Below are 56208 nucleotides of genomic sequence, written 5' to 3'. Positions count from 1 at the left end.
GTGCGACACCGCCCACTTGGCGCTGATTTTCAGCCCGGCACGAGCGGCCAAGCTGCTGGGGAAGGGAGAAGAAGAGGCCGAGGCCGTCTGGATGGAGCTGACTCCTGCCACGGCCAAGGCCCTCGGACTCGACGACCTGCCCCATGGTCGGGTGCACCGCAGCCGCAACACCATCTCCCGGAAGCTCAGCGAGCTGATGGAGAGGGTGGGACTGGACCGCACCCAGGTGGCGCACCGCGCCGTGCTGGACCTGGCGCTGCAACTGGCCGCGCTCCCCGCACCGCCGCCTGACACGGCCATCCCCACGCTGACGGAGGTCCTCGAGGAGGAGGCGGCACGAGAGTGGGCGGGCCGCCTGCTGGCTCCGGTGGACGACCCCAAGAAGCTGGGCCTGCTGACCATGTGGGCGGAGTGCAACGCGGCGTTGAAGGAGGTGGCTGAGGTCCTGGGGCGGCACCGCAACACCGTCGCCCGCGGCTTGGCGGAGGTATCGGCGGCGATCTCCAGGCACCTGACCGATCCCGGCCGCGGCCAGCACGATGCCTGGCTCGCTCTGGCGATCGACCCTGGGGGAGAGGGACTGCTCGGTATGCTGCCGGCCTTTGCGGTGTCTCCCCCCGGCAGCGGGGAGCCGAAGGTTCACGGAGCTCACATGTGCGACGAACTTGCCGGCGCAACGATCTGCCGGGACGGCACCCCGGACACCCGCATATCAGGCGCCCCCGCCTCCACCTCTGGTATCTACGACGCCCTTCTGGGCGGCAAGGACAACTACACCGCCGACCAGTTGGCGGCCCGCGAGCTGCTCACGGTCTGGCCGACCGCGCCGCTGTGCGCCCAGGTCAACCGCGCCTTCGTCCTTCGCTCTGCCCGCTGGCTCGCCGAAGAGGTCGGCATCCGCCAGTTCCTCGATCTCGGGTGCGGTATGCCCGATACCCGGGGCAACCTGCACGAGGTCGTTCAAGGCGTCGACCCGAAGGCCCGGATCCTCTACGTCGACAACGATCCCAAAGTGTTGACGCGCGCCCAGGCCCTGATGCGCGGTACCGATTATCTGGATGCGGACGTCACCGACCCCGATCGCATCCTGTCCTCACCACATCTGTCGGCCACTTTGGACATGGATCAGCCGGTTGCCGTCTACCTGTGCGCCGTGCTGCACTTCCTGCCGGACGACCAGGACCCATGGGGCATCGTTCGCCGCTTCACCGACGCCTTGGCGCCGGGTAGCCATGTGGTGATCAGCCACGCGACCAGTGATTTTGCTCCCGAGGTTCTGGTCCAAGCCCGCGAAATCTACGAGCGCTACGGCCTGATCTCCACCACGACCCGGGCCCGCGACATGGCTGACATCGCGCGGCTGGCGGACGGACTGGAGCTGGTCGCGCCCGGTATCGTGCCGCCTCACCGCTGGCACCCGGAGGCCCCCACCGACCTGCCGGACGATGCCGATATCAACTTCTACGCCCTGATCGGCTGCAAGAAGTAGCCGCTGGAGACGTCGAGGGCCTGGCACCGGGCTTTCCGGTGCCAGGCCCTTATTTGTGGCCCCTGCGGCATGACACCAGTAAGCGGCCATCGTGCACGATGCACACCGCGTGGGCGGCAGATTGAGCACGATGCACCACGAAAAACGGCCGTTGAGCACGATGCACCACGCCCAGGCGGCGGATCGAGCACGATGCACAATGCGCGGATTGCGCGATCTCCTTAGCGTCCTGGATGACCTCACCGCTCGGCGCGGTGTCCGTCAATCCCCAGGAGGATCGCTGTGTCTGCGCCTGCCCTCGCTTCTCCGGTGACCGTGCTGGCCACGCCCCTCGTGCTGCCCCGGCTGACCACTTGGCTGGGCAGGGCGGGCTACCGGGTACGCGACGGCCAGACGCTCGTGGCTTCCTCGGCGCAGCCGAACCCACCCGTCGGTGAGACGGCCGATGACACCTGCGGCGGGCACCTGCTGGCCGAGACCCGCGCCTGTGGCGGCGTCGCCCGGCGCGGTCACCTGCTCAGCGAGACCCGTCCCTCCGCGCTGTGGGACGGCAGCGGTGGCACGCTGGTCACCTACCTGCCGGAAACCACCCGCGCCGTCGTCACCACCGACCTCCTGACCCGGCTTCCCGCGCCCGTTCTGTGGCTCCAGCTCGCCCCCATGCCGCTGGAGGACGCGCATTTCCTGGCCCGCCGCGCCCGCGCCGCTGGCGCCACGATGTTCCACGCCCCCTACCTCCAGGATCCCGCAGGCTGGGCGCTGCCCGCGGACCCGAGCGTCCAGGATCGGCCCGCCTGCCTGGTCTACGGTCCGGTCGCCGTCACCAGCCGTGGCCGGGCCGACGCCCTGGTCCGCGCCGTCTCCTGGTACGCCCGCTGGACCGGCCCGCTGGAGAGTGAGATCGACTCCCCGTGTCGGCAGGAACTGCTCGGCCTGGGCGACCACGTCCTCCAGCACCGCGGCCACCTCCTCCTGTGACCTCCATGCCGCCCCCGTGCGCTTGTCGCGCGGCCACGCCGCATCGCGCACGGATTGGAAGACGAAGTACGACGAAGGAGCACCAGCCCATGACCATCACCCAAACCGACACCACACGCGCCGGTTTCACCGTCGTCACGCCCGAGGACCTGGAGCGCGAGTATCCGGCCGTCCCGCTGTACGAGGGCATCACGGCCTACCCCGTGGCCTGGACCGACCCTGTCAACGGTGAGCGTCTGCCGCGCGAGGCGTTCGTCCGCTTCGAACCGGGCGCCGGCTACCCCGAGCAGGACGTCCACGCCGACAGCTCGGAGACGGTACTCGTCCTGCTCGGTCTGCTGGAGGACGAGAACGGCTCCTACACCCCCGGCACCCGCATCGAGGGGGCCCGCGGCAGCTTCCACACCCCGCGCTCCTCCACCGGCTGCCTGCTGTACGTCACGTTCCCGGACCGGTGACCACAGTGACGACCACCATCACCCCGACGACGCGGCTCGACGCTGCCTTCCGGCGCACACGGAAGGCCGGACGGGCGGCACTGATCGGCTACCTTCCGGCCGGATACCCCGACATCTCAAGCAGCATCGAGGCGCTGCGGACGCTGAGCTGGCACGTGGACGTGCTGGAGGTCGGCCTGCCCTACGGCAAACCGGCACTGGACGGCCCGGACATCACCCGAGCGACCCGGACCGCGCTCGCCTCCGGCACCACCCCGGCCGTCGTAATGGAAATTCTCAGAGAAACCACCGCGACCACCAGCGTCCCGGTGGTGCTGATGAGCTACTGGGAACCAATCCGGTCCATCGGCCCCGAAGCCATGGCCGCCGCCGTCGCCGCAACAGGAGCGGCCGGCGTGATCCTGCCGGACCTGCATCCCTCCGGCCGCGGCGCCGCCCGCTGGCTGACCGCCGCCGCCCGGCACGGGATCGCCACCACCTTCCTGGCCGGCGAAGGGCAGCTCTCGGACGCCGCGGCGAACTCGACCAACTGGATCTACCTGCCCGCATCACCGGGAACCACCGGAACCGGTGTGCTCGACTTGGCCAACCTCCGCCACCGAGCCAGGCAGGTAAGGCAACTGACCCATGCCCCGATCTGCACCGGCATGGGCATCTCCAGCCCGGAACTCGCCGCCGCCGTCGCCCCCGTGGTGGACGGCGTGGTCGTCGGCTCCGCCTTCGTCCGGGCCGTGCAGCGCACTGCCGGCGGTCGGGTCGACCTCGGCCTCCTCGACCACCGCGCCGCCCGCTATGCCGCGACACTACGCGAGGTCCCCGGCGGCCGACCGCCCGCACTGGCGGCCTCGTGACCCTCGAGTCCGACCGGTGCACGCAGCCCGGTCACGGCGCCCTGTCACCGCGGATCACCAGGGGCGGCCGTCCAGGTCGCCAAACGTGTTCGGCCGCCCCGGGCATCCATCCATCCCGTACGCAGACGAGACGGAGACCCATCCTGCCATGCACCGAGCCGCCACCCGCAAGACCGTGACACCGCGAGCACCGCCGCGCCACGCCCGACTCCCGCAGCCGACCGTTTCCTGACACCGGATCACGGGCCGCAGCAACACAGACCACCGGGGACGGGCCGTCCAGGTCGCCAACCACAGCCGGCCACCCCGGGCATCCATCCACACCAGACGGAGACAACCACATGCGTAACCTCACGCGCCGGATCGCCACCGGCGCCGCCACCCTGGCCCTGCTCACCGGCGGCGCCGTCGCCATGGCGCCGTCCGCCGCCGCCGTCGGCAGCTCGGCCTGCACGAAGAACGTGACCGACTACAACGGGTACACGACCGCGTCAGCCGTCCACCTCCGCAGCGGCCCGAGCACCGGGTACACCTCCAAGGGGCTGCTCTACCGGTCCACCGACGTCCGCGTGTACTGCACCGCCAAGTCCGGCTCCTGGAGCTACCTGAAGGTCACCAGCGGTGCCAACAGCGGAAAGTACGGATGGGTCAGCAGCAGCTACATCCGGAAGCATGTGCGCACCTGCATTCCCGAGGACTACAGCTGCCACAAATGATGGCGCAAGCCCACAAAGCCGCATGAAACGGCTTCCGTGAGGCCGGTGGCCGCACCCGGTGCACCGGGTGCGGCCACCGACACCTGGAAACTCCCGCTCCTCCAAGGCTCGGGCCGGCCGCCCTACGGCAACCGGCCCTCCCGGCAGCGCGCGGAGGCGGTCCGCAACAACCGGAACAAGGGAAAGGCACCACGTACACGGTGTCCGGCCGCAGCGAGCGCGACCCGACCGCGGGCGACTCCGCCGAGGAAGGTCGCGAACACAACCGCCATGTCAGACCGTTCTTTCACCGGGGCGAAAGACCGCAGCCCGTGGCGACAACGGAAACCCCCCGCTTCTCGCGGGGGCGGAGGACGAACCAATGCGAGCTCCTGGCCGGGAGCTCGCAGGGAGACCGATGGCCGTCGGCCTCCACTTCACCACCGGCCTTCCGGTGACCGCCGGAGGGCCAAAAATCACGTCTCGCCCAAAGCCATAGGAGACTTCGCCATCGGAGCAAGACGCCACGATCGCGGCACCCGTGCGCCGATCTGCGGCATATCAGTGCCGACCCGGCACGAGCGTCCCGCCGTCGTCTCGACCCACCTCGCCCGGGGACCGCCGTCCCGCCCGCACACCCACGGGTGCAGCAGGACGCGTCCCGCCGTGGCGGGCGGGGGTACGCGACATGCCCAGGGGAGACCGGACCCCGGAAACCGGCCCGAGGCCCCACGCCTGGCGAGCTGGGGAGTCCGGACCATGCCCGCGGTTGAGAACGGTCCGCGTTACCAAGACCGACCCCGGCCAAAGCCACCGGGCGGTAGAGAGGCAGAGGCGCTTCCCGAGCCGACGATCGGGCAGGACGACGCTGTGGACGCCAAAGGGCGAATCGAGCAGGCGGACCAGGCCGGCCTTGCCCCGGGAGCAATCCCGTGCGGCGGATCAAGGCGGACCCGAGCCGGCGGGCGTGCGGAACGCCCGGAGCCGCACCCCTCCCGGAGCCGTCTGCACATCCCGGTCCCGGGGCAGGCGAGTAATACCCGCAGCCCGGTCTGAGCGTTCCGTACGGTGATGGGCGTACCGGAGGTACCCCGAGAGCAGACCCCCTCCCAGTGAGCAGGCAGAACCCCTTTGAGGGAATCTCTGTCCTGCTCGCTGGGGGGGTCACCGCCTCCACCGGCTCCGGGCCCCCGGAGGGCAGGGGGCGCGGAGCACCCTGGGCTGTGCCCGGAGGCGGGGGAGGCGCAGGGCAAGGCCGCGCTTCGCGCGCCCTTCAGGGGCGGAGCCGAGAGCGAAACAGGTCCCGCACCTCGCGAATCACGGCCACCCACAGCACACCCCGGAACCGGACAGCGACCACGCCCCCGGACCCGCCCCACGGCGGGCCTCCCCGCGAACCGGCTCCAGACCCGCCGCGACCGAGGCGTGGCGGCCGGCCACCGTGGTGTGCTCCCGGGCGAGGTCAAGAAGAGGCGCTCACAGCCCCCGGTGCGGCCGACCCGGCGGAGGCCCCTCGACAGCTTGTCCGGGCCCGGCGCCACCCGCATCCGCCTGGCCCGCCCCCAGGACGGCGACCGGTTCGGCGACCTCCTCGCGGCGGCCACAACCGACCTCGAGCAGGCCTACCCGGAGGCCGTGGCGACCGGCCGCTGCGGAACATGGCCGGCCGACGCGCTCTCCCAGGGCGAGGACCGGGCCCTGCTCGAGCCGCCGGCGCGCGCCGCCGCCGAGGGGAGGCCGCAGCAGGCCGCTCTGGCGCTGGCTCTTCCCCGGGTCGCCGAGAGGAAGGACGGCGAGACGGTGGGCGCGCAGCTCGCGCTCCCGCCCGGCACCGTGGTGCCGACCGTCAGGCACGCCGGCCACGACCAACACGCCCTGCCGGCGATGCTGGCCTACGCCAAGCTCAAAGCTGTCGCGGTCGCCGAGGAGGCCCGGGGCCAGGGACTCGGAGCGGCCCTGCGCGCGCTGCGTCCAGGTGTACGGGCACCTGGACTTCATGCTGCTGTACGGGCAGTTCGAGATCGACCGCGCGCTGGGGCCGTTCTACGCCCGGCCGGGCTTCACCGCGCTTCAGCCCGGCCGGACCACCGACGTCGGCTTCGTGCTCACCGGCCGCCCGATCGGCCTGGGAGCCGGCCCCGGAGAGCAGCTCTTCTTCCGCTGGAAGAGAAGCTGACCACCACAGGCGGTACCGCTCACCTCGCCGGCGACAGGCCTCCCAAAGCGGCGGGCGGGCGAGGCGGTCGGTGCGCCGGCAGGAGCCGCGGCCGGACCAGGTCGCTCCAGCCGACGGTGCGGTGGACAGGGGAGATCCAGACACGCCGGCCGCGCGTCCGCGGATCGAAGCACTCGTCGACGTCTGTGGTGAGGGCCTGCTCGGGGCGCGGCACGCCGGTGGCCGGGGCGGTGCGCCATGCCAGGACGTCCAGGACGACGTGGCCGCCGATCGCGGCCCAACCGGCGGCGGGCGAGGCCTGCTGCTGTGCGCGCTCTTGCGCCGCGTCCTCTACTCCGACCGCGACCGGGTCGCAGTCCTTCGCAGACGAGTTCGGCTCCGCTTGCGCGGGAAGGTGGCCGAGCGAGTCCGCGGAGAAGACGGTGGTCGGCTGGTGCCGCCCCGACGCGGACGCGCCTGATGGCCGTCCGTGATCCGGGTTTGCTAACTCGCGCTTCGGTGTCATCCCTGCCGCGCATTTCAATGTCCACGTTCTCCCAGGTGGAGAGGGTGAATGGTGGCATCGGCTGCGGGATGACGGTGACAGTCGACGAGATAGCGCAGCGCGCTGGGACGCGAGTTGCTATACGAAGATCTCCTGGCCTGCGTGTTCTTGGGTAAGGCAGGCGAGGAACCGATTGCTTGGTTCCTGCGCGTTGTCGCTTTGCAAGCCCTCGTGCCAATGGGCACCCCGCTCTTGGGCAGAAGCCGTCCGGGGGTGGAGTGGGACAGGCCGCGCAGGAGTCGCCCCACCTGTGTGCGAAGGAGATGGTGTCCAACCGCGCGGTGAAGCTCTTCCGGGAACCACCCTCACACGTGTGAGGAGGGTCCGGAGACGATCGTCGTCGACCGCGGGAAGCCGGGCGGACGGTCAGGGTCTGGTCACGGAGGCGGGGCGGCTGGTCGGAGGGCTGCCTCGTCCGGAGGATCCGTGGGGGGGCGGATGCCTGTGTGTGGGTGTCGGGCGGGGACCTGACGGAGGCCTCGTACGCGGACGCGCTCGGCCGCCACTTCGAGGCGCTGTCTCCGGCCGGGAGTGCTGCCGGCGCCGCGAAGTGACGGTTGTTGCCGGGCTGTACCCCGGCCTCTTCCTCGCCGCCGGTATCCGGGCTCTCGTCCCTGGGTGCCGGCTCCCAGGGCCGGTGGCGAGGAGCCGGTGCGCCCCGGCGCGGCCACCGAGACTTGCCTCGAATACGGGTGGGGGGTATACATGAACTCCGGGAGTACCCCCCTGGGGTATCTAGTGATCGGGGGGACCACCATGTCGTGCTGCAGCCCTGAGGGCACCTGTTCCACCGGCCGGACCACCGAGGCCGCGTCGGTCACCGGCGCCACCACCGTGTACGCGGTCTCCGGCATGACCTGCGGCCACTGCGAGCAGGCCGTCGGATCGGCCCTGTCCGCTCTGGAGGGGGTGACCGGCGTCCGGGTCGACGTCGCCACCGGACTGGTCACCGTGACATCCCGGGGCGAGCCGGACGACGCCCTCGTCCGCGCGGCGGTGGACGAGGCCGGATACGAGCTGACCGGCCGCGCCGACAGCGTGCCCGCGCGCCACTGACCCGACGCGCACGGGGCCACCCGGCGGGCGGCCCCGTGCGCGGCGTTCGCACCGCATCCCCAACCCAGGAGCAGCGATGACCACCGCGACCGGCAACGCGACCGAAGTCGAACTCACCATCGGCGGGATGACCTGCGCCTCGTGCGCGGCCCGCGTCGAGAAGAAGTTCAACCGCATGGACGGCGTCGAGGGCACGGTCAACTACGCCACCGAGAAGGCCAAGGTCACCGTCACCGGCGAGGTGTCGGTGGCGGACCTGATCGCGACGGTGGAGAAGACCGGGTACACCGCGGCCGTGTCCGCGCCTGCCGTCGTCGAGCCCCCGGCGGCCGACGAGGGGCCGCAGGCCGGGCCCGGGCCCGACGAGCTCGCACCGCTGCGGCAGCGCCTGATCACCGCCGTGGTGCTGGCCGTGCCGGTGATCGCCATGGCGATGATTCCGCCTCTGCAGTTCACCTACTGGCAGTGGTTGTCCCTCGCCCTGGCCGGTCCGGTCGTCACCTACGCCGCCTGGCCGTTCCACAAGGCCGCGTTCACCAACGCCCGGCACGGCGCGGCCACCATGGACACCCTGATCTCGCTGGGCACCTCGGCCGCTTTCCTGTGGTCGCTGTGGGCGCTGTTCTTCGGCCACGCCGGGACGCCGGGCATGACCCACCCGTTCGAGCTCACGGTCTCCCGGACCGACGGCACCGGCAACATCTATCTGGAGGTCGCCGCCGGCGTCACCGCGGCCATCCTGGCCGGCCGCTACTTCGAGGCCCGCTCCAAGCGCCGCGCCGGCGCCGCCCTGCGGGCCCTGCTGGAGCTGGGCGCCAAGGACGTCACGCTGCTGCGGGACGGACGCGAGGTCCGCGTCCCGGTCGGAGAGCTGCGGGTCGGTGACCGGTTCGTGGTCCGCCCCGGCGAGAAGATCGCCACCGACGGCACCGTCGTCGAGGGTTCCTCCGCGGTGGATGCCTCCATGGTCACCGGCGAGTCGGTTCCCGTGGAGGTCGCCGTCGGCGACACGGTCACCGGCGCCACCGTCAACGCCGGCGGGCGGCTGGTGGTGGAGGCCACCCGGGTCGGCGCGGACACCCAGTTGGGGGCCTGGCCACCCCCACCGCCCTGCTGGTCGGCACCGGCCGCGGCGCCCAGCTCGGCATCCTCATCAAGGGCCCCGAGGTGCTGGAGTCCACCCGCCGCGTGGACACCGTCGTGCTGGACAAGACCGGCACCGTCACCACCGGGAAGATGACCCTGCTGGCCGTCCACACCGCCGAGGGCGAGGACGAGGAGACGGTGCTGCGGCTGGCGGGCGCCCTGGAGCACGCCTCCGAACACCCCATCGCCCAAGCGGTGGCCGCCGGAGCCGCCGAGCGGATCGGCGCCCTGCCCGCCCCCGAGGACTTCGCGAACGTGCCCGGGCTGGGCGTCCAGGGCGTCGTCGACGGCCACGCCGTCCTGGCGGGTCGGACCAAGCTGCTCGCCGAGTGGGCCATCGACCTGCCCGGCGAACTGGATGCCGCCAAGCGCGAGGCGGAGACCAAGGGACGCACCGCGATCGCCGTGGCCTGGGACGGGCAGGCCCGGGCGGTCCTGGAGGTCGCCGACGCGATCAAGCCCACCAGCGCCGAGGCCGTCACCCGGCTGCGCGCCCTCGGGCTCACTCCGGTGCTGCTCACCGGCGACAACCGGGCCGTGGCCGAGGCCGTCGCCGCCGAGGTCGGCATCGACGAGGTGATCGCCGAGGTCATGCCCGAGGACAAGGTCGACGTCGTCCGGCGCCTGCAGGGCGAGGGCCGCACCGTGGCGATGGTCGGCGACGGCGTCAACGACGCCGCCGCCCTGGCCGCCGCCGACCTGGGCCTGGCGATGGGCACCGGCACCGACGCCGCCATCGAGGCCGGCGACCTCACCCTCGTCCGGGGCGACCTGCGCGTCGCGGCCGACGCGATCAGGCTCTCCCGCCGCACCCTGGGCACCATCAAGGGCAACCTGTTCTGGGCCTTCGGCTACAACGTGGCCGCCCTGCCGCTGGCCGCCGCCGGCCTGCTCAACCCGATGATCGCCGGTATCGCGATGGCGTTCTCCTCCGTCTTCGTGGTCGGCAACAGCCTGCGGCTGCGCCGCTTCCGCGCCACGGCCTCCTGAAACGGCCGTTCCGCACCACCGACCTGCCCGGCACCGCCCCCGGTGCCGGGCAGGTCCGCATACGCAGGACTTGGTCATGCGGCATCCTCGAGCGCGCAGGGCGGCCGACGGGCGTGTTCGCGGTGCCGCCGGCGGCACCGGCGGCCGGTCTGGCGCCATCCCACCACGCCATGGTTTCCCGTCCGCGGTGCTCCGCGGCAGAGCGGCCGGGGTCGTCGTCGCGGAATGCCCCCACGCAACCGGACCGAAAGGCACGGCACGCCGTCGGGGTGACGGAGGGCGAGACGGTCCGGGGCCGCGTGCCCGGTGATGCCGATGACCGGCACCAGAACGATGGCCAGGGCGGCGCCGCCGGCCCGTCCACGGCCGGGCGGCACGGCTTCACCCGGCCCCGGGTGCGCGGCGCCTGACCGCCTCCTCCTCGGGGGCCGGGGGCGGGCCGGTGGCCGGATCGGGGTGGACATCGGGCCGCGTGGCAGCGCTGTCGGGTCACCTTCGGCCGGTCGCGCCTGCCGATGGTCTCCAGGCGGCGGGCCGGGAGGCCCTGAAGCCGCCGCGGGTCTTCCTCCCGGTGGCCTTGGGCGTGGCGCGCGGCGTGCGCCGCGCGCAGCCTGAACCCGATGGCCTCGGGCGCACCGGGCCATTCGACATGCCGCACCTCGGGCGGCGGCGAGGGGCACCGCCGGAGGAGCGTGGCCGATGGTGCCGGCCCGGCCGGCGTGCCGGCGGAGCCGGACGAGGCGGCGGCTCGCACGGCCGGTCCAGTGGGGCGAACACGTCCCGGCGAGGACACGGGCGAGTGGACGGCCTGCGGACGGGGCCGGTCTGGAGGGCCGCCCCGGCCGGTCTCGGGGCGGTGCCGACAGAGCGGGGAGGAACGGCCCGGCTCCTGGACTCCACCGACCGGCGAGGACACGCGCAGCGGGAGCCTGCGGCGGGCACCTCGCCTCGAAGGCCCTGCGTCTGGTCCAGCCTGCTCGGGCGGCGTTCAGCCGATGCGCACGCCCCACATGAACGGCATGCCGCTGGTGCTGATCGCCTCGTACCGCACGACGGCACCCGGCTTGGGGGAGTGGAGAATCTGCCCGTTGCCGGCGTAGAAGCCGACGTGGCTGAGGTCGGTGCGCATGATGATGAGGTCGCCCGGTTTGAGATCGCTCAGGGAGTTGATCCGGGTGCCGATGTTGGCCTGGGCCTGGGAGGTCCGGGGGATGGAGACCCCCGCCTGGTTGAACGCCCAGGAGGTCAGTCCGGAGCAGTCGAAGGAGTTCGGGCCGGAGGCACCCCAGACGTAGGGCATGCCGACCCGGGACTTGGCCGCCTCGAAGGCCGCGGCCGCGCGCTGTGAGGCGCTGGCCTCGTTGCCCAGGGAGACCCGCTGGCTGGCGCGGTTGGCCCGCTCCTCCTCCGCGGCGATCTTCGCGCGCTCCTTCGCGCTCAGCGTGTTGAGGAGCTTCTGAGCCTTGGCCAGCTTGCCCTGGATCTCCTTCTTCTGGTCCCTCAGCTCCTTGCGGGTGTCCTCCAGGTGTCCATGCCCCCGGAGCGGTACTGGGCGGTGGCCATGGTGCCCAGCCCGTCGCGCAGCTTGTTCAGCTCGTCCTGGCCGCGCGCGACGCTGTCCTGGAGATTGCCGACCTGTTTCTCCAGCTTGTCCTGCTTCTCCTTGGCGCCGTTGTACTTCTCGGTCGCCTGGGTGGCCTCCTCGTAGAGCCGGTCGATCTCGGCCTGCACGCCCTTCTTGTTGGGGTCCGGCAGAGGGTCGGCCTGGGCGGACTGGCTGGTGAGGGCGACCGCCGCCGCGGCGGCGGTGGTCAGCGCGGTCGTGTAGGCGCGGCTGGATTGTTTGGGACGACGGTGGGACGCCACGGGGGCGAGCTCCTTCTTCCTCGGCCGCCTGCCGGGCGCGGGGCATCGGCCCGGCTCCACGAACTCGGCGGTACCTTCGCCGCCACCCCGGATGGATGGCCGACCGCGCGAAGGCTCGGGACGGATACTAGTCAGCTAAGCGTCTTAGCTTCAATCAGCGGCAGACGAGCGTGAACGACAACGACGGTGAAAGCCGAAGAAGGAGCAAATGCCCACATGGCCATGCTGTGTGGGCGATTTGCCGCGCCACGCTGAGGGCGGACCGCGCTAAGCCGATTGGCAAAGCTCTCTCGGGCTTCTCCGGAGCGCAGACAGCGATCACCCGCCTCACCACTACGATGACCCCGTGCCGGTCCGGCACCGTCGGCAGTTCGGAGGCGGAGGAACACGCGTGCGGCCACTGGGTGAACTGGAGGCGGAGATCATGAACCGCCTGTGGGCCTGGGGACGCCCGGCGACCGCCCGGGACCTCCTCGCCGACCTCACCAGGACCCGCCCCCTCGCCTACAGCACGGTCAAGACCGTCGCCGAGATCCTGTACCGCAAGGGCCTGCTCCGACGGGAGAAGGAGGGACGGGCCTGGCGGTACGAGCCCACCTGCACCCGCCAGCAGTACACCGCGGCGCTGATGCGCGACGCGCTGGGCGACAACCCCGACCCCGCCGGCACACTCCTGAGCTTCGTGGAGCGGATGTCACCGGACGAGGTCGAGGCGTTGCGCTCGGCCCTGCGGGCGGCGCAGCGGAGGAGCGAGGAGTGACCGCGGCCCTGGCGCTCGCCGGATACGCCCTGTTGATCGGCGCCGTCGCCCCGGCCGCGCTGGCCAGAGCCAAGTGGGCCCATCACGCGCCGCGGCCGGCGATCCTCGCCTGGCAGGGGCTGATGGTGACGTTCGTCGTGACCATCGCCCTGGCCCTGTACCACCTCGCGCTGCGGGAGCGGCACGTCCACGACGGGCTGGTCGGCCTGCTCACCGCCTGCGGCCTGCTCCCCGGCGCCGAGGCCCTCGGATCGGCGCCGTACACCGCGGCCGATCCCGCGGCCCTGCTGCCGCCGGCCCTGGTCGTGGCACTTCCGGTGGGCTGGTTCCTGCACACGACGTGGTCCGCGCGGCGCGCCCGGCGTCGTTATCTGGATCTGCTCGCCGTGGTGGGCCGTGCCTCGCCCGAGCACGATGCCGTGCTCGTGGACCACGACACCCCGGCCGTGTACTGCCTGCCCGGGCGGTCCCGCCGGGTGGTCGTGACCCGCGGGGCGATCGACGTCCTCTCCCGCGAGCAGTTGCGGGCGGTGCTCGAGCACGAGCGGGCCCACATCACCGGCCGGCACCACCTGTGCCGCGCGGCGGCGGAGGCGTTCGCACGGGCCTTCCCCAAGCTGCCGCTCGCCCGGCATGCCCGCGAGCAGACCGCTCTGCTGCTGGAGTTGGCCGCCGACGACCGGGCACTGCGCGCCTGCTCCCGGGAGACACTGGCCACCGCCCTGTGCGAGGTGGCGGCCGGGCAGGCGCCACGGACGGCCTTCGGTGCCGGCGGGGCGAGCGCGGCCATCCGGCTGCACCGTCTCCTCACGCCCACGACCGGACCGCGCCACACCACGCGCCTGGGGGTCGCCGGGGGTTCCGTCGCGGCCCCGCTGGTGCCGCTGCTGATCGCCTGCGGGCCCGTCATGGGCTGACCCGGCGTCGGGCGGATCCCGGAGGTCGCTCCCTGTCCGTGGCGGTTCCGCCGGCCGGGGCCCGGCCGGCCGGCGTTCACCGGCCGGGCCCCTCGACGTCATGCCTTCGGGGAGGCCCCCCGTTCGGTAAGCATGTCCGCCATCAACCTCATCTCGGACTCCTGGGCGTCGACCATGCCCTGGGCGAGCCGCCGTTCGTCCTCGACCTCGCACCGCCGGACGCAGCCGCGGGCCATGGTGACCCCGCCCCGGTGATGTTCGGTCATGAGCCGCAGATACAGGATCTCGGCCTCTTTGCCATCGGCCTTGCGCAGCTTCTCCAACTGGGCGGCGGTGGCCATCCCCGGCATGAGGGAACCCCCACCGCCGCCGTGCCCGGCGTGGCCGGCTGCCATCCACACCATCGGCCCGTCCCCGGAGACCTTGCTCAGATCCCACAGATCGAGCCATCCCAGGAGCATGCCGCGCTGGTTGGCCTGGGTGTTGGCGATGTCGTAGGCCAGGCGGCGTACGTCTTCGTCATCGGTGCGGTCGCGGACGATGAAGGACATCTCCACGGCCTGTTGGTGGTGGACGGCCATGTCGCGGGCGAATCCGGCGTCGGCGGAGTCATCGGCCGGGGTGCCGCTCCGGTTCCCGGCCGTGGTGACGCCCCAGCCCAGGACGACCAGCGCCAGGACCAGGACCCCGACACCAGCCCCCAGAACCCGGCGGACACCGCGGGCAGGAGAGCCGGTGGTGCCGTCGCTCACGCCGTGCCCATCCCGCCGGTGCAGGCCGCGCCGGGCTCCGGCGTCTGCTCACCCTGGACGTACGCGCTCAGGAACTCCTCGATCCGCGGATCCGACGCCGTGTCCACGGTGAGCTGGTGTCCCCAGGCGGTGAGGGTGATCTTCCCCTGCTGGTCGGGGACCGGGCTCATCAGGGTGTAGGAGGTCTTGGCGACCTTGTCTTTGAGCTTCTGTACATCCGCCTCGGCGGCCTTGGCGTTGTGGGTCACCCAGACCGCGCCGTGCTCGAGCGAGTGCACCGCGTTCTCGTTCGCCACCGGCTTGTCGTACACGTCGCCCTGGCAGTTCATCCACACTTGGTGGTGGTCGCCGCCGGCCGGCGGGGTCATCGGGTAGTCGACCTTCTCGGCCACGTGGTTGCGGCCGAGTGTGTCGATGTCCCAGGTCTTCTCGCCTCTGACGGGCCCGGCAGCGGTGGACGCCGTACTCGACTTCTCGTCGGGCATGGTGGTGACGAGGTAGGAGACGAACGCAATCAGGGAGACGAGCACGACCATGCCGGCGGTGATGGTCAGGATGCGGTTGCGGCGTTCGCGGGCCCGCTCGGCGCGGCGAATCTCCTCTATTCGGGCACGGCGTGCCGCGGTCTTGGACGTCGACTTGGCAGAACCCATGGCATGTCCTTGTCCCCGCCGCGCCCCCGGGGCACGGCGGTGGTGAGAGGGGGCGGGATGTCACGGCAGGCGCCGGCGCCCGTCCGGTCGACGGTGCGGCGCCGTGTTGGGCCGGGGCGCGGAAAGCGGAGGCTTCCGCGCGGATACTTCGCCTCTAAACCCTCTGGACCTGGAGGGCGTGCAGGTCGGGGGTGCGGCCGTCCACACCGTGGGCGACGGCAGGCAGCGGGGGCGACGGTGCCGCGATCCGCGGCAGGCGGGGTGCGGTGGCCGGTGCGGGCGCGACGGGCACGGACAGCACGGTGGCGGCACGGTGGGTACCGGGTCCGCAGCAGGTGCCGGCCCGTGGGCAGCCCTCCCGGCCAGTGGCGGCGCTCGTGACGTCCTCGGCCGTGGCCGCCGCTCCCGTGCCGTACCCGACCGGTACCACGGTGCCGCGGTCGGCCGCCGCGGCGCCCGGCAGGAGACTGCGGTCGTGGTGCGCCACGGTGCTCAGGCACGCGAACAACGCGGCCAGCAGCGTCACCAGGGCATAGCCCATGGCGGCGGAGCGCACGGTGTACGGTGCGCCGCCCCAGCCGCTTCGCCCGGTGTTCATCGCGGCAGATAGTAGCGCCCGGAGTTGTCGGGCGCAGGAACCGCGTGCCACAGTGCCGTGCCCTCCGGCACAAGGCGAACGGCCCACCGGATTCGGAGGACGGGCCGGTGCGGAGGGAGAAGTTCGGGCATGGGGCGACCTGCCGGTGAACTGCCTCTGCCGCCACCGCTGCGGCGGCAAGGCGCTGACCGGGGAAAACCGGGGACGGTACGGAAGCACAGCAGTCGGGAGGCCGAGCGCGGCTTCGCCCCGCCGCGTGCCGACGACAGCAGATGTGTGCACGGTCCGGCATCGGGCGCTGTACCAAGGGACACGAGCCGCGGCGCCGGCAGTCGGACTCCCGATACCTCGCGAGATCGGTTCGTCCGGTCCGAAGCCAGTGGGTGGTTCCGTGTCTCCGTTCCCCGCCCCTCGAACCCGGCGCGAGGAGCGGGGCGGCGTCGCCACGCGAGGCGGGAGGCCGTGTCGCGGCCGAGGAACATGTCCATGCCGCCGACCGGGCGATCGGTGAGGTCTTCGTCGCTCGGGGCGCCGCAGTGGCCGAAGACCCGGTGCGAGGGTGGATCGGTGGCGCGTACAGCCGGATGATCGCGGCTTGGGGGTCGAGGACGACCAGGCGACCCCGGTCGACGAGGATGCGCAGGGCCTCGGCGCCGGCAGGGAGGTGCTCCTCGAGGCCGCGGTAATGCCGGGCACGGCCGAATTCCGAGAACCGATGCGGTTCTGTGGGGACCAGGCCGCGCAGGGCTGCCATCGGCCTCGAACGTGGCCTGGTCGGCGGCTTCACCGACGCGTTCACGGTGTGTTCGGCGACAGCGGTCGCCGGTGCGGTGGTGCCCTTGGGACTCGTGCCACGGGGCAAGCCGCAGCCCACCGGAGGCCGCACGTGTACCGACAGACCCTGCACCCCCGGGCCTCCGGCTCGCCGAAGACCACCGAGAGGTGCCACGGCGCGGTCCGCTGGGCGGCTTCCGGAGGCCTGGCCGGCCCCTCCCGCCGGTGAGCGCCGCCCTCTCGGGGGCGGCGGACAGCGAATCCGGCCCACCCCCTCCGACCCGGTCGGGACCACACCAACGAACCGCGCCCGGGCGGAGGGGATGTCGGATGCCGACGTCCCCTCCGCCCGGGCATGCCGCCGCCCGCCTGCGCCCAGCCCGCAGAACCACGCGGGCCATGCGTCCGCCCGCACCTCGCTGCCCACGTGGTCGACCGGCTTGGTCGGGCAATGTGTTCTCGCGCGCCGCATTCCCGTGTTATGCCGCCGCGGGGGCGGGTACGGGTGCCGAAACGCCCCCGGTATGCCGGCACCGTCTGGCGAAGGAGGGAACGGCCGTGTCCCACTCGGCGGAGGCCCACGGTCACCCCACGCGCGGTCCGGCCGCCGCAGACAAGGAGCGCGGCACCGCGGTGCTGGACGTGCGCGGCATGGTGCGGGCCTCGCAGCAGAACACCGTCGCCGCCGTACTGGGGCGGCGCCCCGGTGTGTTGGAGGTCGAAGTCAATCCGGTCGCGCAGTCGGCGACGGTGGTCTTCGACCCGCGGCGCACCTCGCTGGCCGAGCTGCGCCGCTGGGTGATCGAGTGTGGCTACCACTGCGCGGGCCAGTCGGTGCCCTCCCACCTGTGCGACCCGATGGAGGAGCCCGATCCGGCCGACGAGCACGCCGGGCACGGCAGTCACGGGACCGGGACGGCCGTGGCACCCGAGCATGCGGAACACGCCGAGCACGCCGCCGGAACGACCAGGCCAACCGAGCACGTCGAACACGAGGGGCACGGAGGACGTGCGGAACACGAAGGAGAACTCTCGCCGCACGAGGTGATGGGCCACGGCGGCCACGGCGGGATGTCGATGGCGGCGATGGTGGCCGACATGCGCAACCGCTTCCTGGTGGCGCTGGTCTTCTCCATCCCCATCGTGCTCTGGTCGCCGATCGGCGAGGACGTGCTCGGCCTCGCTGTGCCGGTGCCCTTCGGCCTGCGGCAGGATGTGTGGGCGCTGCTGCTGAGCCTGCCGGTGATCTTCTACTCCTGCACGGTTTTCTTCGACGGCGCGGTGCGGGCCCTGCGCGCCCGCACCCTGGACATGATGGTGCTGGTCGCGGTCGCCATCGGCGCCGGCTGGCTGTACTCCCTGGTCGTCACCCTCACCGGCGGCGGCGAGGTCTTCTACGAGGCGGCCACCGTGCTGGCCGCCTTCGTGCTGCTGGGCCACTGGGTGGAGATGCGCGCCCGGGGCGGCGCCAACGACGCCGTCCGCACCCTGCTGGACCTGGCCCCGCCCCGGGCCCTGGTCATCCGGAACGGCGAATCGGTGGAGGTGCCCACCGCCGAGGTGGTGGCCGGTGATCTGCTGCTGGTCCGCCCCGGGGCGAAGATCGCCGTCGACGGCGTGGTCGAGGAGGGCGAGAGCGAGGTCGACGAGTCGATGGTCACCGGCGAGAGCCTGCCGGTGCACAAGGCCCCCGGCTCGGAGGTGGTGGGCGCGACCATCAACACAGGCGGCACGCTGCGGGTGCGCGCCACCAAGGTCGGCTCCGACACCGCGCTGGCGCAGATCGTCAAACTCGTCCAGCAGGCCCAGAACTCCAAGGCGCCGGGCCAGCGGCTGGCGGACCGGGCCGCCTTCTGGCTGGTCTTCGTCGCCCTGGTCGGCGGCGCGGCGACGCTGGCCGTCTGGCTGCTGGCCACCGACCGCTCCTTCGGCACCGCGATGCTGTTCGCCATCACCGTGGTGGTCATCACCTGCCCGGACGCGCTGGGGCTGGCCACCCCGACAGCGATCATGGTGGGCACGAGCCTGGGCGCCAAACGGGGAGTGCTGTTCAAGAACGCCGTCGCCCTGGAGACCGCCGCGAGCATCCACACCGTGGTGATGGACAAGACCGGCACCCTCACCCGGGGCGAGCCGGAGGTCACCGATGTGATCACCGCCGGGGGATGGCAGGAGGACGAGCTGCTGCGGCTGGTCGCGGCGGTGGAGCACGAGTCCGAGCACCCGCTGGCCGCGGCCGTCGTCCGCCACGCCCAGGCGGTCGGCGTGACCGCCGTACGGGCCCGGGACTTCGAGAACGTGCCCGGCCACGGCGCGACCGCCGTCGTCGAGGGCCGACGCGTGGCGGTCGGCAACCGCCGCTTGATGGAGCGGGAGGGCGTGGATCTCGGTGCGCTGGCCGCAAGGCGGGAGGAGTTGGCCGCCGGCGGCCGCACCGCCGTCATCGCCGCCGTCGACGGAGCCCCGGCAGGCCTGATCGGCCTCGCCGACGCACCTCGGGAGACCTCGGCGAAGGCGGTGGCCGAACTGCACGCCCTGGGCGTGGAAGTCGTCATGCTCACCGGCGACAATCGGGCCACCGCCGAGCACATCGCCGCCCGGCTGGGCATCGACACCGTCATCGCCGAGGTCCTGCCCGGCGACAAGGCGGCCAGGATCGCCGAACTGCAGGCCGGCGGCCGGAAGGTCGCCATGGTCGGCGACGGCGTCAACGACGCTCCGGCACTGGCCCGGGCCGACCTGGGCATCGCCATCGGCGCCGGCACCGACGTCGCCGTCGAGACCGCCGATGTGGTCCTGATGCGCTCCGATCCCCTCGACGTCCCCACCGCGCTGCGCATCGGCCGCGGCACCCTGCGCAAGATGCGGCAGAACCTCGGCTGGGCCATCGGCTACAACGCGCTCGCCCTGCCGATCGCCGCGGGCGTCTTCGAGCCCGCCTTCGGCCTGGTGCTCCGCCCCGAGATCGCCGCCCTGTCGATGTCCGGCTCCAGCGTCATCGTCGCCGTCAACGCCCTCGCCCTCAAGCGCCTCCGCCTGCCCGAGGCACCCCCGCCCGCCGAACCGCGGCGGGAGGCCCCGGCGGCCCCCGGCCCGGCCAGGAGCACCACCGGCCGTGGCGCCGCCTGACCCCCGCCCGGTCCGGGGTTCCACCGCCCCGACCGATCGGGTGAACCGTGTGGGCCGACCGGGCGGATGGGTGGTCCGGAGAGGTTCGCGGACCGGGCCGTCGCGGCAGGGGATCGCGCGGCTGCTTTCCAGCTGTGTCGTTCTCTCGCCGGCACACCAAGGACCTTCATGAAGTCATCGATCACCCGCCGGGCCGCCATCGCCGCCCTGGCCTTCACCGTCCCTCCGGCGGCCGTCGCCTGGAGGGCTCCGGCCGAGGCACCAGCCGTCGGCCGGGGCCGGGCCGCCCACTCCCGGCCGCTGCCGATCTCCCCGGTGAGCCTACGAGTTCGGTGAGACCCTGGCCAAGCTGAACGGAAGGAAGCTGGAGGTCACCTTCCTCGCGGCGATCACCCCCCACCACCGCTCGGCGATCGAGATGGCCCAGCTCGAACTCGAGCGCGGCGTCGACCCGCGCGTCCGCACCCACGCGGAGAACATCATCGCCAACCAGCGGCACCAGATCGAACAGTTCACCCGCTGGCTGAAGGAGTGGTACGGCCTCGCCCCCGAGCAGGCCCTGCAGCGGGCTCCGGAAGAGGCGCGCAAGGAGATCGCGGCCATGGAGCGCGAGGAGCGGCGCATGATGGCCGAGCTGCGCGAGGTGCCCAAGGGGGGAGAGGTTCGACATCGAGTTCGTGCGGCGCATCATCCCGCACCACAACTCCGGGATCATCGAGTTCCTCGAGGTGCAGTCCCGGGCCGACCACCCCCAGCTGAAGGTCGCGGCGACCGCGGGCATTGTCAGCCAGGAGGCGCAGATCGCGGACTTCCGCACCTGGCTGTCCGAGCAGGACCGCTGACACTCCGGCACCCGTCCGCGGTGGCCGCTCCCACAGGAGCGGCCACCGCACGCCCTACGGGCCGGGGAGTTTCTCCTGCGGCTCTAACGGGCGTCTTCGGACATCGCCAGGCGTTCGGTGAAGGTCTTGCCGCCGTCCTCGGACTCGTAGATGCCGTCGGCGGTGGCGGCCAGGACGTGGTCGGCGTCGACCGCGGTCAGGGCCTGGGGCCGGCCGCCGGGCACGGTACCGGTCTCGGTCCAGCTCTCGCCGCCGTCGGTGCTGCGGTGCAGCGTGCAGTCGAGGTCGATCCCGTACAGCTCGCCCTGTTCGGCCCAGGACAGGTAGGCCAGAACGCGACCGTCTCCGTCGGTGAAGGTCTCGCCGCCGTCGGTGCTCTTCGCGACGCCGTTCTCGGTGGTGGCCAGGACGGTGTCGGGGTCCTCGGGACTGACGGCGATGTCCAGGGCGGCCAGTTCGGCGCGGTCCTTCCAGGTCTCGCCGTCCTCGCTGACGCGCAGCAGCCCATTGGTGCTGTCGTAGCCGTAGATGGTGCCGTGCGCGTGTTCCAGGGCGTGGAAGTCGGCCTCGCCGGCGAGCGAGAGGGTCTGCCAGGTCTTCCCGGCGTCGGTGCTCTTGATCAGGCCGCGGTTGGCGGGGGCGTCGCTGTTCTCGGCGGGGTGGCCGCTGCCGAGGAAGGTGTCGGCGCCGGCGACGGTGAAGCCCATGTAGTCGGCGGTGTCGCCCATGCGTCGGGCCGAGCCGTCGTCGTCCACGGCGACGATGCCGTGGTGGGTGGCGACGTAGAGCTTTCCGTCGCCGGGGTTGACGCCGAGCCCGTGGACGTGGCTGATGTCGGCGCCGGACACGGAGGAATCCTCTTCCGAGGACGGACTGCCGGAGTCGCCGGAGCAGCCGGCCAGGACGGCCGCCAGCGCGATCGCTGCGGCGGAGATCGTGGAACGGAAGCGGACGGACATCGAAGATCCTCGCGTTGGTGTGGTGGGAGACCGGCCGCGGTACGCCGGTACGGCCGGGGCGGTTCGCGGCCAGATCCAACCTAAACGGCACATTGTCCGGGCCGGTGCGGAGGGTGCCGCAGGCGGCTTGAGGGACCCGGCACCGGTCTCGTCCCGCCGCGGTGTCACCACGGGGCATCGAGGATGCGGGAAACCGATGTCCTTCTTGTGCGCCGAGCCGAGCAGTCGGTTTCCGGAGCGAAGCGCCGCCCAACCCCCAGGGGGCGGGGCCGGCGGTCGATCTCGCTCTCCGACATCAGGGGAGTGCCCCCGGTGGGTGGGCGAGCCCGACCGGCACCGACAATGGTCTTGCCCAGGCCGCGCCGGGACCGGAGCGGAGACGGCGATCGACACTCGGGGAGGGAGATGGTGTGACGAGGGGCTGTGGACGGCAGTGGCTGCCGTGCCGTCCGGTCTGGGAGAGCCGGGACCGCCATCGCTGGATGGGCCCCTTGGCGGCCGTTGGCATCACCGCGGGAGCGGTGATGGCCGTCGTCGGACTGCCTCCGGTGGATCTGCACGGGCCGCTGCACTACCTGGGGGTGATGGGCCCGCTGTGCGGTGGGACCCGTGGGGTGCACGCGATGATGTCGGGACAGTGGGACGAGGCCTGGCGCTACAACCCGCTCAGCCTGGTGCTCGTCCCGGGAGCCGTTCTTGCGCTGGTGCGTGAAACCGTCGGCCGGGTGAGTGGTCGGTGGCTGAATCTGCGGGTGACGCACCGTCGGGCCGCCCTCGTGTTGGGTCTGCTGCCCGCAGCGGCCCTGACGATCAACCAGCAGGCGCACGCCGATCTGTTGCGCACCGGTCCGGAGAGCGGAACACCGACCGGGCTGCTGCTGTACGCGGCTGCCGTGCCGCCGATCGTGACTGTTGTGGCCGTTCGGTTGTGCTTGCGACGGCGATCCTCCTCCTGATCACGGGCCTGCGGCACGGGCGCCACAAACCGGCCGAGCATGGTGATCACTGCGGCGCCCGGAGGTCAACGGCACTTTCTGGGCCGGCGCCCTGCCCGCCCCCTGGTGGCGGTCGGCATGTCGCCGGCGTTCCCTCGCCGGTACCGCCGTCTCCAGCGCCCGCCCCGAGGAGGGCGGTCCGGCCTCCGGCCTGGTCAACATCAGCCACCAGGCGGGTGCCGCTCCCGATTCGGTGGCCATGACCGCGGTGGTGGCCACCCCCGGCGCCCGGGAGCCGGGCAACGCCGGTGCCCTCACCAACAACGGCTTCTTCGTCGCCTTCCGCGAAGCCGCCGTCACCGCCCCCGCCGGGACCCTGATCGTGTGGCTCACCCTGCGCCTCGCGCCCGCCATGGAGGCCGCCGAGCCCGATACCGAACAGGGGCAGTCCCGGACGGCCGAAACCCACCGACACCCCGCCCCGCGTTCAAGCCGTCCACCGGTGCCGCCGAACACGGGCCCGCCGTCCGAGTCCGGCGGCACCCCTACCCTTCGGGAGCCTCAGTGCGAGAGATCAAGGCCTACGGTACGGCTCGGTGCCCGCAACCGACGCCGCCGAGAAGGCCACGAAGGCGGTGTACCGCCGGGAACGCGGCGCCCGCCGCGTTCCCGCCCTCGTCCCGGCCGACGGCACCGTCCTCGTCGAGCCCACCGACGACCGGCTTCGCGACCACCTCACCGCCGCGGGCCGGAGTCGGACAGAAGGGAGAGACACCGTGAGGGCCCCTTCGACCGTCGCCGACCTGCGCCGCACGGCGAACCCCCCGGCCACCCGCTGCCTGCTGGCCGGCCTGTTCACCGCCATGGCACGCCGAGCGCAGCAACCACCCCGAACTCCTCGGACAAAGCCCTGCTCGTCCTGACGGTTTCCCGCACGGCGACGGCTGCGGGCCGCCGCAACGAGAGCGTTGCGGCGGCCCACGCCCATTGCCGCACCGCAGATCAGCGAGGACTCAGCCCAAGGCGGCCAGCAACTCGTTGCAGGCCTGCTCGCAGCGGCGGCACGCCTCGGCGCAGATCCGGCAGTGCTCGTGCATGTCGGCGTGGCGCTCGCACTCCTCCGCGCAGGACTTGCAGACCATGGCACAGGCCTGGAGCTGGGTGCGGGTGATGTTGGCGTCGTAGCCGGTGTGCCGCGAGAGGACCTTGCCGGTGGCCTCGCAGATGTCCGCGCAGTCCATGTTGGTGCGGATGCACTTGCGCAGTTCGGCGACCATCTCCTCCGACAGACAGGCGTCCGCGCACGCCGTACAGGCCTGGGCACAGTTGAAGCATTCGTTGATGCAGCGCTCCAGTGCCTCGCGGTTCACGCCGCCCAGGTCGGCCGGGTAGGTCCGCAGCATGTCCCTGACCATCGTGGTCATGGTGGTCACCCTCTCTGTGTGCGTTTTCTCTGTCGGCGCGAACCCGAGGCCGCGCCGTGGCCGTGGAGGGTAACCCTGACAGGGGCACTGCAAACCGACGGCCGCACCCATCGCCGATGGGAGCGGCCGTCATCGGGTCCGGGAACCGGGACGGGCCGGCGGTGATGGGCGTGAACGGCCGCGCGTCCACAGCCGTGGGCGATCAGACAGCGGTTGACCGGCACAGCGAGCACAAGGGACCACGGTCACCGTCAGAGCGGGGGCCAGGTCGCCCCAGCACAGTCGGCCGGCCAGACCTGCCTGCATCACTTCGGGGAGTGGCGAGCATGATGGCGTTGTCGACGATCCCCATCGTCAGGATCGAGACGGTGTCGGCGGCCCAGGCCACCTTGAGTGCTCCTTACAGGGCGGTCCGGCCTGCAGCGCGCCGCACACGGTCAGGCGCGCAGCCGAAGACGGCCGCCGGCGCCACGATGGCGCCGTTGTGCAACCCCAGAACGGTGCCGATGACCACCGCCAGACCCTCCCGACGGCGCGGCCGGTCAGACAGTGCAGCACCGCCTGCACCGCTGTGCAGCGCGAGAAGCCGTCCTGACGGGATCCGTCGTGCCCGGCGTGGCCATGCTCGTGGTGTTCTGCGCGGCGTGACCATGGCCGGGGCGCACGCCAGGGTGTCTGTGACATGGCCACGGCTGGACGAAGGGTGAGCCAGGCGCGCGGCGGATGCCGGGGCCCGCGCGGTGCGGGCCCCGGCCCCGTCGGATCACTCCTTGCCGAGGAGCTTGTTCATCGTGTCGATCTCGGCGTTCTGGGTGGTGATGATGTCCTCGGCCATGGATTTGGCCGGGCCGTAGGAGCCGTTCTCCTTCTCGGTCTCGGCCATGGCCACCGCGCCCCGGTGGTGCTCGATCATCATCTCCAGGAAGGCGGTGTCGAAGGCCTTCCCCGAGGACTTCTCCAACTCCTCCATCTGCTCGGGGGTCATCATCCCCGCCATGCCGTGGGCGCCGTGGCCTCCGTGGTCCATCTCGCCTTCGGCGGGGACGTCCTCGCCCCAGGAGGTCAGCCAGCCGGTGAGGGTCTCGATCTCCGGACCCTGGGCCTTCTTGATCTCGGCGGCCAGGTCCTTGACCTCCTGAGAGGCGGCGCGGTCGGCGGCGAGGTCGGCCATCTCCACCGCCTGCCGGTGGTGGGGGATCATCCCCTGGGCGAAGGCGACGTCGGCGGCGTTGTGCTCGGCGGCCGAGGCGGGGGCGGAGGCGGCGGGGGAGGACTCGCCGGGGCCGGCGTTGCCGGTGGAGGCGTCGTCGCTGCCGCAGGCGGCCAAGACGACGGCGGCGGTCACGGCGGCCGCCGCGGCGGCGGCCCGGCGCAGGGTGGAACGGTGTGCGGTCATGGTGGTGCGAACTCCTGTCGCGAAAAAGGGGTGGGAAGGGCGCGGCGGGGCGCGGTGGCCGCTCCCGGACGGGAGACGGCGGGCGCCGGTTGTGCCTATATGCGCAGGAGTTGCAGTTCGCTCAGCGACGGCGGAGCACGGCTGTCGAGCGAGTCCGCGGGTCGCTGTGCGGCGGCGGACGCATCGGTCGCCGCGGCCACCGTGGCGGGAGCCGGTGTGGGAAGGACCGGCGCGCCGGAGGTGCCGGCGGCCGCGCAGGTGGGGTCCGCGTGATCCACGTGGCCGTCCGCCCCGTGCCGACAGTCCGCGCACGCCTTGCTGTCGGAGCAGTGAGACTCATCGGCAGACGCCGCGAACGTGGACATCGAGTGCCCGGCGGGCTGGACAGGGGGCTTGTCCGGCAGGCCGGCCGTGGCCGGACCGTGCATCGCCGCCAGACCCGTCAGCACCGCCAGAACCAGCAGCACCAACCGCGCCTGCAGGGGGCGGAGCCGTGGATGCAACCGCTGATTCACGCGGACCATCCTACGTGTGGAGAGCGGCCGTCGAGCGGCTGATCCCCGTTGCGAGGCGCGCCTATGGGATGTTGTGGTGAGTGTCACGGATGCCGACCGGGGGCCGGTGGGAACCTCCGTAAGGCCGCCTTGCATCACGGTTTACCCCGAAGAGCCATGCTTGGCCTTCCGCGACTCGGGGGGAGCGGGGCGGTTCCCCTATGACGCGCGTGACCGTGCGCGCAGCCCGTATCCGGTCATGCCGCGCGGTTTGTACACGGCCAGGGCCGTGGCCGCGAGGAGGACCAGCAGGCCGCCGCCGGAGTGGAGCGCGTGGGTGGGATCCCGCAGCGCGTCGGGCACGGCACCGGACGGGGACGTCCGCGTGGTCACGTCCGCGACGTGGCCGATCGACCGCGCGTACATCAGCAGGACCGGGGTCGCCAGGACGGTCAGCAGGAGTTTGGCCAGGACCCAGTAGTGCCGCAGCAGACCCCACGCGGTGCCCAGCGAGCAGATCACCCCGGTCAGCAGCGAGACCAGGCTCGCGGGGACGATGACGAACCCCACCGTCAGCTCCATGGCCGGATACACGGCGCGGACCGTCTGGGCATCGTGTCCGGTCAGGGCGGTGACGGCGAGCACCAGGTAGACGACGACCGCTCCGAGCCAGCCCACCGAGGAGACGATGTGCGCGGTGAGCGCGAACCTGCGGGCGCGCGGGGTCAGAGCCATCACCGGCCGTCCGCGGGCAACGTCCGGCCGTCGAGGCCATGCGGCGATCCGGGGCTGTGCGCGGCGCCGGAGGGCAGGTGACGGCCGGGGCCGTGCTCGCCGCCGCTGAGGAGCATCACCAAGACGGCCAGCGCGACCAGGGCGGCCGCGGTGATTCCGGAGATCTTCACCCAGCGCGGTATGCCGGGGTCGGGCGCGTGGCCGGCTCCCGTTCCGGGGGAGTCGTCGGCGCCGGGGCGGGGGGAGGGATCGGTCATGGGGCGTCATCCTCTGTTGGGCTCGTCGAGTGGGCCGATATTTTTCAATACACTCTGTCGCTATCAACGCACACTGTACAGACTTTGTCGTCACGCATACTGGGGTGGTGCCGAAGCTGTGGAACGACACGATCGCGGCGCACCGCCGTGCGGTACGCGACGCGACCCTGGACACCACCGCGGCGCTGGTGGCCGAGCACGGCCCGGCGTCGGTGACCATGTCCCGGATCGCCGAGCGGACCGGCATCGGACGCGCGACGCTGTACAAGTACTTCCCCGACGTCGAGACGATCCTGACCGCCTGGCACGAGCGCCAAATCGCCCGCCACCTGGACCACCTCGTCGAGATCCGCGACCGGACCGACGGCCCGGGAAAGCGGCTCGAAGCCGTCCTGACGGCCTACGCGCTCCTCTGCCACGAGCACCGCGAACACCACCGCACCGAGATCGCGGCACTCCTGCACCAGGGCGAGCACGCCCTGCGGGCGCAGCAGCACCTGAGGGACTTCGTGCGGGACCTGCTCGCCGAGGGCGCGGAAACGGGCGCCATCCGCGGCGACATCGCACCCGGCGAACTCGCAAGCTACTGCCTCCACGCCCTCACCGCGGCCGGGAGCCTGCCCTCCAAGGCGGCGGTCCACCGACTCGTCGCGGTCACCCTGGCCGGACTGCGCCCCCCACGCTGACCAGTCCCCCCACCTTGGGGCCCTCGCTTCCCGGACCGGGCGACTGCACGGCCTGAGCATCGGCCCGGCCGGCGACACCGGCCATGCCACAGGGCACCTCGGCGTGCTCCGACCGGCCGGTGGAAAGCGGCCCGAATGGTCGACCGCCCCCAGAACACCATGCACCTCGCCGCGGCCGGCCCGTCCGCCTCCCCGACCGGCCACCCCTTCCGGTACCGGCCACGACACCTACCCATCCGATCCGGATCTGGGCCGCACCGCTGACGCCGGCCACACCCGACAGACACTCTCCAACGAAGGCGCAGGCGGTCTCCATGCCCTGCGGCACGGCTACCCGATCGACCTTCTTCCTGTCGCCCCCACCCGCGTACCGCGGACGGCGCCGACGCGGCGGCCCTTCCCGCGCAGACGGTCGTGCACCTCGGTGCTCAAGCCCTTGTCCCGCCGGCGGCGGAGGAAGGCGTGGACACCATTCCCCGGGGGGAGTCCGTGGGCATCGCCCGCCACGTGATGCCGCCCGCGGCCAGGGGACAGGTCCCGGCTTCTCCCGGCACACCGATGGCCGGGTCCGGTGGGCTTACCCCACCGGGGTACCCTCTGATCGGAAGACCGCGACAAGGGAGGCGTGTGGTGAGGACGGGGAGGCAGGGGCTCGTCGCCTGGGCCGTCCGTCTGGCCCTGCTGTCCGCCGTCCTGTTCGGCGTCGTCACGATGCACTCCTTCGGTCACCCCACCGAGCACAGTCCGCCGTCCGACTTCGCCTCCTCCGCCGGCCAGGCACTCGACGCCCATGCCGACCACGCCGCCCACCTGTCACCGGGCACTTCCGACGATCTGCCCGCAGCGGGCGGCCCGGCAGCCGGCTGGACGCTGGACCCGTTGTCGGTGTGCCTGGCCGTGCTCGTGGCGTGGGCCGCCGCCCTGCTGACGGCCGAGTGCCGCGCGCGTCGGGCCACCGACCGCCTGGGCGCCGTCCGCACGCGCCTTCTGCGCGCCCTGTGGCCGGTGCCTCCGCCCGGAGGCCGGATACTCCTCGCCCGGTTGTCGGTGCTGCGCCTGTAGGAGCGCGTCCCGCCGCTCCCCTTCGGGAACGGTCTCCGCGCCCTCCTCACGCATCGACACCGACACGAGGTGCACTCCCCCATGCGCACAACCACCCGCCGCGCCGTGCTCGGCGCGGGGATCGCCGCTGCCGGCAGCGGCCTGCTCGCCGCCTGCACCGGCTCCTCCCCCCACTCCGGCCACGACAACAAACCCTCGTCCGCGCCCCAGGGCGACTACGTCTCGCCCGACGGCCGGGAGGTCGCCGACGCCGAGGCCGGGCGCAACCCCGGCCCCGAGCAAAAAGTGAAGCTCACCGCGGTCCAGACCCGGCTCGACCTGGGCGGCCCCACGGTCAGGACCTGGGCCTACGGCGACCGGCTGCCGGGCCGGGAGATCCGCGTCACCGCCGGGGACACCCTCGCCCTCACCCTCGCCAACCACCTGCCCGAGTCGACCTCCGTGCACTGGCACGGGCTGGCGCTGCGCAACGACATGGACGGCGTGCCCGACCTGACGCAGCGGCCGATCAAGGCCGGGGCCTCCTTCGAGTACCGCTTCGCCGTCCCGCACCCGGGCACCTACTGGTTCCACCCCCACTCCGGCGTGCAGCAGGACCGCGGGCTGTACGCGCCGTTGATCGTGGAGGACCCCAGGGAGCCGCTGCGGTACGACAAGGAGTGGGTCGTCGTCCTCGACGACTGGGTCGACGGGGTCGACGGCAGCACCCCGGACGCCGTGCTCGCCGAACTCAGCCAGGGCATGGACCACGGCGACATGAGCCACGGCGACACGGACCACGGCGGCCACGACATGAGCGGCATGTCGGCATCCGGCGCGAAGTCGCCGTCCCCCGGCGCCTCCGGGCCGTCCCGGATGCTGATGGGCTCGCGCAGCGACCTGCTGGGAGAGGACGCGGGCGATGTGGCGTATCCGTACTACCTGGTCAACGGCCGCACCGCCAAGGCCCCGGAGAGCTTCCGAGCCAAGCCCGGCGACCGCATCCGGATCCGGATCGTCAACGCGGGCGGCGACACGGCGTTCCGGGTCGCGCTCGGCGGCCACAAGATGACCGTGACCCACACCGACGGCTTCCCCGTTGAGCACGCGATGACGGACGCGCTGCTGCTCGGCATGGGCGAGCGCTACGACGTCCTGGTCACCGCCCAGGACGGCGTCTTCCCGCTGGTCGCCCTCGCCGAGGGCAAGCAGGAGACGGCGCTGGCACTGCTGCGCACCGGGAGCGGCTCCGCGCCGGGCCCGTCCGTCCGGCCGGCCGAGCTGTCCGGAAAGGTGCTCACGGCCGACCGGCTCACGGCCGACAAGAGCGTGCGCCTGTCCGACCGCAAGCCGGACCGGACGGTGAAGCTGCGCCTGACCGGCGGCATGGCCAAGTACGACTGGGGCTTCAACAACAAGAAGTACGACCCGTCGCAGCGCCACCCGATCCGCGCCGGCGAACGGGTCCGCCTGGTCTTCACCAACACCACGACCATGTGGCACCCCGTCCATCTGCATGGCCACACGTTCGCCTTCGCGGACGGCGGTCCCCGCAAGGACACCGCGATCGTTCTGCCGAAGAAGACCCTCACCGTCGACTTCGACGCCGACAACCCCGGGCTGTGGATGGTCCACTGCCACAACGTCTACCACGCCGAGGCAGGCATGATGACCGTCCTCGGCTACCGCCGGTAGAGGCCGCCCCGGACGGAACGCCGCACGCCCTCACCCGCGGGCACCTGCCCGCCCCGGCCCGGCCGCGTCGCCTCGTGGCAACCCACCACCACGAGGCGGCGATCGCCGCGCCGGTCCTTCAACGGTTCCGGCTGCACCGGACCACTCCGCCGTGACGACCGTCCGAATTCCGTTTCCCCGCTTTCCCACCGATCTGCATGGGTGCCTGTCATGTCACGTTTCCCGTTCGCTTCCGACCACCCCGGCATACCGCGGCGCGCCGTGCTGGCCGGCGCCGTGGCCCTTACCGCCCTGGCCGTCTCCGGCTGCGGCCGGGGCGGCGATGACGCCGAGGCGGCCGCCGCCCAGGGTGATCAGCGCCTGACGCGCCTGGCTCCCGCCGAGCGCGAACCGGCGCCGGACATCCGGGGCGAGACGCTGACCGGTGAGCCGGTCGCGCTGGCCGACTACCGCGGCAAGATCGTGGTGATCAACGTGTGGGGCTCGTGGTGCGCACCCTGCCGGGCCGAGGCACCGCACCTGCGGAAGGTCTCCGAGGACCTACGCGATCGGGGCGTGGCCTTCCTCGGAATCAACACCCGCGACGCCACCAAGGAGGTCGCCCGCCGGTTCGAGAACACCTACGGCATCGCCTACCCCAGCCTGTGGGACCGGCAGGGGCGGCAGCTGCTGAAGTTCAAGGGCACCCTGCCGCCCTCGGCCATCCCCACCACGCTGGTGATCGACCGCCAGGGCCGGGTCGCCGCCCGGGGCCTGCAGGGCCTGTCGGAGGCGGAGCTGCGCTCGTTGATCGACCCGGTCCTGAAGGAAGGCTGAGACGTGTTGCTGGCCCTCGACCTCGACGGCACCGTGCTGACCGGCTCGATGCTGCTGGCCATCCCGATCGCCGCGCTGGCCGGATTGGTGTCCTTCTTCTCCCCCTGTGTGCTGCCGCTGGTGCCCGGCTACCTGTCCTACGTCACCGGGGTGACCGGGGCGGATCTCGCCGAGGCCCGGCGCGGCCGCATCCTGGTCGGCACGCTGCTGTTCCTGGCCGGGTTCACCGGCGTGTTCGTCTCCTTCGGCGCCGCCTTCGGCTACGCCGGGAACACCCTGCTGGAACACCAGGACCTCCTCATCCGGGTGCTGGGCGCGCTGACCATCGTGATGGGCCTGGCCTTCATGGGCGTCATACCGTGGCTGACCCGGCGCGAGTTCCGCATCCACACCAGGCCGGCCGCCGGGCTGGTGGGCGCGCCGATGCTGGGAGTGCTGTTCGGGCTGGGCTGGACCCCGTGCATCGGCCCGACCCTGGCCGCCGTGCAGGCGCTGGCGTTCAGCGAGGCCAGCGCCGAGCGCGGGGCGCTGTTGACGGTGGCGTACTGCCTGGGGCTGGGCGTGCCGTTCCTGGCCGCCGGGCTGGCCTTCCGCAAGGCGATGGGCGTCTTCGCCTGGGTCAAGGCCCACTACCAGTGGGTCATGCGCGCCGGCGGCGGCATGATGATCGCCATGGGCGTGCTGATGATCACCGGCGTCTGGGGCTACTTCATCAGCTATATGCAGTCCTGGACGGCCGGTTACACCATCGGCATCTGAACCCACCGGTCGCGCCGGTACCACCGCGACCGTTCCCCGCCCGATCGATGCGAAGGATCGTGAAGACGACCGGGACACACCCGGACGCCTGCGACCTGCCGTGCCTGGATCTGACGGTGGCCGAGGATCTGCGCACCCGCATGCCGCCCCGGCCCGGGACCGAGCCCGCCGCCGCGGCCGCCGAGGCGCCGGCCGACCCGACCCGGCTGTCGGTGGCCGCGGCCCTGGCCGAGGGCGGCGAGCTGTGCGTGTGCGACCTGGCCCGGACGAGCGGCCCGGGCCGGAACCTCGTCTCTCACCACCTGCGCCGGCCGCGCGGCGGGGCCGGCCGTCTCCCGCCGGGAGGGCCGGCCGGTGTTAGCCGCGCTCACCGACCGCGGCCATGCTCTGGTCAGGGCCGCCCTCAGCCCGGCCCTGGCCGCACCCCGTGATCCTGATTGGGTCCGAAACCACGCTGCACCACACCCGAGCTCTCCGCTCGTCCGCCGCCGTCGGCGCGGTCCTCCTGACCCGGCTGCACCGGCACACCCCACACCACGGCATGCAGGACCCCGCAGCGGTCACCTCGACCAAGGACTGCCCGTACCGGGACACCGAGCTGGAGCACCCCTTCCCCCAGCCCGACCCGGTGTCGACCGACACCTCCGGCAAGCCGCTCGACCCACGCGAGCAGACCGCGGGGAAGACGATGCCGGTCTTCTTCGGCTACACCAACTGCCCCGATGTGTGCCCCAGCACCATGGGCGACATCTCCATGGCGCCGGGCAAGCAGCCGACGGAGGTCCGCGACGCTGTGGAGGCCGTCTTCCTCCAGAACCTGCTGATGTCCGGCGCCATCCTCGTCACCCTGGTGCCGCTGGCCGCCACCGGCCTGCTGGGCTTGGCGGCCGTGGTCGCCACCCACGAACTGGCCGAGGTCCTCGTCATCGGCAACGGCATCCGCGCCGGACGCAAGAGCCGCCTGCCCCACCACGCCCCGCTGCGCGCGGCCGCCCAGGCCCACACCCTCGCCCCGTCCCCGCAGCGGGCCGGTGCGGCCCTGGCCGGAAGGGTTCTGCTGCCGATCGCCTCCGGCGCCGCCGCCCCCGGCCCGGCCCGCGCCACGCGGGCCCACCACGGCCGTGGCGGGCGGCGCGCTCCTCGCCTGCGCGGTGCCCGCCTATCGGGCTGGCCGATCTGGGCGGCCTGCTGGTGGGTGGCCGCCGAGGCCGTACGCTCGCGGGTGCCGCTGGGCGGCTTCCCCTGGGGACGGCTCGCCTTCAGCCAGGCCGACTCCCCGGCCCTGGGCTGGGCGTCCCTGGGCAGCGCCCCCCGCAGTGAGCGCCCTCGTAGCCCTCGCCGCGGCCTGCCTCGCCGCACTGCTCACCGCCCCGCCCGCCCACCGGCGAAGAGCAGGCGCGGGCCTGGTGGCGGCCGCCATGGCGGAGGTGAGGATGGTGCAGATGCCGTCCTAGCCGCAGGCGGTGGGATCGGTGGTGGCGGCCCGGTCGGCGAGGGCCCGCAGGACCGCGCGGGTGGCGGGCGAGTTCGACCATCCGACGGTCGATGTCGTCCAGGTACTCGTGGATCAGGCGGGTGACGTGGGTGCAGGGGGCATGGCCGTCGTCGCGCAGGGCCAGGCCGTAGTCGTCGAAGGCTCCAGAAGTTCTGCTTCAAGGACGGCGGCCGCCGCGCCCCGGGCCTGCTGGTGGAGTTCACCGACATCGGCTACGCCGAACTGGACTGCCAGCCGCGTCGAGGCGGGGCTGAACTCGGCGAGGTCGCGCTCGATGGCGGCCTTGGGCTTGGCACCGACGATGGTCTTCACGACCTCGCCGCCCTGGTAGACGTTCATCGTCGGGATGGCCATGATCCCGTACCGGGCGGCGGTGGCCGGGTTCTCGTCGATGTTGAGCTTGACCACGGTGAGCCTGTCGGCCTGCTCCCCGGCGGGAGAAGGTCGTACAGAGCCGTGACCGCCCGCCCGAAGACGTTGCCCGCAGACCGCCTTGCCACCTGGCAGGCGCCGGCCCCGTCCGGGCACCTGGTACAAGACGAGGACGCACCGCTCTCCAGCCCGATTCACCTCCTGCCCCACACCCCAGAGGGGAAGCCGCCCCCGCCACCGAGGACGTTTTCCGCCGACTGGAGACCGGGGAGTCCCCTGGCAGCGTGCTCTTGGACGACGGAGAAGCCGGGGCGGCGTGACCCACCGCATCCGGTTCACCCCCCGATGCCGAGGCCGCGCGCCGGGCGAGGCCCGCAGCCCAGCGCAGCGCCTTCGACCGCGAGATCCGCGCGGACGCTGGGCACCGACCCCTACGGCCACGGGGCGACCGCCCGCAGAGAGAAGGACCGGCGCGAACTCGTCATCGCCGGGGCCATCGTCATCTACTACCTCTTCCAGGCCGTGGCCACGGTGACGGCGGTGACCATTGTCAGCGCCTGACACGTCGGCCCCTGACCCCCAATCGGCCGGCGGCCGTACCGCTCGACGGCAGGTGCGGCCGTCGTACCCGAGCCACCACCGCCAGGGCCACCGTGTCGGCCCGGTGCGTCGGCATCGGGGACCACCCACGCGGCGGTGGGAGGAACCGCCAGCCGACGGGCTCCTCGCCGACAGGCCGTGGGGAGCGGAGGGCGGGCTGGCCGCGGTGGACACGGTCAGCTGTGGCCGACGGGGCACTGGCCGCGGCCGAGGGCTTTGGCCTGGGGGTCGAGGTAGAAGTTGGGGCGCTGGTCGGCTTGGTCGTAGTAGCGCTGGTGTCTGCGGACGGTCAGGTGCAGCAGGCGCAGCCGGGGCGGCAGCCGCAGGCGTCCGTCTCGGGGTGTGCGGGCGGTGTGGGCTCGGTGCCCCGGCCGCCGACGGCCAAGGGCAGGAGCACCTTCCCGGACGGGTTCGGCGCGGTCGTTGCCAGGCTTGGGACGGGGATGTGGGCGTGGTCCGCGGTGCGCAGTGGCCGGTGGTGGGGCAGCCGGGTGCGGCGTCCGGCGCGGATACCGTTGCCGATGACCAGGACCTCGGCCAGTTCGTGGGTGGCGACCACCACGGCCAGGCCCAGGACACCGGTGGCCGCGAGTGGGACCAGGGCAACGAGGATGGCACCGGACGCGACCAGGTTCTGGGTGAAGATGCGGCGGGCGGCGCGGGTGTGGGCGATCGCGTCGGGCAGGCGACGTATATCCTCGCCCATCAACGCCACATCGGCGGCTTCGATGGCGACGTCGCTGCCCATGGCGCCCATCGCCACGCCGGCGTCGGCCGTGGCCAGGGCGGGGGCGTCGTTGATGCCGTCGCCGACCATGGCCACGGGTCCGAGGGCCCTCAACTCGGCGACGATACGGGCCTTGTCCTCGGGCAGCAGTTCGGCACGGACGTCGGTGATACCGGCGTCGGCGGCGATCGCCGCGGCCGTGCGGGCGTTGTCGCCGGTGAGCATGACCACGCTCACGCCCTGCCGCTTGAGCATGCCGATCGCCTCGGCCGCCTCGGGCCATACCTCGTCGCGTACGGCGACGGCGCCCAGCAGGGTGCCGTCGTGCTCGACGAGGACCACGGTGGCTCCGGCGTCCTGCAACCGGCTCGTCTCATCGGCGAGCGGGCCGGTGGCGATGAAGCCGGGTTTGCCCAAGCGGGCCTTGCGCCCGTTGCCGGGTACCGCCTCCACATCCGTTGCCGGGGTCACAGCGGTGGGGTCGACCGCGGCCAGGACCGCGGCGGCGAGCGGGTGTTCGCTGCGAGCCTCCAGCGCGGCGGCCGTGGCCAGCACCTCGTCGCGGGTCGCGCCCGGCGCGGTCACCACGTCGATCACGGCGGGTTCGTTGCGGGTGAGGGTACCGGTCTTGTCGATGGCCACGACCTTGACCTTGCCCAAGGCTTCGACTGCTGCTCCGCCCTCGATGAACACGCCGGCCCTGGACGCGGCTCCGATGGCCGCGACCACCGCGACCGGCACCGACAGGGCGAAGGCGCACGGCGCGGCGGCCACCAGGACGACCAGCGCCCGCTCGACCCACACGCCCGGGTCCCCCAGCAGGCTGCCCAACACGGCGGTCAGGGCGGCCAGTACCAGGGCGGCGGGGACCAGAGGTCGTGCGAACCTCTCCGCCATCCGCTGGCCGGCGCCCTTGCGCTCCTGTGCCTCGTGCACGGTGTGCACCAGCTTCGCCAGGGAGTTGCCCTCGGCGGTGGCGGTGGCGGTGATCTCCAGCACGCCGGGCCCGTTGACGGTGCCGGCGAACACCTCCGCGCCGGGGCCGACCTCGACGGGCACCGACTCGCCGGTCACCACCGAGGTGTCCAGCGCACTACGCCCGGAGGTCACCACGCCGTCGGTGGCGATCCGCTCCCCGGGCCGTACCAGTAGAACGTCCCCGACCCGCAGGTCGGCGGGGGCCATCTGGGCCTCGGTGCCCTCGCGCAGCACGGTCGCGGTGGGAGGCACCAGGCTCAGCAGGGCCCGCAGGCCGTGCTGGGTGCGGGCCACCGCATAGCCCTCCAGGCCCTCGGCCACGGAGAACAAGAACGCCAGCGTGGCGGCCTCGCCGACCTCGCCGAGCGCGACCGCACCGATGGCGGCGATGGTCATCAGCAGCCCGACCCCGAGCCGGCCGCGCAGCAGGGCCCGCAGCGAGCCGGGCACGAAGGTGGCCGCGCCGATCAGCAGCGCCGCCCACTGAAGGCCCGTCTGTGCCGACTGGCTCGGCAGCACCAGGGCCACCAGCAGCAGCACGCCGGAGACCGCGGTCGCCTGCAGTTCCCGGACCTGCCAGACCGCCGCGGGAGGCACGGCGCCCGCTCCACCCGGCTCGGTGCCGGAGACGACGGTGGGGCTGTCGGTTCCGCAGCACGCATCAGCCACGACGCACCTCCGCAGCGTCCAAGGGGGATTCCGTCACCGCGCCGGCCTGCTCGTCGGCCTCGCAGCGGTAGTCGTCGGGAGCGCACGGCTGCCCGGCAGGCGGCCGGCTCGGGGCATCGGCGACCGATCGGTTGGGCGGTGGACGTCCCCGACTCCGGCTCGCGGTGGGCCCTGATGGCGGTGGCGCCCAGGGCGTCGGCCTTATTTCAGGACCGGCGGGCCGCCCGGGTGCCGCGCCGCCGAGCGCGCCCACCTCCTGTCCCAGTCCTGGCCGTGGCCGCACACCCGCACCCATACGGTGATGCTCCGCCTCGCGGTACGCGACCACGACCTGCGGAGATCCTCGGTCAGCTCGTGCGCCTGGCGGTGGCCGCGCCGGGTTCGGCGGCCGGGGAGCACCCCACCGGCCGCACCCGGGCCGGACCCGCCACGCCCCTGCCCATCCCCGACGATCTCGCCGCGCTGCTGACGTCGGCCGGAGTACCGCTGGAGGCATAGAGGGGGAACGGGCCCCCGTGCGGCGCCCCGGGTGCTCAGCCTGCCGGAGCCTGTCGCCCGCCGCGGCGGCTGCGCGCCGCGGCGACGGCGGTGCCCGCCGCGGCGATGGCGGCCAGGGCGGCTTCGGGGAGCGCGCCGAGGCGGGTGGCGGGGGTGAGCCAGGAGCGGCGGGGCACCCGGGCGACGAGCGCGTCGGCGGTGAAGAGGTCGGTGCGCTGGGCGACGGTGCCGTCGGGCAGGATGACGGCGCTGACCCCGCTGGTGACCGGAACGAGAACGGCGCGGCTGTGTTCGACGGCGCGCAGACGGGACATGGCCAGCTGCTGATAGGTCATCTCGGTGCGGCCGAAGGTGGCGTTGTTGCTGGGCACGGAGAGAATGTGGGCGCCGGCGGTCACGGTGTCGCGCACCGTGTCGTCGAAGGCGGTCTCGTAGCAGGTCACCAGGCCCACCCGGGTGCCGGCCATGTCGAAGACCCCCACCTCGCGGCCACGGCCGAAATCCCGCCGCACACGGTCGACGTCGGAGCTGAAGACCCTGGCCAGGGGCCGCAGGGGGATGTACTCGCCGAAGGGCTGGATCCGGCGCTTGTCGTACTCCTGGACCGACCCGCGGCGGGGATCCCACAGGATCTGGGTGTTGCGCAGGGGCCCGGTCTCGGGGGTGAGGACGGCGCCGATCGAGGTGGGGGCGCCGATGGCGGCGACGGCCTGCTCGATGACGGCGCGGGCGTCGGCGTTGCGGTAGGGGTCGAGGTCGGAGGAGTTCTCCGGCCAGAGCACGAAGTCCGGGCGCGGAGCGCGGCCCGCACGGACGTCGTCGGCGAGTTCGACCGTGCGGCGGGCGTGGTTGTCGAGCACCGCGCGCCGCTGGTCGTTGAAGTCCAGACCGGCGCGGGGCACGTTGCCCTGGATGACGGCGGCGGTCGCGGTGCCGTCCTGGGCTCGGGTGCTGACCAGCGGCAGCGCGGCGAACGCCGCGGCCACCGGGGCGGTGACGCACCCGAGGGCCGCCAGCGCTGCGGCTCGGCGACCGGATCGCCGCAGGTGGCCGGTGAGGTCGGCCAGCGCGAAGCCGGCCAGCGCGACCGCGAAGCCGACCAGTGGGGTGCCGCCGACCGCGGCCAGCGGCAGGAACCACCCCTCGGCCTGGCCGAACGCCACCTTGCCCCAGGGGAACCCACCGAACGGCACACGGGCGCGGGCCCCCTCGACCGTGACCCAGACTGCGGCCGCCCATATCGGCCACCCCCGCAGCCGGCCCACCAGCGCCACACCGGCCCCGGCGGCGGCGATGAAGGCCGCCTCCACCGCGGCGAGGGCCAGCCACGGCAGGGGACCGACTTCTTCGCCGGTCCACACCAGCAGTGGCAGGAAGAAGCCGAGCCCGGCCAGGTAACCGCCCACGAGCCCGTCCCGCAGCCGCCGGCCGCGGATGCCGCGGGCGAGCAGCGCGAAGGCCACCGGCGCCAGCCACCACAGCGGTCGCGGCGGGAAGCTGGCATAGAGCAGGAGCCCGGACAGCACCGCCTGGGCCGGGCGGTGCAGTCCCCGTATCCGGCGGGCGCCGCGGGTCCCTGCGGATCCGCCCGGCTCCGCGGGGGGCCGTCTGTCGGACGTGGCAGGGGTGACGGCGGTCATGCGCTGCCGTCCCGATGCCTCGGAAGGGGCTTGTGAGGGGTCACTGCTGCCTCGCGTCTGTGTGCACGCCCCGGGTCAGCAGCGGCAGGTCGTGGGCGAAGTCGTCGACCGTGGTGCCGCTGGTGTACACGACCCGGCCTTGGTTGTCGTCGGGGGTGAAGGCGATGACCTGGGTGCCGTGGTCGGAGGTGACGGTGCCGTCGTGGTGCTTTGTGGGGTCGTCCACCGAGATGCCGACGCCGAGCGCGGCCTTCTTGACCTTGGCCAGGTCGCCGGAGAGGCCGGTGAAGTTCTCGCCGAAGGCGGCCAGCCACGTGTCCAGGCTTTCGGGGGTGTCGCGTTCGGGGTCGGTGGTGACGAAGACGACCTCGACGTTGTCGCGCACGCTCTGGGGCTGGCGGGCCAGGGCGGTGGAGAGGTCGCCCATGGTGGTGGGGCACACGTCGGGGCAGTTGGTGTAGCCGAAGAAGAGCAGCACCGTGCGGCCCGCGGTGTCCTTGCGCAGGTCGAACGGCTTGCCCTGGTCGTCGGTGAGCTGCAGGTCCGGCTTGGCGAAGGGGGTGGTGAGTTCCGTCCCCTTGTACGGGGAGGCGTCGTCGGCGCGGGAGACGCCGGGCTTGGCCTCGCCCGGCGGGGCGGGGGCGTCCTGGCCGCAGGCGGCCAGGGTGAGAGCGGCGGTCAGCGCGAACGCGGCCGCGGCGGCTCGCCGGGCGCGGGGGGTGCGCGGATTCATCTGGTGGTGTCCGTTCGTGTGGCGCGGGTGGGCCGGGTCAGGCCGGCGTGGCGGTGGTGGGGGCGAGCAGCGTGGACAGCAGGGCGTGGCCGCGGTCGGTGAGGGTGTACATCACCAGCCGGCCGTCGCGGCGGGAGGCGGCCAGGCCGGCGGTGCGCAGGTGCCGCAGGTGGTGGGAGACCAGGTTCTGGGCCTGGCCGACGACCCAGGCCAGGTCGCACACGCACAGCTCCCCGCCCGCGGCCAGGGCGGCGGCCACCGTCAGGCGGGTGGGGTCCGCCAGCGCCTTGGCGGCCGCGGCGGCCTGTTCCAGGGCGGGCAGCGGCGGCATGCGGGTGCGGATGTCCTCGGCGACCGGCAGGTCCAGGCACAGCAGATCACAAGAATCCGCGTCCGGCCGTTCCACGTTCACTGCAGGTGTCCTCATTCGGTGTCTTGTCGGTGTCCGCCCGGGCTCGGGCCGTGGCGCGGCCGGGCGGTTGTCAGATGCCGACGGTGAAGCCGGCGGACCAGGACTGCATCTGGCCGATCAGGTAGCTCCACACCCCGGTGACCATCAGCAGGCCGGTGGCGATCATCATGCCGCCGCCGGCGCGCATCACCCACTAGTAGTGGGCCTTGACCCAGGCGAAGACCCCGAGCGCCTTGCGGAACGCCAGGCCCGCCGCCAGGAAGGGCAGCCCCAGCCCGGCGCAGTAGGCGACGGTGAGCACCGCGCCGCGACCGGCGCTGGCCTCGGTGAAGGCCAGGGCCTGGACGGCGGCCAGGGTGGGGCCGATGCACGGGGTCCAGCCCAGACCGAACAGCACTCCCAGCATCGGGGCCCCGGCCCATCCGGCCGCCGGGCGGCGGTGCAGCCGCCACTCCCGGTTCATCCCCGGCAGCACCCCCATGAACGACAGGCCCATGGCGATGGTCGCCGCCCCCAGTACCCGGATCAGGATCTCCTGGTGTTCCAGCAGGGTGTTGCTGGCGTAGCCGAACGCGGCGCCGAAGGAGACGAACACGGCCGTGAACCCGGCCAGGAACAGCAGCGTCCCGCCCAGGATGCGGCCGCGCCGGGCCTCGGCGAGGTCCGCGCCGCTGATCCCGGTGACGTAGGACAGGTAGCCGGGCACCAGCGGCAGCACACAGGGAGAGAAGAACGACACCGCGCCGGCCAGGGCGGCGATCGGCAGTGCCAGCAGCAGCGACCCGGTCAGCACGGTGGTCTCCACACCGGCGGCGATCTGCACGGCTCAGCCCTCCTTCAGCACGGGGTCGATCAGCCAGCGCAGCTCGGTCTCGTCCAGGGCCTTCAGCGCGCGGGCGGCGATCCGCCCCTTACGGTCGATGGCGACCGTGCTGGGGATCGCCGAGGGCGCGAGGGTGCCCTTGAACTTCAGCAGCTGCCGCCCGGCCGGATCCCACAGGCTGGGGTAGGTGATGCCGTAGCTCTCCTCGAAGTTCAGCGCGTTGTCCCTGGTGGCGTCCCGGGTGTTGATCCCGAGGAAGACCACGCCCTGGTCCTTGGTGGCCTGGGAGACCTTCTGCAGGTGCGGTGCCTCGGCCCGGCACGGCGCGCACCACGAGCCCCACACGTTGAGCACCACGATCTTGCCGCGAAAGTCGGCCAGCGCGAGCTCCTCGCCGGTCAACGTCTCGCCCCGCACATCCGGTGCCGCCTGCCGGTCGGCGGCCGGGATGTGCAGCAGTTGCCGCCGGTCGGCGGCCTCGCCGCCGGAGGGGGCGTCCTCGGACTGCGGGGCGCAGCCGACGGCCGCGAGCACGGCCAGCGGCAGAGCGGCAAGGGCGGTGCGGCGCGGTATCCGCGCACCTCCGCGGGAAGAAACGGTCATCACAGGCACCTTCGACGGGGACACACAAAGTGGGCGGGGTCAGAGGAGGGTGGTCCAGTACAGCCAGAACCGCTGAAGGATCAGCACGGCGATGGCCAGGTACCAGCAGGTGAGCACCACCCCGTGGTAGCCGGCCACCACGCTCGCCGCCCGCCGCACCCCCCGCGGCACGGGCAGCCGCCCGCGGGTGACGGCGTGCACGGTGGTGTACCAGAAGACGGGGATCATCACCGCCCAGACGGCCATGCAGTACGGGCACAGCGCGTCGATCCGGTACAGGCTCTGGAAGATCAGCCAGTGCACGAACCCCACACCGAAGACGACCCCGGCCTCAAGCCCCCACCACATCCAGCGCGGCAGCACCGCGCCGGTCCACAGCACCACCCCGAGCGTGGTCACCACCGCGAAACCGGCGATGCCCAGCAGCGGGTTGGGGAACCCGAACACCTCCGCCTGCGGCGTGGCCATCACCGACCCGCAGCTGAGCACCGGGTTGATGCTGCACGACGGGCGGTAGGAGGGATCCTTCAGCAAGGCGATCTTCTCCACCGCCAACGCGAAGGCGGCCAGGAACCCGACCGCGCCTCCGACGGTCAGCACGACCGCCAGCATCCGCCGCCCCACCGGAGCGGCGCCCTCGACATCGGGCGCCCGGCCCGGGGCGGGCGGCGCGGCGACGGTCACTTGGCCAGCTCCGCCTCGATGGCCGCCTTGAAGTCCTCATACGAGGTGATCTCGGGCCGCTGGCCGTTGACGAAGAACGTTGGCGTGCCCTGCACCCCCAGCATCAGGCCGTCCCGGCGGTCCTTCTCCACCCGCTTCGCGGTGGCCGGGTCCTTCCAGTCCGCCTCGAACCGCTTCATGTCCAGCCCCAGCTCGCGGGCGAAGCCGCGGAAGGTCTCCTCGTGCGAGACCTGCTGATCCCCCCAGCTCTCCTGCGTTTCGTACATCTTGGTGTACATCGCCTCCAGCTCCCCCTGGGCGGCGGCGGCCTCCACCGCGCGGGCGGCCAACTCGGCGTTCTTGTGGCCGGGGAGCGGGAAGTACCGGATCACGAACGTCACCCGGCCCTCGTACTCCTCACGAAGCTGCTCCACGACGGGGAATGCGGCCCGGCACGACTCGCACTCCAGGTCCAGGAACTCCACCACCGTCACCTTGCCGTCCTCCGCCGTCGACAGCCGGTGACTGTCCGGGCGGACCAGCACCGACGCCGGAGCGACCGCCGTCCCGTCCGACGCCTCCGCGGACGCCTCCGGGGTGCGGTTGGCCGCCAGCAGCGCACCGACGACCGCCAGGACGACGGCGACCAGCGCGAGGGAGATCTTCAGGTTCTTCGTCATGAGCCTTCAGCCGATGAGAGGACACGAACACGGGCACACGCGCCTCCCCCACCGGCACGGCACAGCGGCCACCGGCGACGCATCGACACACTAACGGACGTTGATATGTCACTTCGTCGCGCCCCTGCGCGAAGCCGGACGAGGGGTCCGCTACCCGACCCCCGGCCCTTACCCGGAACGGCGATGACCGGGGGCGGCCGGACGTGGTGCCCGGCCGCCCCCGGTTGCTTTCCCGCGCGTTCCGGGTGGGGTGGCTAGTCGTCCAGGCCGATCTTCCGGTGCAGGCGGGCCAGAGGGCGGGGAGCCCACCAGTTGGCGCGGCCGGCCAGGCGCATGAACGCCGGTACCAGGATGCCGCGGACCAAGGTGGCGTCGACGATCACCGCCAGCGCGAGGCCGATGCCGAGGAGTTTGAGGGGGGTCAGGGAGGAGGTGGCGAAGGCGAGCAGGACGGTGGCGACCAGGGCGGCGGCCGCGGTGACCAGCCGTCCGGTGCGTTCCAGGCCCCAGGCCACGGCGGAGATGTTGTCGCCGGTGCGGTGGTATTCCTCCTTGATCCGCGACAGGAGGAAGACCTCGTAGTCCATGGACAGGCCGAAGGCGACGCAGAACATCAAGACCGGGGTGTCGATGTCGAGCGTGCCGGTGACGGTGAAGTCGCCGACCAGCCAGCGCAGGTTCCCGTCCTGGAAGATGTAGACCATCGCGCCGAAGGTGGCCGTGAGGCTGAGCAGGTTGAGGACGATGGCCTTGAGGGGGATCAGCAGGCTGCCGGTGAACAAGAACAGCAGCACCAGCGTGGAGAGCGCGATGATGCCCAGCGCCCAGGGCAGCTTGTCCTCGATGGTGGCTTTGGAGTCCACCAGCAGGGCGGCCTGCCCGCCCACCAGGGCCGTGTCCGGTGCGGGCAGGTCGCGGATGGTTCTGACCAGGTCCATGCCGCGCTCGGAGTACGGCTCGGTGTCGGAGACCACCGACAGCCAGGTGCCCGTCTTGGCGGTGAACCGCTCGGTGGCCGGGCCGGGTGGGGCGATCCGCCTGCCGTCGCGGTAGGAGCCGGTCAGCGCATCGACGCGGGTGACGCCGGGCACCTCGGACAGGCGCCGGGCGTAGTCGGCCACCTCGTCAGAGGCCGTATCGGGGGCGATGTCGGGCAGGACCACGTTCAGCGGCGACCCTTCGCGGTTGTCGAATTCCTCGCGCAGTACCTGGGCGCCCTGGTGTGCGGGGGAGCCGGCCGGCAGGACGCGGTCGTCGCTGTCGCTGAACTCCGCCCGCAGGAACGGCAGCCCGAGCGCCACCAGGATCGCCGCGATCGTCAGCGCGAAGGGCAGGGGGCGGCGCATCACCGCCATGGCCAGCTGGTGCCAGAACCCTTCCCGGTCGGTGCGCGCGGCAGCGGCCGTGGCATCCCGGCGCCACAGGCGGCGGACGTTGAGGGCGTCGATACGGTGGCCGAGGACGGCCAGCAGCGCGGGCAGGACCACCACCGAACCGAGCGCGGCCAGCGCCACCACCGCGATGCCGGAGTAGGCGAAGGACCGCAGGTGGTACATGGGGAAGACGAGCATCGCCGACAGCGACAACGCCACCGTCAGGGCGGAGAACAGCACAGTGCGGCCGGCGGTGCGCACCGACTGGGCGACGGCCTCGTGCACGGTGCGGCCGTGAGCGAGTTCTTCGCGGTAGCGGGTGACGATGAACAGGCTGTAGTCGATGGCCAGGCCCAGGCCGAGGGCGGTGGTGATGTTGACGGAGAACACCGAGACCTGCACGACCATGTCCAGCAGCCGCAGGATGACGAAGGAGCCGATGACGGCGAGGACGCCGACGGCCAGCGGGGTGCCGGCGGCCACGACACTGCCGAACACCAGCAGCAGGATGATCAGCACCAGCGGGCCGGACAGCAGCTCGGCCTTGACCAGGTCCTCCTCGCTGCGCTGTTCGATCTCCATGCGGACCGCGGTCACGCCGGTCGCGGTGACCTCCAGCGGGCCCTGCCGGCCGGTCACCTCGGGCACGATCCTCGCTGCGGTGTCGCGGACCTGGTCCTCGTCCCCGGCCAGCCGCACCATGACCAGCCCCTTGCGGCCGTCCTCGGAGCGAAGCATGGGGGTCTCGTCCAAAGTCCAGTAGGAGGCGGCCTGCACCACCCCGGGCTCTTGGGCCAGTTGTTCGGTCAGCGCGGTTCCCGCCCTGGCGGCCTTAGGAGTGTCGATGTCGGTGTCGGCGGCGGCGATGAACACCAGGTGTGGGGAGCCGCCCTCGAACCGGGTGTTGAGCAGATCATCGGCGCGGGCCGATTCCGAGGACGGGACCGTGATGCCGCCCTCCGACAGGAGGCTTTGCACATCGGAGCCGAGAGGCACCGCAACGGCCAGGGCCACGAACGTGACCAGCAGCACGAGAATCCGGCGGCGGGCCAGCCAGCGGCCCAGCCTGGCCAGTCCCTTGGCCGGGACAGGTGGCGCAGAGCCGGACGTGGTCGTGGTGCGGGCGGTGGACTGGGATCCCACGCCTCCTCCTTGGAGGTGAGAGGGCGGCCGGGGTGAAGCGAAGGCCGCGCACGAACAGGGACGTCAAGCGCTGGAGACGGCCGGCCGGCGCATGGCAGAGAGGGCCGGGCGTCAGCGTAGGAAAGCGGGTGTCAGCTCCCGGGCAGGGCAGATGCAGCGGATGTGCAAGGAACAGCCCAAGATCACCCCTGGTTGTTGGGGAGGGCAGCGGTGCGGTGAGGCCGGCGTTGCGCGTATGGCCAGGTAGGAAGGCGGACCTCGGCGTGCAGGCCCCCGCCCGGTGCCTCCTGGAGCAGGATGTGGCCGTCGTTGGCGCGGGCGAGGCTGGCGGCGATGGCCAGGCCCAGACCGGACCCCTCACCGGTGGCGGCGTTGGGGCCACGCCAGAACCGGTCGCAGGCGCGAGCACGCTCCGCCGAGCTCATCCCGGGACCGGCGTCGATGCACTGCACCACCACCCGCCCCGCCTCCTCGGCCAGCCGCAGCCGCACCGCGGTGCCGGCCGGGGCGACCCGGAGGGCGTTGTCGAGGAAGACATCGAGGATCTGGTCCACCGTGCCGGTGACCGCCTGCGCCACCGGCTCGCCGACACTGTCGATGGTCAGGGCGATGTTCTTCGGCTCCGCGACCAGCCGTCAGGAGGCCACCCGTTCCTCGGCCACCGCCCGCACATCCACCGGCTCGGCGCTCTGGGCGCCGGACTCCGCCCGGGCCAGCAGCAGCAGCGCGTTGAGGATGCCGGTCATCCGGTCCACTTCTCCCAGCACCTGCTCCAGGCTGCGCACCCCTCCCGGCGCCAGGTGCGGCTCCATGTTCTCCAGCCGCAGCCGCAGCGCCACCAGCGGAGAACGCAGCTGGTGGGAGGCGTCGGAGACGAACGCCTTTTGCACCGTGACCTGCTGCTGGACCTGCTCGGCCAGGTGGTTGAAGGTCTCCGCCAGCACCCGCAGGTCCGGCGGGCCCAGATGGACCGGTACACGGGCGTCGTGGTCCCCGGCCGCGAACCGGCGGGCGGCCACCTCCAGGTAGCGCACCGGGCGCAGGACCCAGCGGGCGATGGGCTCGGCCAGGAAACCGTTGAGCGCCAGCGCCAAAGCGGCGATCACCGCGACCACCGCCCAGATCGTCAGCTGCTCAAGCCGCAGGTCGTCCAGGGACGAGCACACCACCACGACACCGATCAGCACCCCGCCGTGGATGACGGGCATGGCCACCACCAGCTCTTGGGCGTTCTCGGAGACCCTCTGGTCGGCCGAGTCGGTGAACTGGCCGCGCAGCGCCGCCCGCACCACCGCCAGCCGGGCCAGTTCCTCCGGAGTCAGCAGGCACAGGGCTCCTTCCACCGACCGGCCGCGGACATCGAAGACATGGGCGCGGCCGCCGGTGCGGTCCTGGTACGCGGCGATACGCTCGCGCAGCCGGTCCCGCTCACCTGCGGTCAGGGCCTTGGCCGCTGCCGGCGACAACTGCCGCGCCTGCCGGGCCCGGGTGTGCGCCAGCTCCCGCAGTGCCTCATCCCCCCGGTCCAGGGCCAACGGCAGACCGAACGTGGTGACGGCCACGGCCGGTAAGGCCACCAACGCCGCTATCAGTTGACGCCGCACGGGTATCTCCCCCTTCACGCCCCGGCCGTGACAGGCCGCGGCGAACGCCTCTGTGTGGTCACCGGCCCGGCGATGCGGTCACACCCGCTGGGGCAGGACCAGACGGAAACCCACCCCCCGCACCGCCTCGATCCACTCCCGGCCCCCGAGCTTGGCGCGCAGGGACCCGATGTGAACATCGAGCGTGCGGGTCGAGCCGTGCCAGTTCGGATCCCATACCTCGTTGATCAGGTCCTCCCGCTGGCGCACCGCCCCGGCATCGGACAGCAGCGCGGCCAGGAGATCGAACTCACGGCGCGTGAGATGGACCGGCTTTCCGTCCACCTCCGCCTGCCGGGTCCGCAGGTCCACCGTCAGCGGCCCGAACACACACCGCTCCTGCGCCTCAGACCCCGCGCCGGCGGCCGGCGTGCCCGACGAGGGCAAGGGAGCCGGGCGGCCGGCGAGGACCGGCCGCCGGTGCGCGGCGGGTCGTAGGGAGGGGGCCCGGCCTCAGCGCAGGCGCCCGAGGCCGGGCAGGAAACGTCCGGTGCGGGCGGCGTACCGCTGCCAGGCGGCGCCGTGGATGCGCTTCAGGCAGGGCTCTTCGATGCGGCGCACCTGGAGTTCGACGCCGGTCAGCATGGCGGCCAGGCCGACCACGGCCAGGGCGTTGGGCACGGCCAGGGCGAATCCGGCGGTCATGAGGGTCAGCGCGGTATAGACGGGGTGGCGCACCAGGCGGAACGGGCCGGTGGTGACCAGCGCGGGCCGTTCGGCGGGATCGACGGTGGTGCGCCAGGAGGCGCCCATGGCCAGCTGGGCGGCGAAGGTCGCGGCGACGCCGAGCGCGGCCAGGGCCAGACCGGCCGCCCGCCAGGCGGGCCGGTCCGCGCCGGGCAGCAGGGGCATGCCCAGCAGGTCGGCGGCCGGGGCCGCCGCACCGGCCAGGACGCCGCCGGCGGCGCTGGCCAGCCGCGCGCACCAGTGCGGCGCGCCGACGGGGAGACGGACCCCGCTGTCCCCGGTACGGCGCCGCTGCACACTGATGCGCACCACGCCGTCGAGCAGCAGGAACACCGCGAACAGGGCCGGCGCCGTCCAAGCCACGGCCCTCACCTCGCCGTCGGCTGCCGGGCGGCCACGCCCAGTAGGTAGTCGCCGCGGATCCGGGTGAACGCGCCCGTCACCTTCAGGCCGTGGCGCGGGAGTTCGGCGAGGAAGTCACCGGCGGTGAAGCGGTCGTGTTCGGGGTGGTCGAACAGGATCCGGTAGGAGGGGCGGGCCAGGGCGTGCGCGGTGACCTCCTCGAAGACGAACACCCCGCCCGGTTTGAGAATCCGGGCGGTCTCGGCCACGGCCGCGCGCCAGTCGGGGATGTGGTGGATGATCGCGAAGTCGAACGCCGCGTCGTACATACCGTCCTCGGCCCCGAAGACGGTCCGCAGGTCCGTGGCGTCGCCCACCTCAAGGCGGACCCGGCCCGGCCGGTCGGCCAGGCGCCGCCGGGCCCTGGCCACCATGCCCGGGTCCAGGTCGACCGCGTCGACCCGGGCCGCGCCGAACCGGTCGAGGATCATCCGGGTGCCGTAGCCGGAGCCGCAGCCGATCTCCACGGCCCGGCTCCCTGACGGCAGCGGGCCGCCGGCCAGCCGGAGCAGGGCCGGGACCTCGTAGAAGCGTTGCAGCGCCCGGCGGGCGGGGCTGTCGACCACCGCCTTCTCGATCCGGTTCATCAGCATGGCATGACCTCCGTAGATGTCATCGGCGGAGCGGGCTATCATCGTCCCATGACGATGAATAGTACGGCGGCCGCACCGGCGGCCACCACCTGTGAGGCGCCGCCCGCTGCGGTGGCGCTGTTCCGGTCGCTGGGCGATCCGGCCCGGCTGGCGATCCTGCGCCGCCTGGCCGAGGGCGAGGCGCGGGTGACGGACCTGGTGAGCTGTGTGGGGCTGGCCCAGTCCACGGTCTCGGCGCACCTGGCCTGCCTGCGCGACTGCGGCCTGGTCGACTCCCGCCCCCAGGGGCGGGCCTCGCTGTACTCGCTGGCCCGCCCCGAACTGCTGGATCTGCTGGCCGCCGCCGAGCAGCTGCTGGCGGCCACCGGCGAGGCGGTCCAGCTCTGCCCCAACTACGGAACAGCGGCGGCCGTACCCGCCCTGACGAGTAAAGAGAGTGCCCGATGAGCGACGCATGCGGCTGCGGCGACGAGAAGAAGACCACCGAAGGCGAGGAGGAACACGAGCCGGAGAAGCTGTGGGAAGTCAGTGAGCTGCGGGCCGCCGCGGCGGCCGGTGTGCTGCTGCTGGCCGGGCTGACCGCCGGCTGGTCCGGCGCCTCCGACACCGTCGTGACGGTGATCAACGCCCTCGCCCTGGCGATAGGTGCCTGGACCTTCGTACCGTCCACGCTTCGGCGCCTGGCCAAGGGCAAGATCGGGGTCGGCACGCTGATGACGATCGCCGCCATCGGCGCGGTGATCCTCGGCGAGGTCGGCGAGGCCGCCATGCTGGCCTTCCTGTTCTCCATCAGCGAGGGCCTGGAGGAGTACTCCCTGGCCCGCACCCGGCGCGGCCTGCGCGCCCTGCTGAACCTGGTGCCGGATGAGGCCACCGTGCTGCGCGACGGCGTCGAGCAGACCGTCGCGCCCGCCGAGCTGCGCATCGGCGAGATCATGGTGGTCAAGCCGGGCGAGCGGATCGCCACCGACGGCATCATCCGCTCCGGCCGCACCGCCCTGGACCTCTCCGCGATCACCGGCGAATCCGTGCCCGTCGAGGTCGAGGCCGGCTCGGAGGTGTTCGCCGGTTCCATCAACGGCACCGGCGCGCTGGAGGTCGAGGTCACCACGACCGCCGAGGACAACTCCCTGGCGCGGATCGTGAGGATCGTGGAGGCCGAGCAGTCCCGCAAGGGCGCCGGCCAGCGCCTCGCCGACAAGATCGCCAAGCCGATGGTGCCCGGCATCATGGTCGCCGCCGCGCTGATCGCGGTCATCGGCAGCATCTTCGGCGACGCTTCCACCTGGATCGAGCGGGCCCTGGTGGTCCTCGTCGCCGCCTCCCCGTGCGCGCTGGCGATCTCCGTGCCGGTCACCGTGGTCGCCGCGGTCGGCGCGGCCAGCAAGCTCGGCGTGCTGGTCAAGGGCGGCGCCGCGCTGGAGGCCCTGGGCGGTATACGTACCGTCGCGCTGGACAAGACCGGCACCCTGACCCGCAACCGGCCGGCCGTGGTGGACATCGCCGCCACCGGTGGCGCCACCGAGGCGGAGGTTCTGCGGCTTGCCGCCGCGCTGGAGGCCCGCAGCGAGCACCCGCTGGCGCGGGCGATCCTCGCCGCCGCCGACGGTGATGTGACGCCGGCCACCGACGTGGACGCGGTCACCGGCGCGGGCCTGGTCGGCCGGATCGACGGCCGCCCGGTCCGGCTAGGCCGGCCCGGCTGGATCGAGGCGGGCGAGCTGGCCGGACGGGTGGAGCAGATGCAGGCCGCCGGTGCCACCGCCGTTCTCATCGAGGACGACGGCCGCGTGATCGGCGCCATCGCGGTCCGCGACGAGCTGCGGCCGGAGGCCGCCGAGGTCGTCTCCCGCCTCCACGCGAGCGGCCTGACGGTGGCCATGCTGACCGGCGACAACGAGCGCACGGCCAAGGCGCTGGCCGCCCAGGCGGGGATCGACACCGTCCACGCCGACCTGCGCCCGGAGGACAAGTCCCGCATCGTCGCCGAGTTGCGCACCCGGCAGTCCACCGCGATGGTCGGCGACGGCGTCAACGACGCCCCCGCCCTGGCCACCGCGGACCTGGGCATCGCGATGGGCGCGATGGGCACCGACGTGGCGATCGAGACCGCGGACGTGGCCCTGATGGGTGAGGACCTGCGGCACCTGCCACAGGCCCTGGACCACGCCCGCCGCGCCCGGCGGATCATGCTGCAGAACGTCGGCCTGTCCCTGGCCATCGTCATCGGCCTGATGCCGCTGGCCCTGTTCGGCATCCTGGGCCTGGCCGCCGTGGTCGCCGTGCACGAGGTCGCCGAGATCGTGGTCATCGGCAACGGTGTACGGGCCGGGCGGGCCAAGCCGCTGCCCCCGGCACCCGCCGCCGTGGCGCAGGCCGCCCCGGTCCCCGTGGGAGCACGGGCATGACCCCCGGCCGCACCGCCGCCCGTCCCGCAGCCCCCGCTGCGGGGCGGGCGGCGGCCCGCCGCCTCTGGCTGCTGCTGACGGCCGGTGTCCTGGCCGGTATCGACCTGGGCCTCAAGGCATGGGCCGAGCGGGCGCTGGCCGACGCGCCGATCGAGGCGTGGCCGCTCGATCTGCGTCTGGCTTTCAACCCGGGCATGGCGTTCTCCTTCGCCGCCGACGCCCCCGCCGGAGCCGTCATCGCGGTCACCGGCGCCATCACCACGGCTGTCGCGGCCGTTTTGTGGCGCACCGCACCGGCCGCCCGCCGCCTGTGGGGCGCCTCCCTCGCCGCGGTCCTGGGCGGCGCAATGGCGAACCTCATCGACCGTGCCGCCGACGGCGTCGTCACCGACTACCTCCATACCGGCTGGTGGCCCACCTTCAACCTCGCCGACGTCTTCATCGTCTGTGGCGGCCTGCTGCTGGTGGCCCTCTCCTGGCAAGCCGACCGCACGAGCGTCGACGCCGACGACCAGGGGTACTCCCCGCCCACCGGCTCCGCGACGGTGCCGTCTGTCGACGCGGGGGAGGGTCGGTGACCGGCTGGGCCTGGGCGGCGCTCGCCCTCTACCTCGGCTGGGCGGCGACCGCCTTCGGTGTCCGGGCCGTCCTGCAGCGCCGCCGCACCGGCGACGCGGGCTTCCGCGGCATCTCCGGCCGTCCCGGCACGGCCCCCTGGTGGGCCGGGGTGCTGTTCGGCGCCGCCCTGCCCGGCGGCGCCGCCGCGCCGGCGGCCGCGCTCGCCGGACTGTCCGCCCTGCCCGGCACCGGCGAGGCGGCCCTGCGCTGGGCCGGGCTGGTGCTCACCGCGGCCGGGATGGCGTTCACCCTGGCCGCCCAGACCACCATGGGCGCCTCCTGGCGGGTGGGTGTGGACGCCGGCGAGCGCACCACGCTGGTCACCACTGGGCTCTTCGCCCAGGTCCGCAACCCGGTCTTCACCGGGATGGCCGTCGCCGCGGTCGGGCTCGCGCTGATGGTGCCCAACCCCGTTGCGCTGCCGGCCCTGGCCGCTTTGGTGGCGCGGTGCGGCTGCAGGTCCGCGTCGTGGAGGAGCCCTACCTGGCGGCCGTCCACGGCTCCGCCTACGCCGCCTATACGGCCCGGGCCGGGCGCTTCCCACCCGGCGTCGGCAGACGAACCGCCTGACACCGGGCCTCTCTCCCACCGCACCGACCAATGCCGCCACTCCAAGCCCGTCCAGGCGCGTTGCGACACCTTCAGGCAGCCACCACCGGCCAAGCTGACCCGGTAACCCCGGCACCCCAGCGGAGCAGCCCATGAACCACCCCCGCACCCCACCCCCGCCGCAGACGGCGAAGCACTACGGCGGTGCACGGTGAACGAACTGGGCACCGTGCTCCTCCTCGCCCTGGTACCGGCCGCGGCGAACCTCGCCGGAGGCGTACTGTCCGAAGTGCTCCCCTCCTCCGGACGGCTACTGAGCGCCGCCCTGCACCTGGCCACCGGCATCGTCATCGCCGTGATCGGCCTGGAACTGATGCCCCGCGCCCTGGAGGCCGACCCGGCCTGGGCACCGCTACTGGCCTTCATCGCCGGCGCCGGACTCTTCCTCGGCGTCGACCGATTCGCCGGCCACCTCCAAGCCCGCAGCGCCAGCGGCGGCAGCGCCGCGCCCTACGCCATCTACAGCGGCACCGCCCTGGACCTGTTCAGCGACGGCATCCTGATCGGCACCGGCACCGTCATCGACCCCACCCTCGGACTCCTCCTCGCCCTCGGCCAAGCCCCCGCCGACCTCCCCGAAGGCTTCGCCACCACAGCCGCCCTGCGCCGCGCCCGCGTCTCCCGCCGCGGACGGCTGATCTCCGCGGCCGCCTTCGCCCTGCCCGTCCTCACCGGCGCCGCCCTGGGCTACCTCGCCCTGCGCGACGCACCCGACCTGCTCACCCTGTCCGTCCTCGCCTTCACCGGCGGTGCCCTCCTCAGCGTTGTGATCGAGGAAATGATCCCCGAAGCACACGAAGCCGCCGAAAGCCGCTGGGACAGCTTCTACCTCGTCACCGGCTTCGCCCTCTTCGCCGCCGTAACCACCTACCTCGGCTAGGGCTTGTCCGGGCGATCTCTGTGAGGTTCTCAGCGCCTGACGCTGGTACACGTCTCGCTGTCGGAGGTCTGATTCCCTGGGGTGGAACGGCGGCATGGACGCCGCAGTGCTCGAACAGATGCTGGACGAGATCTTCGATCAGGCCGTCGTGCACCACGGTTACACCAGCTACATGCGCGACTACGAGGTCATCGTCCACGCGACCGCGGATCCCCGTACCGGTGTCGAAGATCGTAGGCGGCGAACAGGCGCCGGACGCCGTGCGGGCGGGTGCAAGTCGCCCGCCGCCTCGGGCGTGGCCCGCCGCCTTGGTCCTTGCCCTTGCCGCCGACCTCGGCCCACTGCCGCCCCGGGTGGGGCTGGGGATTCAAAGGCCCGAACTCACCGAGGCAGAAGACGATGTCGGGCTCGCCCGCCTCGGGTATGACCTCGCCGTCGGCGATCGCGTAGAGGTGCTCGACGCGGGCCTTCTTGGCCGCGTAGTCCGGGTCGCGGGAGGTCTTCCATGTCTTCACGCGTGGAAACGACACGCCCTCCGCGCGGAGCAGCACCCGCAGGCCCTCGTGGCCGACGTCGTCGACCACCCCCTTAAGCGACCAGGAAGTCGGCGAGCTTGGCCAGGCTCCAGGTCGAAAACGGCAGGCCGTGCTCGGCCGGGGTGGACTTGGCGATCTTCTTGATCTCGCGCCGCTCGGGCAGGGTGAAGGTCCGGGGGCGGCCGCCCTGGTAGTTCGGGCAGAGCGAGGCGAAGCCGTCTGCGTTGACGTTGTGGAGCACGTCCCGCACCCGGTTCGGGCTGCTGAAGGTCACCTCGGCGATCTTCGTCGCGGGCATGCCCTGCGCGGACAGCAGCACCATCTGGGTCCGCCGCCAGGTCACCACCGCCCCGGTGCCTCCACGGATAATCCGCGGCAGGCGCTGCCCCTCATCGTCATCGATCTCGCGGACGCGTGCTCGTTCTGCCACCCGCACGGCCTGGCGACACCGCGCCGTTTGGACCAGCACCCGAACCGCGCGTCACGGCGCCACGGGCGCAGGCCCTCCGCGAGGGCCTGCGCCGCCTGCGACATCCTCACCCCACCGGGGGCGGCCCCGCGTCGTCCGCGCTCAGCCGCAGTCGGTTGCCGCGCCGCAGGAGGTGTCCGCAGCGGGCCGGGGGGCGGGCCGCTCCAGCAGGAACCTGCGAAGGTAGGCGGACGGACCGCCGCGCTCCAGGTACTCACCGATCTGCGTGCTGCGCGCTGCCAGGGCCCGCAGGAGCAGGTCGAGCGCGGCCTCTTCGGGCAGCGAGGCGGTCTGCCGTCCCCGCCACTGCCACACCCTGCTCTCGGAGGTGTCCGGGTGGGAGGGGCACAGCTCGAAGCCGGCGGCGCGGATGGTCGGCGAGGCGACGATGCCGTGGTCGAGCGCCTCTGCCCAGGTGGCGACCGTGCGCGGCAGCACCTCGAGGTGGATTCCGAGCCGTATGGCCAGCGGGCGCGCGGCTTCCATTGCGCCGTCGACCACGGCGCGGGTCGCGTCGCAGGAGCCGCAGGAGGACTGCCCGTCCATGGCCACGGTCCAGTATTCGACGGCGAGCCGGGTCGACTCGGCGGCGGAGGGCGGGGTGTCCGCCGCCGCGGGGGCGTGGGTCGTGGTGCTCATGGTGCCGTTCCCTTCTCGGAATCGGTGTCGGTGGACGGTGTGCAGGGTGCGGACGAGACGAAGTCGTCCCTGGCGCGCTCCAGCGCGTCGGCGATGCCCCGCAGCGATTCGGCGAGGGCGTCGAACTGGATCTCGTACAAGACCATGCGTCCCTGCTTCGCCGCGCGCAGCACGCCGGCGGCGCGCAGGAGGGCGAGGTGCCGGGAGACCACGGACAGGTCGACGTCCAGGCAGTCCGCCAACTCGGAGACCGAGCAGGCTCGGCAGCGCTCGGCGAGCAGGTCGACCAGGCGGATACGGGTGGGGTCGCCCAGGGCACGGAACAGCTGGTGCGACAGCACTGCACCCAGGTCTCCCACCGGGGAACTTTCGTTGCTCACTTGTGCAAGTATGCATTCTTTGAGGGTGTGCGGCAACCAGTGGCCTGACCTTGCGCAGCGGCGCTCGCGGACCCCGGCGCCCAGGGCGAGACGGCGGTGAGCGCGGACAGGCCGGCGACGTTCGTGCGCGACAATTTCTCCCCACACCCGACGGCGAGGAAGGACACGCGAGTCGGCAACCGGGCCGAGGCGAACAACGTCGAGCTCGCCTACACGCCGACCAACAATCCCTGGCTGAACCGCATCGAGGCCCGGTTCACCGCCCTGCGCCACTTCGCGCTGGATGGCACCGAGCACTCCAGCCACGAGGAGCAGGGCAGCATGATCCGCCGCTGCATCATCTGGCGGAACCGCCATGCCGCCGACGAACGGCTACGCGAGGTCGTCGACAGGGCGAACGATGCCTGATGCGGCACTGGTTGTGGATCTCACCGTACGGTGCCGCTGCCTGCGGTGCCACATGGCGCCTTACGGCAGCCTGTCTTCGAGTTCGTCACCGGCGGGGTCGTGGTGGGGCTCTGCTGCTGTCCACCGGTGATCAGGGGGTGGGAAGCCCGGTGGCGCCGCCAGGCCGCCACCGGCACCGGGATCGTGGTGGAGGCCCGCGCCCGGTTCGGGTTCACCGCCGCCCCCGGCACCAGTGACGACGGCCGGATGCGGCGCATCACCCGGCGCCTGCCGCCCGTCTACGCACGGCGGCTGTTCAAGGCCCGGGCCGCCGGCGCCCCCGACGCCCGGCTGCGGGCCGTGGTCGCCGAAGGCCTGCAGGAGGTCTACTTCAAAGGTGGCGGCCGCCGCACCCTGCGGCTGGTGGTGGGGTTCACCGACATCGGCCACGCCGAGTCGGGCTGCCGGCCGCGTCAAGGCGAGGCCGCGTGCTCGGGGGCGGCACAGGGGGAGGCTTGAACCACGGTGGCCGGTGGGCCGGTTCGGGATCTGTGAGGACGGGGAGCGGTTGGGGCGTACCGGTTGCCGGTTGTCAGCCGATGAACTCGGCGAGGTCGCGCTCGATGGCGGCCTTGGGCTTGGCACCGACGATGGTCTTCACGACCTCGCCGCCCTGG

At 72.6% G+C, this 56208-nt stretch carries 52 protein-coding genes and 11 pseudogenes (1 of these 63 only partly in view); 33 read left to right on the top strand and 30 right to left on the bottom strand.

All coding sequences use genetic code 11. The features are described from left to right. The 6 genes from IF47_RS31280 to IF47_RS31765 all read left to right on the top strand — a co-directional run. Positions 1-1489: the 3' portion of an SAM-dependent methyltransferase gene (locus tag IF47_RS31280; protein WP_211257273.1), read on the top strand. The gene continues 1334 nt to the left of window position 1, outside the view; 1489 of the gene's 2823 nt are visible here — the last part of the coding sequence; the start codon falls outside the window, past its left edge; the stop codon is at positions 1487-1489. 282 nt (positions 1490-1771) lie between these two features. Beyond that, a complete protein-coding gene (locus IF47_RS0125600; protein WP_169745241.1) occupies positions 1772-2467 on the top strand; it encodes a hypothetical protein in 696 nt (231 codons plus the stop codon). A gap of 89 nt (positions 2468-2556) precedes the next feature. Further along, on the top strand, positions 2557-2925 hold the full coding sequence (locus IF47_RS28985) for a cupin domain-containing protein (RefSeq protein ID WP_051718227.1): 369 nt from the start codon (positions 2557-2559) through the stop codon (positions 2923-2925). After that, complete coding sequence (gene trpA / locus IF47_RS0125590) at positions 2922-3776, top strand: tryptophan synthase subunit alpha (RefSeq protein WP_157840052.1); 855 nt, start codon at positions 2922-2924, stop codon at positions 3774-3776. The genes IF47_RS28985 and trpA overlap by 4 nt, the downstream gene beginning before the upstream one ends. Positions 3777-4117: 341 nt before the next feature. Beyond that, a complete protein-coding gene (locus tag IF47_RS28285) occupies positions 4118-4492 on the top strand; it encodes an SH3 domain-containing protein (RefSeq protein WP_106982652.1) in 375 nt (124 codons plus the stop codon). A 1954-nt stretch (positions 4493-6446) separates the two neighbouring features. Beyond that, entirely contained in the window at positions 6447-6647 is a 201-nt protein-coding gene (locus tag IF47_RS31765; RefSeq protein ID WP_031511370.1) for a hypothetical protein, read from the top strand. A gap of 19 nt (positions 6648-6666) precedes the next feature. Here IF47_RS31765 and IF47_RS30910 read toward each other — a convergent pair whose 3' ends face one another. Beyond that, complete coding sequence (locus IF47_RS30910; protein ID WP_031511369.1) at positions 6667-7152, bottom strand: hypothetical protein; 486 nt, start codon at positions 7150-7152, stop codon at positions 6667-6669. A gap of 795 nt (positions 7153-7947) precedes the next feature. Here IF47_RS30910 and IF47_RS0125560 point away from each other — a divergent pair. Next, positions 7948-8247 (top strand): heavy-metal-associated domain-containing protein, encoded by a 300-nt coding sequence (locus tag IF47_RS0125560; protein ID WP_031511368.1) that lies wholly within the window; start codon positions 7948-7950, stop codon positions 8245-8247. A 76-nt stretch (positions 8248-8323) separates the two neighbouring features. Next, a pseudogene (locus tag IF47_RS28280) lies at positions 8324-10383 on the top strand (heavy metal translocating P-type ATPase). Between the two features lie 988 nt (positions 10384-11371). Here the strand turns inward: IF47_RS28280 and IF47_RS28275 are convergent. Next, a pseudogene (locus tag IF47_RS28275) lies at positions 11372-12249 on the bottom strand (C40 family peptidase). Between the two features lie 391 nt (positions 12250-12640). Between IF47_RS28275 and IF47_RS0125540 the strand changes: the two are divergent. Next, entirely contained in the window at positions 12641-13009 is a 369-nt protein-coding gene (locus IF47_RS0125540; RefSeq protein WP_031511367.1) for a BlaI/MecI/CopY family transcriptional regulator, read from the top strand. Beyond that, positions 13006-13926, top strand: coding sequence for a M56 family metallopeptidase (locus tag IF47_RS0125535; RefSeq protein ID WP_031511366.1), 921 nt, complete (start codon positions 13006-13008; stop codon positions 13924-13926). Before IF47_RS0125540 ends, IF47_RS0125535 begins: the two co-directional genes overlap by 4 nt. 98 nt (positions 13927-14024) lie before the next feature. On the opposite strand, the gene IF47_RS0125530 is transcribed toward IF47_RS0125535, so the two are convergent. The 3 genes from IF47_RS0125530 to IF47_RS30410 all read right to left on the bottom strand — a co-directional run bounded on the left by IF47_RS0125530 (position 14025) and on the right by IF47_RS30410 (position 15929). Then, entirely contained in the window at positions 14025-14678 is a 654-nt protein-coding gene (locus IF47_RS0125530; RefSeq protein ID WP_425423647.1) for a DUF305 domain-containing protein, read from the bottom strand. Then, complete coding sequence (locus IF47_RS0125525; protein WP_031511364.1) at positions 14675-15331, bottom strand: thioredoxin-like domain-containing protein; 657 nt, start codon at positions 15329-15331, stop codon at positions 14675-14677. Before IF47_RS0125525 ends, IF47_RS0125530 begins: the two co-directional genes overlap by 4 nt. A 154-nt stretch (positions 15332-15485) precedes the next feature. Continuing rightward, on the bottom strand, positions 15486-15929 hold the full coding sequence (locus IF47_RS30410) for a hypothetical protein (RefSeq protein WP_031511363.1): 444 nt from the start codon (positions 15927-15929) through the stop codon (positions 15486-15488). 1332 nt (positions 15930-17261) lie between these two features. Here IF47_RS30410 and IF47_RS0125510 point away from each other — a divergent pair. The 4 genes and pseudogenes from IF47_RS0125510 to IF47_RS31970 all read left to right on the top strand — a co-directional run. Next, positions 17262-19832 carry a heavy metal translocating P-type ATPase gene (locus IF47_RS0125510; protein WP_051718225.1) on the top strand — a complete coding sequence of 857 codons (2571 nt, stop codon included), beginning with the start codon at positions 17262-17264 and terminating at the stop codon, positions 19830-19832. Between the two features lie 168 nt (positions 19833-20000). Further along, positions 20001-20168, top strand: a complete 168-nt coding sequence (locus tag IF47_RS30905) for a hypothetical protein (RefSeq protein WP_157840051.1) — start codon at positions 20001-20003, stop codon at positions 20166-20168. 4 nt (positions 20169-20172) lie between these two features. Continuing rightward, positions 20173-20463: pseudogene (locus IF47_RS32200) on the top strand (DUF305 domain-containing protein); the annotation flags it as partial. Between the two features lie 31 nt (positions 20464-20494). Continuing rightward, a pseudogene (locus IF47_RS31970) lies at positions 20495-20674 on the top strand (DUF305 domain-containing protein); the annotation flags it as partial. 83 nt (positions 20675-20757) lie between these two features. Here IF47_RS31970 and IF47_RS0125495 read toward each other — a convergent pair. Further along, complete coding sequence (locus IF47_RS0125495) at positions 20758-21633, bottom strand: F510_1955 family glycosylhydrolase (RefSeq protein WP_031511360.1); 876 nt, start codon at positions 21631-21633, stop codon at positions 20758-20760. Between the two features lie 491 nt (positions 21634-22124). On the opposite strand from IF47_RS0125495, the gene IF47_RS0125490 reads away from it, so the two are divergent. Both IF47_RS0125490 and IF47_RS0125485 read left to right on the top strand, forming a co-directional pair. Next, positions 22125-22589 (top strand): DUF2752 domain-containing protein, encoded by a 465-nt coding sequence (locus IF47_RS0125490; RefSeq protein ID WP_157840049.1) that lies wholly within the window; start codon positions 22125-22127, stop codon positions 22587-22589. A 575-nt stretch (positions 22590-23164) separates the two neighbouring features. Next, entirely contained in the window at positions 23165-23491 is a 327-nt protein-coding gene (locus IF47_RS0125485) for a hypothetical protein (protein WP_031511358.1), read from the top strand. 90 nt (positions 23492-23581) lie between these two features. Here the strand turns inward: IF47_RS0125485 and IF47_RS0125480 are convergent, their stop codons facing one another. From IF47_RS0125480 to IF47_RS28270, 5 genes are all read right to left on the bottom strand, one after another. Further along, the gene (locus IF47_RS0125480; protein ID WP_031511357.1) at positions 23582-23992 is read right to left on the bottom strand and encodes a four-helix bundle copper-binding protein; all 411 of its coding nucleotides are present in this window, start codon (positions 23990-23992) and stop codon (positions 23582-23584) included. 763 nt (positions 23993-24755) lie between these two features. Beyond that, positions 24756-25388: a DUF305 domain-containing protein gene (locus IF47_RS0125475; protein WP_031511356.1), complete on the bottom strand. Its 633-nt coding sequence runs from the start codon at positions 25386-25388 to the stop codon at positions 24756-24758. Positions 25389-25483: 95 nt separating this feature from the next. Next, positions 25484-25903 (bottom strand): DUF6153 family protein, encoded by a 420-nt coding sequence (locus IF47_RS0125470; protein ID WP_051718223.1) that lies wholly within the window; start codon positions 25901-25903, stop codon positions 25484-25486. A 198-nt stretch (positions 25904-26101) separates the two neighbouring features. Beyond that, complete coding sequence (locus tag IF47_RS0125465; protein WP_031511354.1) at positions 26102-26617, bottom strand: membrane protein; 516 nt, start codon at positions 26615-26617, stop codon at positions 26102-26104. Continuing rightward, positions 26617-26874 (bottom strand): hypothetical protein, encoded by a 258-nt coding sequence (locus IF47_RS28270; protein ID WP_037733363.1) that lies wholly within the window; start codon positions 26872-26874, stop codon positions 26617-26619. Before IF47_RS28270 ends, IF47_RS0125465 begins: the two co-directional genes overlap by 1 nt. A 107-nt stretch (positions 26875-26981) precedes the next feature. Between IF47_RS28270 and IF47_RS0125455 the strand changes: the two genes are divergently transcribed. From IF47_RS0125455 to IF47_RS31755, 7 genes are all read left to right on the top strand, one after another. Then, positions 26982-27560 carry a TetR/AcrR family transcriptional regulator gene (locus IF47_RS0125455; RefSeq protein ID WP_031511352.1) on the top strand — a complete coding sequence of 193 codons (579 nt, stop codon included), beginning with the start codon at positions 26982-26984 and terminating at the stop codon, positions 27558-27560. A gap of 630 nt (positions 27561-28190) precedes the next feature. Beyond that, a complete protein-coding gene (locus IF47_RS0125450; protein ID WP_078592123.1) occupies positions 28191-28622 on the top strand; it encodes a hypothetical protein in 432 nt (143 codons plus the stop codon). A gap of 81 nt (positions 28623-28703) precedes the next feature. Continuing rightward, positions 28704-30296 carry a multicopper oxidase family protein gene (locus IF47_RS0125445; RefSeq protein ID WP_031511350.1) on the top strand — a complete coding sequence of 531 codons (1593 nt, stop codon included), beginning with the start codon at positions 28704-28706 and terminating at the stop codon, positions 30294-30296. 210 nt (positions 30297-30506) lie between these two features. After that, positions 30507-31112 carry a TlpA family protein disulfide reductase gene (locus IF47_RS0125435; RefSeq protein ID WP_051718221.1) on the top strand — a complete coding sequence of 202 codons (606 nt, stop codon included), beginning with the start codon at positions 30507-30509 and terminating at the stop codon, positions 31110-31112. A 48-nt stretch (positions 31113-31160) separates the two neighbouring features. Continuing rightward, positions 31161-31871, top strand: a complete 711-nt coding sequence (locus IF47_RS0125430) for a cytochrome c biogenesis CcdA family protein (protein WP_078592122.1) — start codon at positions 31161-31163, stop codon at positions 31869-31871. A gap of 47 nt (positions 31872-31918) precedes the next feature. After that, positions 31919-32302 carry an ArsR family transcriptional regulator gene (locus IF47_RS29825; protein ID WP_342667293.1) on the top strand — a complete coding sequence of 128 codons (384 nt, stop codon included), beginning with the start codon at positions 31919-31921 and terminating at the stop codon, positions 32300-32302. Beyond that, a complete protein-coding gene (locus IF47_RS31755; RefSeq protein WP_245641240.1) occupies positions 32299-33450 on the top strand; it encodes an SCO family protein in 1152 nt (383 codons plus the stop codon). The genes IF47_RS29825 and IF47_RS31755 overlap by 4 nt, the downstream gene beginning before the upstream one ends. Positions 33451-33612: 162 nt before the next feature. Here IF47_RS31755 and IF47_RS31750 read toward each other — a convergent pair. Beyond that, positions 33613-33801 (bottom strand): annotated as a pseudogene (locus tag IF47_RS31750) (thioredoxin family protein); the annotation flags it as partial. 282 nt (positions 33802-34083) lie between these two features. Between IF47_RS31750 and IF47_RS28265 the strand changes: the two are divergent. Beyond that, positions 34084-34299, top strand: coding sequence for a hypothetical protein (locus IF47_RS28265; protein ID WP_037733362.1), 216 nt, complete (start codon positions 34084-34086; stop codon positions 34297-34299). Between the two features lie 328 nt (positions 34300-34627). Here IF47_RS28265 and IF47_RS0125405 read toward each other — a convergent pair whose 3' ends face one another. Continuing rightward, a complete protein-coding gene (locus tag IF47_RS0125405) occupies positions 34628-36712 on the bottom strand; it encodes a heavy metal translocating P-type ATPase (protein ID WP_078592112.1) in 2085 nt (694 codons plus the stop codon). 256 nt (positions 36713-36968) lie between these two features. Here IF47_RS0125405 and IF47_RS32195 point away from each other — a divergent pair. Beyond that, a pseudogene (locus tag IF47_RS32195) lies at positions 36969-37210 on the top strand (DUF3703 domain-containing protein). A 35-nt stretch (positions 37211-37245) separates the two neighbouring features. On the opposite strand, the gene lnt reads toward IF47_RS32195, so the two are convergent. The 13 genes and pseudogenes from lnt to IF47_RS0125340 form a co-directional block, all read right to left on the bottom strand. Beyond that, positions 37246-38850, bottom strand: coding sequence for an apolipoprotein N-acyltransferase (gene lnt, locus IF47_RS0125395; RefSeq protein WP_031511343.1), 1605 nt, complete (start codon positions 38848-38850; stop codon positions 37246-37248). Between the two features lie 40 nt (positions 38851-38890). Beyond that, positions 38891-39583, bottom strand: a complete 693-nt coding sequence (locus IF47_RS0125390; RefSeq protein ID WP_031511342.1) for an SCO family protein — start codon at positions 39581-39583, stop codon at positions 38891-38893. Positions 39584-39620: 37 nt separating this feature from the next. Next, a complete protein-coding gene (locus tag IF47_RS0125385) occupies positions 39621-39995 on the bottom strand; it encodes an ArsR/SmtB family transcription factor (protein WP_031511341.1) in 375 nt (124 codons plus the stop codon). Between the two features lie 70 nt (positions 39996-40065). Then, positions 40066-40818 (bottom strand): annotated as a pseudogene (locus IF47_RS28255) (cytochrome c biogenesis CcdA family protein). A 3-nt stretch (positions 40819-40821) separates the two neighbouring features. Then, positions 40822-41421, bottom strand: a complete 600-nt coding sequence (locus tag IF47_RS0125375; RefSeq protein WP_031511340.1) for a TlpA family protein disulfide reductase — start codon at positions 41419-41421, stop codon at positions 40822-40824. A gap of 39 nt (positions 41422-41460) precedes the next feature. Beyond that, on the bottom strand, positions 41461-42105 hold the full coding sequence (locus IF47_RS0125370; protein ID WP_031511339.1) for a vitamin K epoxide reductase family protein: 645 nt from the start codon (positions 42103-42105) through the stop codon (positions 41461-41463). Continuing rightward, a complete protein-coding gene (locus tag IF47_RS0125365; RefSeq protein WP_031511338.1) occupies positions 42102-42764 on the bottom strand; it encodes a DsbA family protein in 663 nt (220 codons plus the stop codon). The genes IF47_RS0125370 and IF47_RS0125365 overlap by 4 nt, the downstream gene beginning before the upstream one ends. Positions 42765-43018: 254 nt before the next feature. Further along, positions 43019-45280, bottom strand: a complete 2262-nt coding sequence (locus tag IF47_RS0125360; RefSeq protein ID WP_211257271.1) for an MMPL family transporter — start codon at positions 45278-45280, stop codon at positions 43019-43021. 182 nt (positions 45281-45462) lie between these two features. Next, the gene (locus IF47_RS28980) at positions 45463-45858 is read right to left on the bottom strand and encodes an ATP-binding protein (RefSeq protein WP_051718219.1); all 396 of its coding nucleotides are present in this window, start codon (positions 45856-45858) and stop codon (positions 45463-45465) included. A gap of 57 nt (positions 45859-45915) precedes the next feature. After that, positions 45916-46884, bottom strand: coding sequence for a HAMP domain-containing protein (locus IF47_RS28975; RefSeq protein WP_157840048.1), 969 nt, complete (start codon positions 46882-46884; stop codon positions 45916-45918). Positions 46885-46962: 78 nt separating this feature from the next. Next, positions 46963-47253 carry a winged helix-turn-helix domain-containing protein gene (locus IF47_RS0125350; protein WP_245641239.1) on the bottom strand — a complete coding sequence of 97 codons (291 nt, stop codon included), beginning with the start codon at positions 47251-47253 and terminating at the stop codon, positions 46963-46965. Positions 47254-47376: 123 nt separating this feature from the next. Next, positions 47377-47973, bottom strand: a complete 597-nt coding sequence (locus IF47_RS0125345; RefSeq protein ID WP_031511335.1) for a methyltransferase family protein — start codon at positions 47971-47973, stop codon at positions 47377-47379. A gap of 5 nt (positions 47974-47978) precedes the next feature. Beyond that, the gene (locus IF47_RS0125340; protein WP_078592109.1) at positions 47979-48605 is read right to left on the bottom strand and encodes a class I SAM-dependent methyltransferase; all 627 of its coding nucleotides are present in this window, start codon (positions 48603-48605) and stop codon (positions 47979-47981) included. A 48-nt stretch (positions 48606-48653) separates the two neighbouring features. Between IF47_RS0125340 and IF47_RS0125335 the strand changes: the two genes are divergently transcribed. The 6 genes and pseudogenes from IF47_RS0125335 to IF47_RS32190 all read left to right on the top strand — a co-directional run. Beyond that, entirely contained in the window at positions 48654-49052 is a 399-nt protein-coding gene (locus IF47_RS0125335) for an ArsR/SmtB family transcription factor (protein WP_031511333.1), read from the top strand. Continuing rightward, entirely contained in the window at positions 49049-51013 is a 1965-nt protein-coding gene (locus IF47_RS0125330) for a heavy metal translocating P-type ATPase (protein ID WP_031511332.1), read from the top strand. Before IF47_RS0125335 ends, IF47_RS0125330 begins: the two co-directional genes overlap by 4 nt. Then, positions 51010-51591, top strand: a complete 582-nt coding sequence (locus IF47_RS28970) for a signal peptidase II (RefSeq protein WP_051718217.1) — start codon at positions 51010-51012, stop codon at positions 51589-51591. The genes IF47_RS0125330 and IF47_RS28970 overlap by 4 nt, the downstream gene beginning before the upstream one ends. Beyond that, entirely contained in the window at positions 51588-52307 is a 720-nt protein-coding gene (locus tag IF47_RS28240) for a methyltransferase family protein (protein WP_245641238.1), read from the top strand. Before IF47_RS28970 ends, IF47_RS28240 begins: the two co-directional genes overlap by 4 nt. Before the next feature lie 84 nt (positions 52308-52391). Continuing rightward, on the top strand, positions 52392-53120 hold the full coding sequence (locus IF47_RS0125315) for a ZIP family metal transporter (protein WP_031511330.1): 729 nt from the start codon (positions 52392-52394) through the stop codon (positions 53118-53120). 94 nt (positions 53121-53214) lie between these two features. After that, a pseudogene (locus IF47_RS32190) lies at positions 53215-53346 on the top strand (YxiG-like protein); the annotation flags it as partial. A 1-nt stretch (position 53347) separates the two neighbouring features. On the opposite strand, the pseudogene IF47_RS32035 reads toward IF47_RS32190, so the two are convergent. The 3 genes and pseudogenes from IF47_RS32035 to IF47_RS30895 form a co-directional block, all read right to left on the bottom strand. Continuing rightward, positions 53348-54086 (bottom strand): annotated as a pseudogene (locus IF47_RS32035) (transposase); the annotation flags it as partial. 141 nt (positions 54087-54227) lie between these two features. Further along, entirely contained in the window at positions 54228-54764 is a 537-nt protein-coding gene (locus IF47_RS0125305; RefSeq protein ID WP_031511329.1) for a hypothetical protein, read from the bottom strand. Continuing rightward, on the bottom strand, positions 54761-55144 hold the full coding sequence (locus IF47_RS30895; protein WP_157840047.1) for an ArsR/SmtB family transcription factor: 384 nt from the start codon (positions 55142-55144) through the stop codon (positions 54761-54763). Before IF47_RS30895 ends, IF47_RS0125305 begins: the two co-directional genes overlap by 4 nt. 123 nt (positions 55145-55267) lie before the next feature. Here IF47_RS30895 and IF47_RS0125295 point away from each other — a divergent pair. Together IF47_RS0125295 and tpg are read left to right on the top strand one after the other, a co-directional pair. After that, positions 55268-55552 (top strand): annotated as a pseudogene (locus tag IF47_RS0125295) (IS630 family transposase); the annotation flags it as partial. 45 nt (positions 55553-55597) lie between these two features. Further along, the gene (tpg, locus tag IF47_RS0125290) at positions 55598-56050 is read left to right on the top strand and encodes a telomere-protecting terminal protein Tpg (protein WP_157840046.1); all 453 of its coding nucleotides are present in this window, start codon (positions 55598-55600) and stop codon (positions 56048-56050) included. A 73-nt stretch (positions 56051-56123) separates the two neighbouring features. Here tpg and IF47_RS28225 read toward each other — a convergent pair. Next, positions 56124-56208: pseudogene (locus tag IF47_RS28225) on the bottom strand (thiol reductase thioredoxin); the annotation flags it as partial.

The sequence above is a fragment of the Streptomyces megasporus genome (assembly GCF_000718985.1).
In the GTDB taxonomy this organism is placed as follows: domain Bacteria; phylum Actinomycetota; class Actinomycetes; order Streptomycetales; family Streptomycetaceae; genus Streptomyces; species Streptomyces megasporus.
Note: the sequence above shows the minus strand (reverse complement) of the source record. Positions and strands in the feature narration are given on the sequence as shown.

What these genes read in the sequence shown, in the direction of transcription:
- lnt (WP_031511343.1), bottom strand. Translation starts at nt 38,850, where the DNA reads ATGACCGCCGTCACCCCTGCCACGTCCGACAGACGGCCCCCCGCGGAG.
- IF47_RS28285 (WP_106982652.1), top strand. Translation starts at nt 4,118, where the DNA reads ATGCGTAACCTCACGCGCCGGATCGCCACCGGCGCCGCCACCCTGGCC.
- IF47_RS0125375 (WP_031511340.1), bottom strand. Translation starts at nt 41,421, where the DNA reads ATGACCGTTTCTTCCCGCGGAGGTGCGCGGATACCGCGCCGCACCGCC.
- IF47_RS30910 (WP_031511369.1), bottom strand. Translation starts at nt 7,152, where the DNA reads ATGACACCGAAGCGCGAGTTAGCAAACCCGGATCACGGACGGCCATCA.
- IF47_RS28270 (WP_037733363.1), bottom strand. Translation starts at nt 26,874, where the DNA reads ATGACCGATCCCTCCCCCCGCCCCGGCGCCGACGACTCCCCCGGAACG.
- IF47_RS0125560 (WP_031511368.1), top strand. Translation starts at nt 7,948, where the DNA reads ATGTCGTGCTGCAGCCCTGAGGGCACCTGTTCCACCGGCCGGACCACC.
- IF47_RS0125495 (WP_031511360.1), bottom strand. Translation starts at nt 21,633, where the DNA reads ATGTCCGTCCGCTTCCGTTCCACGATCTCCGCCGCAGCGATCGCGCTG.
- IF47_RS0125335 (WP_031511333.1), top strand. Translation starts at nt 48,654, where the DNA reads ATGACGATGAATAGTACGGCGGCCGCACCGGCGGCCACCACCTGTGAG.
- IF47_RS28985 (WP_051718227.1), top strand. Translation starts at nt 2,557, where the DNA reads ATGACCATCACCCAAACCGACACCACACGCGCCGGTTTCACCGTCGTC.
- IF47_RS28265 (WP_037733362.1), top strand. Translation starts at nt 34,084, where the DNA reads ATGCCGAGGCCGCGCGCCGGGCGAGGCCCGCAGCCCAGCGCAGCGCCT.
- IF47_RS28970 (WP_051718217.1), top strand. Translation starts at nt 51,010, where the DNA reads ATGACCCCCGGCCGCACCGCCGCCCGTCCCGCAGCCCCCGCTGCGGGG.
- IF47_RS0125330 (WP_031511332.1), top strand. Translation starts at nt 49,049, where the DNA reads ATGAGCGACGCATGCGGCTGCGGCGACGAGAAGAAGACCACCGAAGGC.
- IF47_RS0125480 (WP_031511357.1), bottom strand. Translation starts at nt 23,992, where the DNA reads ATGACCACGATGGTCAGGGACATGCTGCGGACCTACCCGGCCGACCTG.
- IF47_RS0125430 (WP_078592122.1), top strand. Translation starts at nt 31,161, where the DNA reads ATGCTGCTGGCCATCCCGATCGCCGCGCTGGCCGGATTGGTGTCCTTC.
- IF47_RS0125465 (WP_031511354.1), bottom strand. Translation starts at nt 26,617, where the DNA reads ATGGCTCTGACCCCGCGCGCCCGCAGGTTCGCGCTCACCGCGCACATC.
- IF47_RS0125445 (WP_031511350.1), top strand. Translation starts at nt 28,704, where the DNA reads ATGCGCACAACCACCCGCCGCGCCGTGCTCGGCGCGGGGATCGCCGCT.
- IF47_RS0125435 (WP_051718221.1), top strand. Translation starts at nt 30,507, where the DNA reads ATGTCACGTTTCCCGTTCGCTTCCGACCACCCCGGCATACCGCGGCGC.
- IF47_RS29825 (WP_342667293.1), top strand. Translation starts at nt 31,919, where the DNA reads ATGCGAAGGATCGTGAAGACGACCGGGACACACCCGGACGCCTGCGAC.
- IF47_RS0125340 (WP_078592109.1), bottom strand. Translation starts at nt 48,605, where the DNA reads ATGCTGATGAACCGGATCGAGAAGGCGGTGGTCGACAGCCCCGCCCGC.
- IF47_RS30410 (WP_031511363.1), bottom strand. Translation starts at nt 15,929, where the DNA reads ATGAACACCGGGCGAAGCGGCTGGGGCGGCGCACCGTACACCGTGCGC.
- IF47_RS0125305 (WP_031511329.1), bottom strand. Translation starts at nt 54,764, where the DNA reads ATGAGCACCACGACCCACGCCCCCGCGGCGGCGGACACCCCGCCCTCC.
- IF47_RS0125365 (WP_031511338.1), bottom strand. Translation starts at nt 42,764, where the DNA reads ATGACGAAGAACCTGAAGATCTCCCTCGCGCTGGTCGCCGTCGTCCTG.
- IF47_RS0125475 (WP_031511356.1), bottom strand. Translation starts at nt 25,388, where the DNA reads ATGACCGCACACCGTTCCACCCTGCGCCGGGCCGCCGCCGCGGCGGCC.
- IF47_RS0125390 (WP_031511342.1), bottom strand. Translation starts at nt 39,583, where the DNA reads ATGAATCCGCGCACCCCCCGCGCCCGGCGAGCCGCCGCGGCCGCGTTC.
- IF47_RS0125525 (WP_031511364.1), bottom strand. Translation starts at nt 15,331, where the DNA reads ATGGGTTCTGCCAAGTCGACGTCCAAGACCGCGGCACGCCGTGCCCGA.
- IF47_RS30905 (WP_157840051.1), top strand. Translation starts at nt 20,001, where the DNA reads ATGAAGTCATCGATCACCCGCCGGGCCGCCATCGCCGCCCTGGCCTTC.